The 57,671-nt window shown below is 32.7% G+C and carries 38 protein-coding genes and 1 pseudogene (1 of these 39 running past the window's edge); 8 read left to right on the top strand and 31 right to left on the bottom strand.

Translation table 11 applies throughout. The features are described from left to right. Positions 1 to 971: the beginning of an S-layer homology domain-containing protein gene (locus tag EKG35_RS09660; protein ID WP_126294241.1), read on the bottom strand. The gene continues 1,480 nt to the left of window position 1, outside the view; the window shows 971 of its 2,451 coding nt (coding positions 1–971); it begins with the start codon at positions 969 to 971; the stop codon falls past the left edge of the window. A gap of 342 nt (positions 972 to 1,313) precedes the next feature. Here EKG35_RS09660 and EKG35_RS09655 point away from each other — a divergent pair, with 342 nt between their 5' ends. Beyond that, a complete protein-coding gene (locus tag EKG35_RS09655; RefSeq protein WP_126294240.1) occupies positions 1,314 to 1,934 on the top strand; it encodes a hypothetical protein in 621 nt (206 codons plus the stop codon). A gap of 53 nt (positions 1,935 to 1,987) precedes the next feature. Here the strand turns inward: EKG35_RS09655 and EKG35_RS09650 are convergent, their stop codons facing one another. The 3 genes from EKG35_RS09650 to EKG35_RS09640 all read right to left on the bottom strand — a co-directional run bounded on the left by EKG35_RS09650 (position 1,988) and on the right by EKG35_RS09640 (position 7,578). Beyond that, complete coding sequence (locus EKG35_RS09650) at positions 1,988 to 2,668, bottom strand: S-layer homology domain-containing protein (protein WP_246020287.1); 681 nt, start codon at positions 2,666 to 2,668, stop codon at positions 1,988 to 1,990. A gap of 47 nt (positions 2,669 to 2,715) precedes the next feature. After that, the gene (locus tag EKG35_RS09645) at positions 2,716 to 5,475 is read right to left on the bottom strand and encodes an S-layer homology domain-containing protein (protein ID WP_126294239.1); all 2,760 of its coding nucleotides are present in this window, start codon (positions 5,473 to 5,475) and stop codon (positions 2,716 to 2,718) included. Between the two features lie 207 nt (positions 5,476 to 5,682). Beyond that, complete coding sequence (locus EKG35_RS09640) at positions 5,683 to 7,578, bottom strand: S-layer homology domain-containing protein (protein ID WP_126294238.1); 1,896 nt, start codon at positions 7,576 to 7,578, stop codon at positions 5,683 to 5,685. A gap of 792 nt (positions 7,579 to 8,370) precedes the next feature. Here EKG35_RS09640 and EKG35_RS09635 point away from each other — a divergent pair. Continuing rightward, positions 8,371 to 8,859, top strand: coding sequence for a hypothetical protein (locus EKG35_RS09635; protein ID WP_126294237.1), 489 nt, complete (start codon positions 8,371 to 8,373; stop codon positions 8,857 to 8,859). A 52-nt stretch (positions 8,860 to 8,911) separates the two neighbouring features. Here EKG35_RS09635 and EKG35_RS09630 read toward each other — a convergent pair whose 3' ends face one another. Beyond that, complete coding sequence (locus EKG35_RS09630; protein ID WP_126294236.1) at positions 8,912 to 9,337, bottom strand: YiaA/YiaB family inner membrane protein; 426 nt, start codon at positions 9,335 to 9,337, stop codon at positions 8,912 to 8,914. Between the two features lie 343 nt (positions 9,338 to 9,680). On the opposite strand from EKG35_RS09630, the gene EKG35_RS09625 reads away from it, so the two are divergent. Both EKG35_RS09625 and EKG35_RS09620 read left to right on the top strand, forming a co-directional pair. Next, on the top strand, positions 9,681 to 11,150 hold the full coding sequence (locus EKG35_RS09625) for a carbon starvation CstA family protein (RefSeq protein WP_126294235.1): 1,470 nt from the start codon (positions 9,681 to 9,683) through the stop codon (positions 11,148 to 11,150). Between the two features lie 490 nt (positions 11,151 to 11,640). Further along, positions 11,641 to 13,110: a carbon starvation CstA family protein gene (locus EKG35_RS09620; RefSeq protein ID WP_126294234.1), complete on the top strand. Its 1,470-nt coding sequence runs from the start codon at positions 11,641 to 11,643 to the stop codon at positions 13,108 to 13,110. Between the two features lie 865 nt (positions 13,111 to 13,975). On the opposite strand, the gene EKG35_RS09615 is transcribed toward EKG35_RS09620, so the two are convergent. Then, positions 13,976 to 14,425, bottom strand: coding sequence for a competence protein ComK (locus tag EKG35_RS09615; RefSeq protein WP_126294233.1), 450 nt, complete (start codon positions 14,423 to 14,425; stop codon positions 13,976 to 13,978). A gap of 352 nt (positions 14,426 to 14,777) precedes the next feature. Here EKG35_RS09615 and EKG35_RS09610 point away from each other — a divergent pair, with 352 nt between their 5' ends. Continuing rightward, positions 14,778 to 15,278, top strand: coding sequence for a sigma-70 family RNA polymerase sigma factor (locus tag EKG35_RS09610; RefSeq protein WP_126294232.1), 501 nt, complete (start codon positions 14,778 to 14,780; stop codon positions 15,276 to 15,278). Between the two features lie 95 nt (positions 15,279 to 15,373). Here EKG35_RS09610 and EKG35_RS20870 read toward each other — a convergent pair whose 3' ends face one another. From EKG35_RS20870 to EKG35_RS09595, 4 genes are all read right to left on the bottom strand, one after another. Further along, positions 15,374 to 15,517: a YwzD family small protein gene (locus tag EKG35_RS20870; RefSeq protein ID WP_185807697.1), complete on the bottom strand. Its 144-nt coding sequence runs from the start codon at positions 15,515 to 15,517 to the stop codon at positions 15,374 to 15,376. A gap of 296 nt (positions 15,518 to 15,813) precedes the next feature. Beyond that, complete coding sequence (locus EKG35_RS09605; protein WP_185807696.1) at positions 15,814 to 17,469, bottom strand: pre-peptidase C-terminal domain-containing protein; 1,656 nt, start codon at positions 17,467 to 17,469, stop codon at positions 15,814 to 15,816. 344 nt (positions 17,470 to 17,813) lie between these two features. Next, positions 17,814 to 22,580 (bottom strand): DUF6359 domain-containing protein, encoded by a 4,767-nt coding sequence (locus tag EKG35_RS09600; RefSeq protein WP_126294230.1) that lies wholly within the window; start codon positions 22,578 to 22,580, stop codon positions 17,814 to 17,816. A gap of 119 nt (positions 22,581 to 22,699) precedes the next feature. Beyond that, positions 22,700 to 27,706, bottom strand: a complete 5,007-nt coding sequence (locus EKG35_RS09595; RefSeq protein ID WP_126294229.1) for a choice-of-anchor I family protein — start codon at positions 27,704 to 27,706, stop codon at positions 22,700 to 22,702. Between the two features lie 467 nt (positions 27,707 to 28,173). On the opposite strand from EKG35_RS09595, the gene EKG35_RS09590 reads away from it, so the two are divergent. Together EKG35_RS09590 and EKG35_RS09585 are read left to right on the top strand one after the other, a co-directional pair. Continuing rightward, positions 28,174 to 29,727 (top strand): hypothetical protein, encoded by a 1,554-nt coding sequence (locus EKG35_RS09590; RefSeq protein WP_126294228.1) that lies wholly within the window; start codon positions 28,174 to 28,176, stop codon positions 29,725 to 29,727. Positions 29,728 to 29,964: 237 nt separating this feature from the next. Then, the gene (locus tag EKG35_RS09585) at positions 29,965 to 30,471 is read left to right on the top strand and encodes a hypothetical protein (protein ID WP_126294227.1); all 507 of its coding nucleotides are present in this window, start codon (positions 29,965 to 29,967) and stop codon (positions 30,469 to 30,471) included. A 201-nt stretch (positions 30,472 to 30,672) separates the two neighbouring features. Here the strand turns inward: EKG35_RS09585 and EKG35_RS09580 are convergent, their stop codons facing one another. Together EKG35_RS09580 and EKG35_RS09575 are read right to left on the bottom strand one after the other, a co-directional pair. Continuing rightward, positions 30,673 to 31,836 (bottom strand): ABC transporter permease, encoded by a 1,164-nt coding sequence (locus EKG35_RS09580; protein WP_126294226.1) that lies wholly within the window; start codon positions 31,834 to 31,836, stop codon positions 30,673 to 30,675. Further along, positions 31,826 to 33,109 carry an HlyD family secretion protein gene (locus EKG35_RS09575; protein ID WP_246020285.1) on the bottom strand — a complete coding sequence of 428 codons (1,284 nt, stop codon included), beginning with the start codon at positions 33,107 to 33,109 and terminating at the stop codon, positions 31,826 to 31,828. Before EKG35_RS09575 ends, EKG35_RS09580 begins: the two co-directional genes overlap by 11 nt. Positions 33,110 to 33,355: 246 nt before the next feature. On the opposite strand from EKG35_RS09575, the gene EKG35_RS09570 reads away from it, so the two are divergent. After that, a complete protein-coding gene (locus EKG35_RS09570; RefSeq protein ID WP_126294225.1) occupies positions 33,356 to 33,913 on the top strand; it encodes a TetR/AcrR family transcriptional regulator in 558 nt (185 codons plus the stop codon). A 132-nt stretch (positions 33,914 to 34,045) separates the two neighbouring features. Here the strand turns inward: EKG35_RS09570 and EKG35_RS09565 are convergent, their stop codons facing one another. The 19 genes and pseudogenes from EKG35_RS09565 to EKG35_RS09475 form a co-directional block, all read right to left on the bottom strand. After that, positions 34,046 to 35,743: a phospho-sugar mutase gene (locus tag EKG35_RS09565; protein ID WP_126294224.1), complete on the bottom strand. Its 1,698-nt coding sequence runs from the start codon at positions 35,741 to 35,743 to the stop codon at positions 34,046 to 34,048. Further along, positions 35,740 to 37,029, bottom strand: coding sequence for a glucose-6-phosphate isomerase (locus EKG35_RS09560; protein WP_126294223.1), 1,290 nt, complete (start codon positions 37,027 to 37,029; stop codon positions 35,740 to 35,742). The genes EKG35_RS09565 and EKG35_RS09560 overlap by 4 nt, the downstream gene beginning before the upstream one ends. 303 nt (positions 37,030 to 37,332) lie before the next feature. Next, the gene (gene galU / locus EKG35_RS09555) at positions 37,333 to 38,211 is read right to left on the bottom strand and encodes a UTP--glucose-1-phosphate uridylyltransferase GalU (protein ID WP_126294222.1); all 879 of its coding nucleotides are present in this window, start codon (positions 38,209 to 38,211) and stop codon (positions 37,333 to 37,335) included. A gap of 88 nt (positions 38,212 to 38,299) precedes the next feature. Further along, a complete protein-coding gene (locus EKG35_RS09550) occupies positions 38,300 to 39,220 on the bottom strand; it encodes an NAD-dependent epimerase/dehydratase family protein (protein ID WP_126294221.1) in 921 nt (306 codons plus the stop codon). Positions 39,221 to 39,289: 69 nt separating this feature from the next. Next, a complete protein-coding gene (locus tag EKG35_RS09545; RefSeq protein ID WP_126294220.1) occupies positions 39,290 to 40,657 on the bottom strand; it encodes a sugar transferase in 1,368 nt (455 codons plus the stop codon). A gap of 233 nt (positions 40,658 to 40,890) precedes the next feature. After that, entirely contained in the window at positions 40,891 to 41,643 is a 753-nt protein-coding gene (locus tag EKG35_RS09540) for a glycosyltransferase family 2 protein (RefSeq protein ID WP_126294219.1), read from the bottom strand. Then, complete coding sequence (locus tag EKG35_RS09535) at positions 41,640 to 42,794, bottom strand: glycosyltransferase (RefSeq protein ID WP_126294218.1); 1,155 nt, start codon at positions 42,792 to 42,794, stop codon at positions 41,640 to 41,642. Before EKG35_RS09535 ends, EKG35_RS09540 begins: the two co-directional genes overlap by 4 nt. 276 nt (positions 42,795 to 43,070) lie before the next feature. Further along, positions 43,071 to 44,342 (bottom strand): glycosyltransferase family 39 protein, encoded by a 1,272-nt coding sequence (locus tag EKG35_RS09530; RefSeq protein WP_126294217.1) that lies wholly within the window; start codon positions 44,340 to 44,342, stop codon positions 43,071 to 43,073. A 536-nt stretch (positions 44,343 to 44,878) separates the two neighbouring features. Next, complete coding sequence (locus EKG35_RS09525) at positions 44,879 to 45,226, bottom strand: EamA family transporter (RefSeq protein WP_126294216.1); 348 nt, start codon at positions 45,224 to 45,226, stop codon at positions 44,879 to 44,881. A gap of 647 nt (positions 45,227 to 45,873) precedes the next feature. Continuing rightward, positions 45,874 to 47,175 (bottom strand): ArnT family glycosyltransferase, encoded by a 1,302-nt coding sequence (locus EKG35_RS09520; protein WP_126294215.1) that lies wholly within the window; start codon positions 47,173 to 47,175, stop codon positions 45,874 to 45,876. Between the two features lie 370 nt (positions 47,176 to 47,545). Beyond that, positions 47,546 to 47,914, bottom strand: a complete 369-nt coding sequence (locus EKG35_RS09515) for a DUF2304 domain-containing protein (protein ID WP_126294214.1) — start codon at positions 47,912 to 47,914, stop codon at positions 47,546 to 47,548. Positions 47,915 to 47,925: 11 nt separating this feature from the next. After that, positions 47,926 to 48,633, bottom strand: a complete 708-nt coding sequence (locus EKG35_RS09510) for a glycosyltransferase family 2 protein (RefSeq protein WP_126294213.1) — start codon at positions 48,631 to 48,633, stop codon at positions 47,926 to 47,928. Positions 48,634 to 48,702: 69 nt separating this feature from the next. After that, a complete protein-coding gene (locus EKG35_RS09505) occupies positions 48,703 to 49,737 on the bottom strand; it encodes a glycosyltransferase family 4 protein (RefSeq protein WP_126294212.1) in 1,035 nt (344 codons plus the stop codon). Next, positions 49,737 to 52,070: a methyltransferase domain-containing protein gene (locus tag EKG35_RS09500; RefSeq protein WP_126294211.1), complete on the bottom strand. Its 2,334-nt coding sequence runs from the start codon at positions 52,068 to 52,070 to the stop codon at positions 49,737 to 49,739. Before EKG35_RS09500 ends, EKG35_RS09505 begins: the two co-directional genes overlap by 1 nt. Before the next feature lie 4 nt (positions 52,071 to 52,074). Beyond that, the gene (locus EKG35_RS09495) at positions 52,075 to 53,343 is read right to left on the bottom strand and encodes an ABC transporter ATP-binding protein (RefSeq protein WP_185807694.1); all 1,269 of its coding nucleotides are present in this window, start codon (positions 53,341 to 53,343) and stop codon (positions 52,075 to 52,077) included. Between the two features lie 13 nt (positions 53,344 to 53,356). Then, complete coding sequence (locus EKG35_RS09490) at positions 53,357 to 54,145, bottom strand: ABC transporter permease (protein WP_126294209.1); 789 nt, start codon at positions 54,143 to 54,145, stop codon at positions 53,357 to 53,359. A gap of 175 nt (positions 54,146 to 54,320) precedes the next feature. Continuing rightward, positions 54,321 to 55,898, bottom strand: coding sequence for an O-antigen ligase family protein (locus EKG35_RS09485; protein WP_126294208.1), 1,578 nt, complete (start codon positions 55,896 to 55,898; stop codon positions 54,321 to 54,323). A gap of 18 nt (positions 55,899 to 55,916) precedes the next feature. Continuing rightward, the gene (locus EKG35_RS09480; RefSeq protein WP_126294207.1) at positions 55,917 to 56,411 is read right to left on the bottom strand and encodes a tetratricopeptide repeat protein; all 495 of its coding nucleotides are present in this window, start codon (positions 56,409 to 56,411) and stop codon (positions 55,917 to 55,919) included. A 1,143-nt stretch (positions 56,412 to 57,554) separates the two neighbouring features. Next, positions 57,555 to 57,671: pseudogene (locus EKG35_RS09475) on the bottom strand (transposase); the annotation flags it as partial.

The following is a 57,671-nucleotide window of genomic DNA, read 5'->3' as shown; positions in this document are numbered from 1 at the left end:
TTGTTGACAATTGTTGTATTTGCACGAATGTAAAGAGGGTTCGTCCCACCTGTTACTTTTGCAAAATTTGCTTCCTTGCGATTTAGCGCAAAATTGCTTGATGCTTCACCAGCTGTTATCGTGAACTGATTTTCTGGGATTCGATTAGTTGCAACTAAAGCACGGTATAGCATTACTGTAAATGTTACACGATTTACTGTTGTTTTCGGATCGAATGTACCATCTTCTTTACCCGTTGTAATGCCATGTTGTGCTAAAATTTTTACGTTTTCTCGATGTGAAGGACTGATTCGATTCCAGTCTTTAAAGGTAATCTGTTCACCAGTATCCTGTAATTCAAAAGCACGTACAATTGTTGTTGCCATTTGCTCACGTGTTAGGCCGTCTGCAACTCCGAATCTCCCATCTGGTTTCCCTTGAAATATTCCTGATGCAAAAGTTCTCATTACTCCTTGTAAGAAGCTTGATTTTGAACTCACATCTGAAAATATTGGTTGGTAAGGAGCAGCAGGTAATTGAAGTGCGCCTGCAAAAAGATTTGCAGCTTGGCCGCGATTGATTTCTAATGCTGGTCGAAACTCTCCATCAGGATAACCATTTATAACGCCCATTTCCACAAGCTGCATAACTTCATTTTTTGCCCAAAATGAATTAGGTATATCTGCAAGCTTTTGTGAAACAGTAATATGCTGTGGTTGTTGAGGAGATATAGTTGCCGAGTCCTCAGTTGATTGGCTGCTATTAGCTTCTGTATTTCCCTCATCATTAGCCTCAACTACATCTGTTGCCGATTGTGACTCGTCTGCTGAATTTTCAATCGAATTATCTTCCGTAGAATTTTCTTGATTTCCTAAATCAACATTATGTTCAGAAATATCTTGGATATCGTCCTCTGACGCACTGACACTTATCGGCAGAATAGTCGAAAGCATTAGTGAGAGGGATATAAGAATTGTAGTAAGTTTCTTCATTAAAAAGCGATCCTCCTGGTGACTATTCTAATACAGTGTTTCGTGTCGAAATATGTACACTCAATTTTTATTATAACATTCCATAAAATAATAGAAATAGTATATAAAAATCAATTGATTAATTTTTAAATGTAAAATTATTATTCTATGAATGTTCGTATAGATTAGCATACTTTAGGAAAGGCGATGTTTTGTTGAAGTGTGGGGAATTCTATAGATTTGGTTCTGGAATTTTTTTAAGTTGATTATACTTATTAATCGGATTGCATTGCTTAGGGATTTTTTTGTGGAGTTTGGATAAGTTTTACTTCTTTTTCTGCGATTCGAAATTATTTACGCTGTGTGAAGTATTATTTACTTGCTTTTGAGGAATTTTTACGCGGGTTTTATTCTTTTTTACGTGGTTTGAATTTTTTACGCGGTTTCACTACTTTTTTACGCAGTTTGAAGCATTATTTACGTGCTTTCGAGGAATTTTTACGCGGGTTTTCCTCTTTTTTACGTGGTTTGAATTTTTTACGCGGTTTCTCTGCTTTTTTACGCGGTTTGAAGTATTATTTACGTGCTATCGGGGAATTTTTACGCGGGTTTTATTCTTTTTTACGTGGTTTGAATTTTTTACGCGGTTTCTCTTCACTTTTACGCGGTTTGAAGTATTATTTACGTGCTTTCGAGGGTTTTTTACGCGGGTTTTCCTCTTTTTTACGTCGTTTGAATTTTTTACGCAATTTCACTCCTTTTTTACGCGGTTTGAAGCATTATTTACGTGCTTTCGTACTATTTTTACCCGGGTTTCACTCTTTTTTAAGCGATTTGAATTTTTTACGTAATTTCACTGCTTTTTTACGCGGTTTGAAGCATTATTTACTTGCTTTCAAAGAATTTTTACGCGAGTTCTTCTCTTATTTATACGATTCTAAACTTCAATTCACTCAAGCTGACAAATCTCTCACCTATACCTAAAATAAGCATAAAAAACACGCTCTCAACCTGAGAACGTGTTCAAAAGTCCGATACTATTCAACCGAAATAATCTCTAATGCAGGTTCTGTTGCTTCAATTGCATTAAATAAAAATGAAGCAAGTTGTCCGCGTTTTAATTTGCCATTTGGGCTGAATGTTGTCTCTGTTGTACCTACCGTAATTTGATAGTCAACTAATGTTTGAATATAACGTTTAGTGTTTGTATCCGTTAATTTATTTACATCAACAAACTTTGAATTAGTTGTTGTTGCAATGTCTAAATCAAACCCTAATGTTAGCATTTTTGCCATTTGGGATCTTGTTAATGTGTTGTTCGGCTTAAATGTATCACCATAGCCACTGATGATGTTGTTTTCAAACAACGCTGCAATTGCTCCATAATATTTGCTTGATGAAGGCACATCTTTAAAGCCAGGGTTTTGTACATTTTGAGTATCAAGCTGTAGGGCGTTTGCTAAATATAACGCCGCATCACCACGAGTTGCTTCTTGATTTGGTTTAAACTCAGTCGCTGTAATGCCAGTTACGATGTCTTCATTATACAATGTAACAATTGCATTATAATGTGAATTGTTTGTGCTTACATCAGTAAAAGGATTAGTTAACTCCTCGGCAGTTGGAGCATTATTAAACATAGACCCTGTTATTACTGTGGCTAATACAAAAGCAGAAGCAATTTTGCCCCACTGCTTCTTTGATTTGTTACGAAACATTTGAAGCCCCCCTATGAAAATTTTAAATAAAACTCTTTTTTATTATATTACCAGAACGTAGATTGTACATATATTGTCGTTGATTCCCATTCTGTTTTATTGCCACTAAGATCTGTAATTTCTTTGTTTGGTTTAACTTTAATTGTAAGTCTCATCGCCTTATCTTCATCTTCATCATTTGAAACCGTTAAAATAATTTTCTTTCTATCAGAAGGATGAAGTTTCGAAGTTACTTCAAATGAATTTCCTTCATTATCTTTAATAACAAAATAATTGTCCTCAATATCGGCTAGTTCTTCATTAAACTTCAATGTAATTTCAAGTTCATTTGTTACGGTAGCATTTAGGAAAATCGGTTTACGGTTCTCATACATATCGACTAGTTTATTAAATTCTTTCATCTTTTCAAAAGAACCTTCAGCTCTTATATTTTTTATTTTTAAATTTGGTGATTTTCCTGAAGTCGAGCTGCCACGGACAATAAGTTCTACCTGGTAAGGTTTTGAAGCATAATAATTTGCACTTTCAATTCGATATCCAGCAAGCTGATAGTTATTTTTATTTTCCGCATCAGCCTGGTTTACAGGATAATTAAAATTGATTAATAATCGATTATTTTCTTCAATATCATCTGATGAACGAGAGGTTTCAATTGTTACTACCTCTAAACGACTATTATTAATGTTATAATCCACAGAACGCGTAAATTTCACATCCTCCGCATTATAAACAGCCATATTACGTTCATTTGTAACACCATCAAACGTTAAGTTTACAAAATACTGGGCATCTTCAAGATCAATATCTTTCAATAGCTCTCTCAATAATACTCGAACAACTTTCTTATTTGTTTTGTCTGTTCGCACTATTGCTTTGTTTGTCGACGGAATTTGATTTGTTACACCATTATGGACGTAGACTCCATCGATAGACACCGTCGCATCTTTTTCTGCCATAATATTTCGGTCAAACGTTATATATAAATACTCATTGTTTTCTTCTCTAACAACTTGTGTATCAATCACTGAAGACCTCGTAGAATCAGTAGTAAAAGTATGTGTTGTTTTAAAAGTAGCTGTCTCGCCTGATATATCTGAAATCGTATGGCCATTAGCTGTTGAAATTGTCACATTGCCTTGTAGGTAATCCCCAACTGTTACAATAAATGATGCTAAATCATCCTTATCCTGCTCAACAGACTCCACTGCAACAGTAGAACCTCCCTGAATGATTTGTAAATCTGATTTCCAAATTGGAGATAAGTCTTCAGAAAAAGTTAATTTAAACTGCTTAGCACCAAGCTGTGTAACCGATTCTAAAACGGGCTTTACCCCATCCTCATCCGCTTTACGCAGTTCAATTTCTAACTGCTCTGGCGAAGAAGTATTCCCTGCAATATCCGTTATCACACCAAATTTCACATATATCTTCGTATTTCCCTCAAGCTCTTCACCATTAGACGTAGCATTAGACAAATCAAACACTACCTCAGTAGCATTCCTTTCAATCTTTCCTGTTATATTACTTACCGTTTGTCCACCTGCTAGTTTAAATTGAGGTGTATCACTTACACTTTTAATTGGTTCAGAGAAAATAACTTTCACTTTATCGCCGCTAAGCTTTTGGATTCCATTTATTTTCGGTTCTACATTATCCTCATTGAAAAAGAACGTTCCTTCATAATTCGATAACGTATAGCCTTTCATTGATTTGACGCCATTAATTTTTAGACGATATCGTTCATTTAACGCCTCTTCATCATCAATTGTAATTTTATAAGATCGTTTATCTTCACTTATTTCACCTTTATTTAATGAAACAGAGCCAGCATTATCTATTCCAGTAAGTTTAAACATTGATTCTAGCTTCTCTGAGTCAGTTGTCGAATCAAGATTTATTTCCTGATTAAAATAAATCGTAAATTGACCACCATTATTACTTTTTACATCGTCAACCTTCAACTGGCTAATGCTATAAGTGACTTTAGCAGAGTATGAAACATTATCGATTTCAAATGAAACTGTTGTAGGGACATTTTCTTCAAGTGAATCTTTTAGTTCTACATGATGAGTTGTGTCATCTGAAAGTGTTACCTCAAGCTCATTTGCTGATAAAACTTCTACCTCTTTAACAGTTAATGCCGGAATACGTACATTGCTCATGTTATAAAACATTGATGCAAACTGGCCACGCTCTGTAACAGACTTAGGGTTAAAGGAAGAAGCCTTCGTTATATCAAAATAATCAAGTACTTTAATTGCTCTTTGTGCTTCATTCGTCGCTTCACCCAAATCTCTTATCTCAATGTTGAAGTTTTGATTTGCAACATAGTCAATATAATCAAAATTATGTATTGTTGAAAATGCGCGCACTAAAACAACCGCCATATGTTCCCGGCGCATTTCTTCATTCGGTAATAGTTGACCATTATTCCCGTTAAATACTCCGACATCCTTTACCAATGCTGCATATTGAAGCAGCTCATCAGAAGTATTTTTGGATAGATCCGAGTAACGCATGTTGGACTTATAATCATTAGGAATTTTATATCCTATGGAAACTAAATATTTCCCTAATATTTTTACGACATCTGAACGAGTCAAACCTTTCCCTGGTTTAAACGTTCCGTCAGCATATCCATTAATAATCCCTTGTTTGACTAGAGCTTCTATTGCAAATTGGTGTGAGTTTCCATTAATATCGGAAAATAATGCTGCACTTGTAGAAATTGGAGCTACTGTTGAAACAACAACCGCTGCAGCTGACAGACCTGTCAAATATTGAAAACGTTTCGATTTTTTCTTCATATGTCTCCCCTCCAAAAAATAATGGGTATATTACCATTCTATAGCATTTCTGGATGATTGCCATTAGAAAAACACAATTTGTATCAAAATAATGCCAGTTGCTGTCTTTTTAATGTTGATTTTCACTCATTTCTTCTATCTACTAATAAAAAATGCCGATTATGAAATGGATCATAATCGACATAAAAAATTTCTATATTAGATGAATTATTTTTTAGCTGTTAATGCAATAGCAGTTTCAAATTTAATTGAATTACCATTTACATCTGTAATATCTGTACCTTCAAGACCAACAATTGTTAATTGCTTTTGCATATCATCAGTTGTCAAATCAGAAATTACAACAGAGATAGTATTTGCAGATGTTGCTTCGGCATCTTGAAGATTCGCATCAAATTTGATTGGGGCTTCAAATGCTTTTCCATCTACATAAACTTCGAAGTCGTTAACAGCAGCTTCGTTTAGTTTAATAGCTTCTGAGAAGGTAATTTCGATTGTTTTTGTTGCAGTATCTAATGTAGCAGATTCAACAGTCGGAGCAGCATCCTCTTCTTCTTTAGTGAATTCTACTAATTTAGTAGCCGTTTCTCCTGCTTCACCTGAAAGATCAGTTAATGAAGATACTTCTACATAGTAAGCAGCACTGTTGAATTTAGAGCTTGCAGTAACGTGAAATAAAGTTGGATCTTTTTCATCAACTTCAACGGTAGTAATTTCTAATGAATCAGCTGTAGTTCCTAATTTTACAGTTGGGTTTGCAAGTAATTCCTCGGAAACTTTAACTGTAAATGTGTTTTCACCTGTTTGAGTGATTGTTTCTACTGTTGGAGCTACACCATCTTTTTCACCTTTAACCATTGTGAAAGTTGCTGGGTTTGGATCCAATAAGTTGCCAGCGATATCCTTTGCATCAGTAATTGTTGCAGTAAATTCCTTTTTAGCTTCAACATCTTGATCAATCGTTAATGTTAATACTGTTTGCTCTTCATTTAATGATTTTCCAACAGCTACTTCTTGGCCTTGTGCATCTTTGAAAGTAATTTTACCTACTGCGTCAGCTTGCACTGGCTCTGAGAAATTCACTTTGTAAACTAAAGATGAAACCTGTTCTGTTGTAAATGTTGGTGCTTGCGTATCATTAAAGTGAACAGTTGTATTATATGAAGGAACAAACTCACCGGCTGCACCTTTAACCGTTTCGGAATCGATTACGACATTGTAATCACCATCGAAGAATGCATTATTTTTAATGTCTGTTGAAATTGTAAGTGCTTTTCCATCTTCACTTAATCTATATGATAAAGTGCTAGTATCTGATGTTGTCACACCAACTTTTTCAACTTTAACTGCTTGTAAGTTGGCTTGCGTACCATCAATCGGTTGTGTGAATTCTACTACAATTTTTGAAGAATCTATAGTTGTTACAGATGCAACTTCTAATTCTTCTTCATATGTAATTGTCTCGATTGTACGATTTAGGAAAGATGCGAATTGTGCACGTGTTACAGAGTTTTTTGGTTCAAACTTCTCAACAATTGAAATACCTAAGTTGCGTAATGCTTGAATTTCTTCACGTGATTCAGCTTTAGCAGATGTAAGATCAGCTACTACTAAGTCTTTTGCATTTTCTGCAATTTCAACTAATGAAGTACCTGTAACTGCTTTGTAAGCACGGTCTAATGTCAACGCCATGTTTTCACGAGAAATATGGCCTCCAGGGTTTAATTTGCCGTTAGATCCGATAAAAACACCTGCCTCTTTTACTAATGCAGCGTATTTTACTAACTCTTGGTCTTTAGCACCAACTTCCACATCATCGAATCGTTGAACTGTATTCCAATCAGCAGGGATTTCAAAACCTTGTTTTTCCACCCACTTACCAAGCATTTTAACAACATGTCCACGTGTTAATTGAGCGTTGGGGCGGAATGAACCATCTTCATATCCTTTAATAATTCCAGCTTCAACTAATGCATTGATTGCTTCAGCGTGTGAATTGTTTTCTTTCACATCATCGAATGCCGCAGATGCTACTGGAACGAATGCAGATGCTACTAACGTTGCCGTAGTTGCTGTTGCCATGAATTTTGAATATTTCTTCATAAAAAAATCCCCCTGGATATCAAAATATTATCATCTTTACTGTTACCTATTAAATACGATAACTTTTTACAGTATACTTTTAATCTTTTTGTAAAATCAAAGGTAAATAGTGTCATTGAATGATTTACCAATATTGTCGGGGATTTAATATTGTAGTTATGATTTTCTAAAAAATTAATATATCGTTTATATTTTTGATATTTTTTTGATATCGAATACAAAAAACAAGAGCACAAGTACGAATACTTGTGCTCTTGTTTTTGGGCTACCAACCATTTTTCTTAATGACTGTTAATATATGCATGATGAGGAAAAATTCTTTTACAAATTAAGTCTACCATTTCTTTCAAAAAAGAACAATCTTAATTTACTATCCTTTTTCGTAGAATGATGATTTATTATGTATTTTTTTGACAAAAATAGTAGATAGATTCATTTTAAAACTCAAATTTTTATAAAAGGGAAGATTTCGACCACTCCAGAATTATATAGCTTCCGACATAGTTTACTATAAATAAATGAAAATTATGTTAAAAACATAATTAAACGTTTGAACGGTATTAACTTGGCTTTAAAGTGTTCTAAATCGTAAATTCATACATATTAGAGAATCGTTAGGCGTTAAGCAATACCCGAGTTTTTTTAAAAAAAATTATTTTTAGGAGAAATCTCTTATCCTAGCAGGATAAATTAATTAAATTAAGTTTACGATTTCTAAATTTATTGCAACAACATATATTATCTTTGATTCCTTTCATGGGGGGAAAAAAATAAGTGAAAGGAGGTGTTTTTATGTCTTCATACAACAGTTATTCAAGTGAATATGATGCTTTATTTGGGGGCTTACTTTTAACGTTTATAATTGTTGGTATAGTATTAGGTATTCTAGGTTATATTATTACGGCAATTATTTTCTATAATGCTGCCAAAACAAATGGATTAGCCGAAATCGCTTTCTGGTCATGGATTCCTATTGCCAATGCGTATGTTTTATTTGCACTAGGCTCAATTAAAACATCAACTGATGAAATTAAAAAAGATGCGCTAAAATTCCTGTTAATTTACATTGCACTTGCCATCATTTCCATCATTCCATTTATCGGTATTCTAGCATCTATTGCACTTATGGTAATATCCATTTATTATATTTACCGTTTGTTCTACCGCTGGATAGGAGATACTGGGAAATCCATTCTATTCGTTTTCCTAACATTTATAACATGTAGTATTTTCTATTACGTTTATGGCTTATTACGCATGAAAAAACCATTTGTAGCTTAATAAAAAATACCTGGCATACAAACATCACAGAATGTTTGTGTGCCAGGTACAATTATTCTTCTTTTTCAATTATTGCGTCTTGTACTTCTTTGTGTTCCTCTAAATATACTTGACGGTCACGAATAACTTTTGCAAGAGCTACAGATGTATATGTTGTAAATAAAATCCCCATCCAGTAATAGCCCTTTTCAACAAAAATCCATTCTGTGTTCCATACTGCAATCATACCAATACTAAATGATACAATCATAGAAAGCCACGCCAAAAATAAATATTCAGGGGCTGTTTTAATACCTTCATTTCTATCACGTAAAACTTTTACTAATGAAAATGCAGAAAAAGTTATCCAACCTAAACAAATAGTATAAAATCCTCGTTCAACCAACATCCAGTCTGTGTTCCAAATAGCAATTAGGACAAAACTAAACGATACAAGAAATGCTGCCCATGTTAAGAAGAAAAATTCTTTACTTTGCATATAGGTTTCCTCCACATATTCTATTATGCTAATGTTCAAACCCCTACATATTTAATTTCACAAAACATTCTATGTGACCGAATACGAAACTATGTAGGATCCCTCAATCCCTGATACTTAAATCAATTCTTTAGAGTATAAGAAATTCGCTCATCCAACATTGGAAATCGCACATAGAGTCCCGAAATTCGCTCATAAACCTTGAAAATCCGCTCATAAAGTCCCCAGATTCGCTCATAAACCTTGGAAATCCGCTCATAAAGTCTGAAATAAATTAAATTATTGTCCTATTATAGTGTGTTATTATTTCAATAGTGAATATTAAAAGGATGGTGGACTTAAGTTGATAACGCTTCAAGTCTGTATTGCGTTGTTAATTCTTGCTTATTTTACATATGGAAAATACGTGGAAAAAGTTTTTGGGGCTAACGGTGAGCGTCAAACGCCAGCTTATGTAAATGCAGATGGAGTTGACTTTGTTCCAATGTCGACTTCAAAAAATTCTTTAATCCAGCTGCTTAATATAGCTGGGACTGGGCCTGTATTCGGACCGATTGTAGGGGCACTTTATGGACCTGTTGCATTTATTTGGATTGTTGTTGGCTGTATCTTTGCAGGAGCAGTTCATGATTACCTAACGGGGATGATTTCGATTCGAAACAAAGGAGCTCATTTACCTGAATTAGTGTCAATATTTTTAGGGAAATATATGAAATATGTCGTAAATGTTTTTGCACTACTATTATTACTTTTAATTGGTACAGTGTTTGTAACTTCACCTGCAATGCTGATTAATAATCTATTGGAAGGTCAAATATCAATAGAAGTTATTGTTGCTGTAATTTTCTTTTATTATATTTTAGCTTCTATTTTGCCTGTAGATAAAATTATCGGTCGTCTCTATCCACTATTTGGAGCATTGTTAGTTATTTCTGCTTTGGGTGTTGGATTCGGATTAATTGTAACAGGTGCACCAATTCCGGAATTATCTTTTACTAATATGCATCCAAATGAATTACCGATATTTCCATTAATATTCTTTACGATTACTTGCGGTGCGTTATCAGGATTCCACGCAACACAAACACCTATCATTTCTCGTACTACACAAAATGAAAACCAAGGGCGTAAAATTTTCTACGGAATGATGGTTGCAGAAGGGATTATTTCTTTAATTTGGGCTGCAGCTGCAATGAGTTTATTTGGAGGTTCCGAGGGGCTATATGAGGTTCTTACTACAGGTGGACCAGCAGCTGTAGTAAGTCAAGTTGCATTATTAATATTAGGGTCGATTGGTGGTACTTTAGCAATTTTAGGTGTAATCGTATTACCTATCACCTCTGGAGATACAGCATTCCGTGCAGCACGAATGATTATAGCTGACTATTTTAAAATGGGACAAGCAAAATTATTTAGCCGTTTATGCGTTACAATTCCATTATTTATCATTTCCTATAGTTTAACCAAAATTAATTTCAGTAATTTATGGGTTTACTTCTCTTGGGCAAACCAAGTAACAGCAGCAATTGCACTTTGGGTAGGTGCAATGTATTTATTTCATGCAAAGAAAAATCACTGGATAGCAACTATTCCAGCGACCTTTATGACATATATGGTAATTGTTTATATTCTTTATGAGCCATCTATGAGCTTTGGCATCTCATTAAACGCTTCATTCATTGGCGGTATAGTGGCAACAATTGCAATTTTATCAGTATTCTTCAACTTCGCCCACAAAAATCGTGGAACAGCTTTTATTCTTGATGAAGATGTATCCCGATATCAAATCGCAAGCAAAGTAGAACAAGATTAGAAGTACTTGAAGGCGAGGATGAGTTTCTCGTCTTTTAAATTGCATGGTTTTAAGTAGACATCTCTATGATCTTTGTAATATTTAATCGGTTTCATATATATATACGAAGTTTAATGTAATATTTACGCTATTTGTCTTTATATTTACGTGTTTTTTAGATATTTATTCGTTTTATCTCAGTATAGGTATTTGCACATATTCCTCGAAAAATCGCTCATAAATTCTGAGTATCCATCGTTAATTGCACCCTTTTTCAATCATCCATAAAAATAATGCGTATTTCTTTTGGTAGAAAAATAAATTTAGTGAGAGATCTATCAAGTTTTTATTTTAAATGTTCAATTTCCCCGCTTTTACATAGGAAAAATCCTTCCCAAATAAAGAATAGCTCTGTTATATAAAAATAGTATTGTTGTTATATAACATCATATGTTATTATCGTTTTAGTAGTGAATATTGCGAATATTTCAAAAGGGATGGGGGACTTATAATGATTACATTTCTAGTATGTATCGTATTATTAATCGTTGGTTATTTTACGTATGGAAAATACGTAGAAAAAGTCTTTGGGGAGAGACCAGACCGACCAACACCAGCTTATGTAAATTCAGATGGAGTTGACTATGTTCCAATGTCTACTCCGAAAAATTCATTAATCCAGTTGCTTAACATTGCTGGTACTGGACCAGTATTCGGTCCAATTGCAGGGGCTCTTTACGGACCTGTTGCATTTATTTGGATTGTGGTTGGCTGTATTTTTGCAGGTGCAGTTCATGATTATTTAACTGGTATGATTTCGATTCGAAACAAAGGGGCTCATTTACCAGAACTAGTTTCAAAGTTCCTTGGGAAATTTATGAAACATGTTGTAAATGTTTTTGCGTTATTATTATTACTTTTAGTTGGAACCGTTTTCGTTACTTCTCCAGCTATGCTTATAAATAATTTACTAGATGGTCGAGTAGCACTTGGTATTATCGTAGGAGTAATCTTCTTGTATTATATTTTAGCTACGCTTTTACCAGTTGATAAAATCATCGGTCGATTATACCCATACTTTGGAGCGCTATTAGTAATTTCAGCGGTAGGTGTAGGAATTGGACTAATTGTAACAGGAGCACCAATTCCAGAATTATCGTTTACAAATATGCATCCAGGTAATTTACCAATTTTCCCATTAATATTCTTTACAATTACTTGTGGTGCATTATCAGGATTCCATGCAACGCAAACACCTATCATTTCTCGTACAACTCAAAATGAGAAACAAGGCCGTAAAATTTTCTACGGAATGATGATAGCTGAAGGTATTATTGCGATGATTTGGGCAGCTGCTTCTATGAGTTTATTTGGCGGATACGATGGGCTAAACGAAGTAATTGCTGCTGGTGGTCCTGCAGCTGTTGTAAGTGAAGTGTCACTATTAATGTTAGGCTCTATTGGCGGTACATTGGCTGTTCTTGGTGTTATCGTGTTACCTGTTACTTCTGGGGACACAGCATTCCGTGCAGCTCGTATGATTATCGCAGAATATTTTAAATTTGGGCAAGCAAAATTATTAAGTCGTTTATGGATTGCAATTCCATTATTCGTTATTTCTTATGGGTTAACAAAAATAGATTTTAATATTTTATGGCGCTATTTCTCATGGGCAAACCAAGTAACCGCAGTAATTGCACTTTGGGTGGGAGCAATGTATTTATTCCTTGCAAGGAAAAATTACTGGATTGCAACAATTCCAGCAACCTTTATGACGTATATGGTAATCGTTTATATTCTTTACGAACCAACAATGGGCTTCGGCATCCCATTAAACGCTTCATTCATTGGTGGTGTAGTGGCAACAATTGCAATTCTAGCAGTCTTCTTCAACGCCGCACACAAAAAGCGCGGTACTTCCTTCTTACTGGATGAAGACGTATCCGGATACCAAATAGCAAGTACAGTAGAACAAGATTAGAATAACTTGAAGGCGAGGATGAACTCCTCGTCTTTTCAATTGCACTGTTTTAGTATTAAGGATACACATATAGGATGTTTATTGTGCTATATATTTACGCGGTTATTAATTGTCTACTTTCAGTTGATATTTACGCGGTTTTGGGTGATATTTACGCGGTTTGATTTAATTTTTACGTGGTTTCGAGTTGGATTTACGCGGTTTCACTAGTTTTTTACGCGGTTTGATTTTTTTACGCGATTTCACTTGATATTTACGTGGTTTGATTTAATTTTTACGTGGTTTCGAGTTGGATTTACGCAGGTTCACTAGTTTTTTACGCGGTTTGATTTTTTCACGTAATTTCAATTCATATTTACGAAATTTAAATACAAAAAGAGACTAATCCTGATTAACTGTATTAGGATTAGTCTCTTTCCTCTGTACCAGAACTGATTGTAAGCGTTTTCTTTTCATAGTACATAAGTTTACAAGAAATTAATTTCTATCACAACACCGACTCTACAGCTCTAACCACTAGTTATATAGAAAAAGGCAAGAATGATTAGTACAATCAATAAAACAAATGTAATCAAGAAGTCTGATTTTTTTCTTTCTTCGACAATTCTCATAAATAAACGAATAATGACTAGGGTTAAAGCAATACAAATAATGCCTAAAAGAAATTTAAAAATATAGACCCCCCCTTACTTTATTGTATGCCTATATTGTGTATCATGTACACTATAAATTCAGAAAATTACAAATTTTAATTCTCTAAAACAAAAAGCAAATTCACTTTTCCTTCATTCCTGAAAGCATTCCCTTAATAAATAAAAGATAATTTATGTAGTTATTAAAAAGTCATAAGTAAACGCTTTCAAAATCACAACATAAATTTAACTAATAGTTCAAATCCCTTTAGTTTTCTTTGTCTTATCGCTTCTAAGGAGAGATCGATTGGCAGTTTGATTTGGGGATTAAAGATAATCTCACTAAAGTAAGTTGCATTCTTTATTTTAAAGTTCAAATCAATTATCCAAATCGTTTCTTTTGTGTAGTAACAGGGAGCTTGGATTGCGACTCGAGGTAAGCTTTCAGAAATTAGAATAGGCGGATTTTTGATATAACCGAGCATTTCACGTGAAGCATGTAAACGTCCAAGTAAAGTAGAACCATATTCTAAACAAAGATTTTCTATAATTTTTTGAACAGGTTCCTTTGAAAAAACATGGCCTTGATCAGTGTAAATTATCGATGAATGCATCCCATTATAATAAGGAGCAATTGCGTGACAAGCATGTTCTTTCAAAATTTTCATTTCTTCAAAACACATAAATACTCCTCCCCTAATTGAATTACTTTCACTTTGATAACTTCCATACACCTAATAAACAAAAAATGGTAATTATGGATAATATTTTAAAAATTATTCCTAAAATTATCAATATTTAGAATTTGAAAGTCGAAAAACTATCACATTTAAAATTTGCTAGCAGAATCCATCCCTAAAAATAGTTGTTATTTCAATAACTTACTAGGAAAACATTGTAAATTACTATTAAAAATTCCCGTAATTCTCCTAGAAAATCTCTTAAATAGTGAGTTCGCTTCCATAAATAATCTTATGTACGATAGAGCCACCATGGAATAACGGACTTGCGCGCTCGTCATTAAGGAAGAAGTAAATGCAAACTTTTGACGAAGTATTTGAGAAATATTCACCTATGATATCGCATGTATTGAAAAGAACAAATATATACAAAAATCATGATTACTATCGACAAAGTGCAGCAATTGCACTTTGGAAAGCATGGCAAAACTACGACGAAACCCTAGGTGATTTCGCTCCATATGCATATCGAACGATGTTAACAACAATCTATACAGAGATGAGGAAGGATAACCAATATAATGGTAGAAACATTGCGTACGATAAAGAAGAACTTGTAAATATAGCACAGTATTACGAAATGAAAAATCGTTCAAATTTCGATTTTGGGCAACTGGAGGATATACTATCTCAATTAAAGCTTGAAGAGTACAACTTACTAATGAATCTATACGTTTATCAATATTCATATAAAGAACTTGCAAAAATTGAAAATATACCTCTTTCAACTTTAAAAAAACGCCGGGACCGATTAATAAAAAAAATTCGAGAAATGATTGTCCACCAAACATCATAATCATCAAAAAAGGAATCAAGCACAAAATATGCGCTTTAATCCCTTTTATAATTTAAATCGTCTGTGTGCTGGGTACAAAAGGTGTACCCAGCACATTATTCGCTTTTTTCTAAAAGGACTTTTAGTTTTTCAGATAGTTCTTGGATTAGTTCTTGAACTGTAATAGAAGATTCATTGCCTCTATGTATGCCATATTCTAAAATGCGTTTTAATTCTTCTTGTATATCATCTGTCATCATTTCTACGATGCCTCCAATGCCCCCAAGTAATACAAATGCATTTAATGTTACTTAAACTATTATATGTGTTTAAAAGAAATCTGTCCCTTAAGTCCATTGTTACAATTGTATATTAAAAGATGCTAAAATTTCAAAAATCTACAACTATTTTTCTTACTAGATTATTATTTTTTTATCCTTCCATTACTATCTTTCTAATTTGTATGCATGACAATTTTTTCGTATAAAAAAGAGCGTAAACAAAGTCGATTCTGACTATGTTTACACTCTAAAGACTATGATAGAGATAAGATTCTCTACTTCAACTGTGGATTGATTCCTTTTTGTGAAAGACGGTACATGAAGGTAATCGCTTGAGCTCTTGTAATCTTTCCATCCGGATTGAAGTTATTATAATTTTTTGGTTTTGATGGATTGATTCCTGTTGTAATATCGTGTGTATATAACCATTGTACTGATTCTTGTTCAGTCATATTTTTGCCAGTATAAACTTTTGCTAAAATTTTGGCCACATCTCCACGGCGCAAAGGACTATTTGGCTTATTTGTTACCTCAATTTTTTTGTTGCTAGCCATTTCATAATAGTTGTTATACCACTGTCCACTAGTTGAATCCTTGGCTTCATTTGGGAATGCATATCTTAATACCATCGCTAACATTTGTGCTTCCGTAATATTTTTATTTGGATTTAAACGATTTGACTGTTTATCTCCTGTTAAAATATTATTATTAATTCCCCAAGTAAAGGATTCTACCCAATACTCACCAGGTCGAAAATCCTTATAGAATGTAATATCGGTACTAAATGTGTCTGCTATTCGCAGATTATATTGAACGTTTCTGCTTACACCTTGGCTAGGCTGAATTTTTATAAAATAGATACCTTGCGGCAACGTAATATTGCTAATTTTCGATAAGCTGCCATTACCATACTCCGTATAAATTTCTTCATCTACATTAAAAAGTTTATCAGAAATTTCAACCTTGAACGTCGCATTTTTAGGCTCTGTTATATATAAATCAAAGTTCGTATTTTTTTCAACTTGTAAACGGTAGTAATCAACATCAGCACTTGAACTTATAACACCTTGTTTTATTTGTCCAGGTGAAATTTCATTAGCAAAAGATGTTGAACCGTTATTTTCTATTTCAAACAAATTATTAGCTTTAAAATTAACAATAAATTCATAAGGGATATTCGCTAAATCCCCTTCTTTTGATTTAATTCTTAAATAATAATTTCCAGGTGGTAATCCAGTATGGATAATAGTATTTGTATTCGATGAAAAGCTGCTATCATAAGTTTCAAGCTCTATCCCCGCTCCACTCAACAAAGAGACCTCAAAAATTGTAGTTGACGACTGAGATAAATCAATTTTCACTTCACCATTTGAAGGGATTGTAAAAGCATAATAGTCATTGCTTGTGTCTGCAAATCCATAATATTTTTTATTTATTGAAATTGAATTTGCAGTATTGCGATCGTTATTTAATTCTTTTTCATAATAATTACTTTGAGTATACTTTAAACCTAATGTATATGATACTTGATCAGTAACACCTTTGTATGGTTCAACCTTTACGTAATAAGTACCAGCATCTAAACCTTGTGAAAATAGTAATTTCATTTCATTGTCATTGCTAAGTGCAGATTCATATCTTTCCAACTCTCGTTGAGCTGAGTTATACAGTGTTACACGATATTGTGTATTAACATTACGGTTGATACTTATATCTACCTTACCTGCATTAGACAATGTAAATTTATAAATGTCTGTATTTGATAAACGAGTTAATTCTCCATTGACCCTTGCAGTTCCATTCTCAAACTTTATTGATGTAGCTGCAGAAAATGAATCATTTGCAGTATTAGCTGCTGCTTTAGCTTGATACTCATTACTTAATAATGAGAGGCAAACAATTATTAACAATGAAAATACCCACTTTTTCAATTCCCATCCCCCCAATTTTACGGTTTGTCACATGTATAATTTTAACAAGCCAAGGAATATCTAGGAGTCCTATTTTAAAATATAGTTATTAAGTCTTTAAAAACCTCGAAAATTAAGGAAGAAGGCCATCTAAAGTTTTAGTAATCCTGGAATAGTTCTCTATATAAAAATTTCTTTGAAATATTTGAGCAGCTAGTCAATATAAAATCAGGAAAATATTCCTAATAACAAATTAGGTCGAATTTTAAAACATCATCCTCGGTTAGTTGGTTGATACTCACTGCACATCTAAACAAAAGGACCGCCTCGAAAAACTTCCGGGCGGTCCTTTCTCTTGAAATTTATTACTCTTTATTTAAAGAGTTTAAATCAATTACAAAACTATTATCCTGTGATGGATCATTTAATAAAGATAAAATTGCATTTCCCAACATTTTCACCATAGGATCATCACTAGATGGCATTCCTTGAAGAATTTGTTGATTTTGTGGACTAAGTGTTTCATCACCTACGTAATGTTGAATTAATGCATCCGTAATTAGGCTGCCTACAGTAATTGATGGATCTAGCTGTGGAGCTAATTGTGTATCTACTAAAGCCTGTGCTTGAAGTAATGCTTGTTCCTCAGTTAGATTTGGTTGTTGTTGACGAATCATTTGTGCAAGAGTTGATGGAACAAGGGTTTCCATTCCTTTTTCTAAAAACTCCCTAGCGTATTTAGGGAATTCTTTTCCGTTTGTATTGAAATTAATTTCATCAACAGTGACTGTATCGACATGGATTTTTCCATTAGCAATTTCAATATTTCGGTAAGGAGATGGATAAGTAACAAGTGAACCCGTTTCAATATCATATATTGTGTTACCTGCTGCAGTCGTTTTTGAAACGGCGTCCTGTGCATGGAAATGTCCCGTAAATACGATATTTAATCCCGCATCAGCTAATGTTTCCGATACTTTTTGCCAATCTTCAATTACATACTGAGGGAAGATTTCCTCCTGAACTTCAAAGTGCTCAACAATTCCATGATGTGTCATTCCTATAATGAGTTGATTGTTTTCTTTAGCATCTTCAATTTGTTCTAGAATCCATGTAAGTCTTTGTTGATCAATGGCACCAGACGTTTTCGGTTTTCCATCTGCCATATTCGTATTGTATAAAACTGAGTCCATTACAATAATGCGAATACCATCCTTAGGCTGTACAACATAACTTAAGGAATTCGGATCTTGAGCGATTGCTTCACCATACCCAAAATCTTTATACAATTCCTTGTATTCTTCTACAGTTACAGTTGGAACCTGCTCTGTAGCATCTCCTACAAATTTTACTGCATGTGGGTTTTGGATATCGTGATTTCCATGTGTTACATAAACTTTTTTCCCAGCAGCTTCTAATTCTTTTAATACTTTAACTACATTTTGATGACCTACAAGTTCACCATCTTTTGTAAGATCCCCTGATATTAACACGACTTCAGAGTCATTTTCTTTTATTTCTTCTACTGCTGAGTGAAGAACAGCCGCGCTTTCAATTAACAGTTTTCTATCATTTTCTAGATAGGCATTTAATGCTTCACCTGAAGTGCCAAGTGAAGTGTCATAGTAGTGAATATCCGATAGAACAGATAATTTAATAGAAGCCGAGTCTGGAGTTGTATTAGGATCCTCGCCTGGATTTGTTCCAGGGCCGGCACCATTTATATACTCGAAAATTTGCCCTTCATGAGCGTTTCTGATTTCAGCTACATTTGGTCCATCAATAATGATTCGACCTACTTTTGTATCCTTTAAGTCAATGATTGCACCTGGTTGTTTAGGTTTGACTGTTAACGTAACATTTGCCAAGCCTTCACCTGCAAATTCTGCATATTTCCCAGTGAATACTATTCCATTTTTAATTTCTGAATTATGGTCCAGAGTTACAGAAACACTTGGTTTATTGATGATTAATTTACCTGTTTTATAGTTTGTTAAATTGTATATTTTTTCTGCAACGATTGGTTCTTCACTATCTTCAGCATGCAAATCAATTTGCACCATTACTGGGTCGTGGTCACTTGCACGACCAGCCATGTCAGTAAAGTCTGCATTAATATGAAGAATATCAATTTTAGTATTGTCTACTAAATTATTAGATACTAAAATATGATCTAAAACTTGTGAGTTACCTTGGAATAGGTACGTATAACGGTCACTTTCTTCCACATGATTGATCATGTTTGTCATTAATTCACCCTCGTGGATTTTCAGTGACTCAGAGAACTGGAAGTCGTTAAAATCACCAAGTGATACAATATTTGCATCAGGATTATCATTTTTGATTTTTTCTACAAAGTCATAAACAACATTAGCAATCTTATGACGTTGTTCCTCACTTCCGTAAACAGGTGGTTGAGTTGAACCAAATAACGGTGTATCCCCTGATTTTGAATTCCAATGATTTGCAATAACAATAACCTCTTTACCCTGGAACACAAATTGTGCTGCTAATGGCTTTCGGCTATCTTCAAATGCTTCATTTGTTGGATCAATTCGACCTGGATTATGTGTTAGTTTTCCATCAACATAACCAACTGAAGTTGTTGCATCACCAGGAGTCATTCCTTCAGGTATAGAAACTCGATCTGGATTATATAAGAATCCAACACGAATATTCGCGTTCGGTGCACCACCATCTTCGTTATTAATTGGATCGATATTTAAATATTCATATCGAACTCCACTTTCTTTTTCAATTGCATCAATTAAACGTTCATAACTTTCATTTGCAGCTGCATCTCCAGCACCTTGTCCATTATTATCTTGCACTTCTGTTACTCCAACAATATCAGGACTGCCCATATCTGTTCCAATTGCTCTTGCTAATTTAGCAGCTTTGTCCTCTGTTGTTTCGTTTGTATTATTTGAGAAGTTTTCTAGATTGTAAGATGCAATTGTTAATTTATCCTCTGTTTTTACAATCGTTGTTTTTTCTGGCTCCGCACTGCCTTCTACATGTTTTGCTTTCATATATTCATAGTCAGCATAAATTTTATAATTTTGGAACCCATAGTTCACAACACCTTGAATTGGACCAGTGAATTTATCACCTGTTGCGACTTCAAAATCTCTCGCCTCATAGTTATCAAAAAGCTTAAATTGAATACGATCTGGATTTGCGTTATTTTCTTCTAATAACACTCCTCCGTTAATTGTGTTTGTTGCTCTTCCTTCAAGAACTGTTATTAAATCACCGTGTTCTTGAGGAGCAACTGCTTTCACTGTCCCAACTTCTACTAACATTCCCTCTAAACTTTCCCAGAAATCAATTGCATCTTCTTCTGGGTCAAAGTCTGCAAAGCCATCGTTATCAATTACTGCGTTTGGTAGAATATCACTTGTAATTTTAATAGGCTCTGGGAGTTCAACCCCTTTTTCAAGAACTTGCACGATACCATTACGATCGTTTCTAGCATTGATTTGAGTTACAGATAAATCTGTATCTTGCTTCGTGTCATTGTAGCCATCGATATGATATTCGTCGACAGTCCCTGTTACACTTACTAGATCACCGAATTCAACTAAAGCTTGGTTTCCTGTATAAACAACAATTCCTTCTGATGTTTTAGGATTATTATCTATTAAATGATCGGGTGTTTGAATATGGAAATAGTTCCCATTTCCAATCTTATAAGTGTACGTTACTATACCTTCAATATTTTCTACTATTTTGCCATCAAAAGGAGAGTTATGGGATTCACTTTGGATATGATGAATTTGCAACCCATCTTCCTGATTGTAAACAGTATAACTAAATTCTGAAACTTGGCTAGCTGTTAGACCTTCCTTTTTAGCAATTGCTTTTATCGTCATCGCTTCGTTGACAACTATCGGTTCGCTATATAATTGACCATTTGTTAATGGGTCAGAACCGTCCGTTGTATAATAAATTTCCGCACCTTCAGTAGATGTGGATAGCGTCACTTCAGTACTAGCAGGAATTACTCCTGATTGATGACTAGCTGTAACAATTTGAACTTTCGATGAATCTTCTACAATATCTGCTTTACTTCTCGGGATGATTTGGAAATTCCCATTATAGTCTTGAATGATGCCTGTTATGGATTCATAGGAAGTTCCTACAGAAAGCCCTAAAGTTGCAGTTTCATCACGAACGGTAAATTGTGTTCCATCTGTTGCAATATAGTTAGCCCAACCAGTCCCTTCATTAACTGATTGCAAAGTAACATTTTTAACCGTTGCGAGTTTCGATTCGTTTTCTTCTACTAATTCAGAACCATTTAGAACAACTGGTTCAGGCACTCCTACTTGTCCCTTATTTTCAACAAGTTTAGGACTTTGAAGTTGCAATAAACCATTGTATTCGCTTAATGTACCAGTTGATACAATTTCATCACCAACTTGAACATTTAGAGATGTTGGGTAAATTGCAATGGCGCCTGTTTCATCTTGGAGATGGATTGTATTTTTTAGTATTGCTGTAACAGTACCTTTTACTGAAACTTTCCCTTCTCCTTGGGTACGAGCTTCAGCGATTGAGATAATCTCTACTGGTTCTTCTGGAGCTGGGTCTTGTCCAACAATCGAATAGTCTGATGGAGATTTTAATCCAGGAACAGAGAAGTATGCTTCAAGTCTTCCTGTGATTATTACTTCCTTTTTAAAATTCTCTGGATTATCAGCTAAATTAAGGTCATTGCGAATTGCTCCTGTTGGTAACTGTACAGGTAAAATCTTTGATGGATCTGTTTCATTTGGGTCATCTGCTAAACCTATGTTCGTATTAACAGTAAACGGTGGTTCTTGATCATATTTTGAACCACTATTAGCGATACCTACAATATACCCTCGCACAGTAGCTATACCACTATTATTTGCTATTGCTTCTTCTACTGTAATAAATTCCTCGACGATTGTAGTTGTATCAGGAGTTGTTGTTTCAGTAGCTGCAATTACTCTATTTGAGTAATTTTTAAAAGTATATTTATTTAGATCCTTTGAAGCTGATTCTGCATTTATAATTGCTGGGGTTGCTGGTACTACAACAGTTGCTACTAAACTGGCAACTAAAAACGCATTCATACTTTTTTTAAATTTTCGCTTATTCATTTTTATCTCCCTTTTCGTACATATTTTATTCCTTGTATTTTGTCGGACAAACTCGTACTTAAATACTTAATAGAGAGTAGCCCTCCATCACAAAGATGTGCTGGAAGGCTTTATAATGATTAAAAAGTTGTATTTCCAGTTACTTCTAACCCATCGAAATTAAAGCTATCTCCTTCTAAACCTGATAGATCTGCGTTTCCTTCAACTTTGACATTGATAATCTCAAATGTTTCGCTTGGTGTACCTACTAGAATCAAGTCACCTTTAATGGTTGCATTTTCAAGCTTAGCAGCATTTTTAATCGTTATTTTTACATTACCTTCGTAAACTTTTGGTTCACTTGCAGTACCAGAAAATGCATCTTCAGAAATTTCTTGTACAGGAACATCTTGTCCAAATTCATAAACAGCAACTGTCCCTGAAACCTCGTGAGTTGCCACTAATAATGCTTTACCTGTTGGGCTCTCTTCGGCTGAAACAAATACTAAACCTTCAGGAGATACATCCCCTTTAATATTCTCAGAGAAATCACGGCTTGATATTAATGTTACAAATTCAGGTTTATTTACATCCGTTAAGTCGTAAACCATAATACCGCTGAATCGCTCTAATCCAATAAAAGCATAAAGTTTGCCATCAATTTCACCAACGACTGCAGTTTCTGGTTCAGGACCTTTATTATCACTGCGATTATCTACTTCTACCTCTTCATTATCAACATTGAAGTGTTGTGGTACTTTTTCTGCGATTATTTTTTCAAAGTCACTGCCACTATCGAACACTAAATCCATTGTTTCAGCATCGAAAATTGAGAAGCTTCGGCCTCCAAATGCATAAAGTGCTTCGTATTCGCCGTTTTCATTTAATCCATTTTCTTTTGTCAGTTTAATTTTTTCTAATTTTTTAAGTCCGCCATCAGTAATAAATGCGTCTAATTCTTCTTGAGTATATCCTTGATAATTTTCGGCATTTAATTTAATTTTATCTGCTATTTCCTTAAGCTCTGTTTCTTCACTATATGCATCCCAATCTCTTGCATCTCCTTCATTCGGTGTGATGATATAGGTTTTACCACCGACTGTAAATGTGTCAATTGCGTCCGGCATATAGAACGAAAGGAGCGGCAATTTTTGAATATTAATGCCGTCTTTATTGTGTGCATCAATTTCATTACCTTCTACAGAATGATCTTTTACACCAAGACCTTTTACTGAAAGGATTTCACCATTTTCTAAATCTACTGTTGCAATGGCATTATTTTCTTGTAATGAAACATAAGCTGTTTTGCTGTCATTAGAAACTGTTATATATTCAGGTTCAAGCTGCACTAATGCAGAATCGCCTGAAGCTACGAAGGAATTCATGCGAACTTCATCGTCTAACAATGATTCTGTAAATGTTAATGTTATTACATCATCTGTTGTTACCTTAATTAATGGTTCGTTTGATGTTGCTTCATTATTGAAATTTAAATTTATAATAGATATCGAACCTTGAGGATCTACTGAATAATCCTCAGCTGGCTCACCTTCGTTTGCTACAATTGCCTTCGTACCATCTGGTGTGAATGTTACCATATCAGGTAGTGCGCCTACTTGAACATGTGAAATATATTCGCCGTTTTTTGATGCGAAAACAACATATCCTGCATTTGTTTTCGGATCACTTACTGCAGTTATGGCGATTAAATCTTCAGTTGGATGTGAAGCAATGCTTGTAATATCATTGACATTTTCAATTCCAAACTCTGATAAAAGTACTCTTTTTGTTGACGGTACATCAGTAAATTCTCCTGTTTTTAAACTAGAGAATGATATAATATCGAATCCACTAACAGCACCATTTGTCACAAATGCTAATTGACGTTCGGCATCATATGCTAAAATTTCTGTACCTGTTGAACCTACACCGCTGTCATATCTAGCAATTTGAGAAACTATTAAATTTTCTGGATTTGAATTATAGAAGCCTGTAATTGGTTCTGGTTCAACATCCGTACCAGCCACATTCACAATACGGCCTTCTGTTTCAGTCGGAATTGTTTCTAGGCTTTGCAGATGTTCTCTAAAGTTTTCCCAATCGGATAAACCTAAGTCTGTTACTCTTCCTTCATCGTAGGCTTTCTTAAATACTGTGAAACCATCTCCACCTTGGGCTGTGAATGCGTTTGTAGCGACTGTATACATCACATCATCTTGCACTTCAACAAAATTTCCATCAGCATCTTTGTATTCTACTGAAATAACCCGTTCACCAGCAGGTTTAGATGCATCAAATTGAACTCGACCACCAGCTACATGTAAGAATCCACCGTTTTCACCTGGATATTTGCCCACACTAATTTCAAATGCTTCTTTTAATTCAGCTCCGGTTACATCCATTACGGCTAATGTGTTGCCAAATGGTAAAACCTTAATGACTTCACCTACTGTAATTGGACCAGAGTCGATTGCAGCACGGATGCCGCCACCATTTTGCAATGCCATGATTACATTTTTATTCGTAGCTTTTTTCGCCTTTGCAAGCATACCGTCTGTGATTAAATTCCCTAATACAGTTTCGTTTTTACGGACACTTTCACCCGTTGTATTTCCTACATCACCTGTACGTGGGTTTTCTAACGCTACCTCTGCCGTTACACCAATTTCTTCTTGCGCTAATTTATCAACTTGTTCTTTGTATGGTGCAAGTAATGCTTTTGCTTCTGCATCCTCTACTTGATCACCAATTGCAATTAGTTCACCAGCTTGTTTAGTAACAACGCCATTTTCATCGAATTCTACATCTAATACACCTAAATTGCTGTTGTTGGCTCCTGTTTGAACAATAACAGTCGGTGTTGCGTCTTCAGCAATGACTACCGGCTGTGAAAGTGTTGTATGTGAATGTCCACCAACAATGACATCGATGCCTTCAACTTCTTTAGCTAAAGTTAAATCATTGTCTATAGCTGCATTATCGTCATAACCGATATGCGTAATGGCAATAATTTTATCTACTCCTTGGCCTTCAAATGCTTTAACTGCTTTTTCTGCTTCTGCTTTATAGTCCTCAAATGTGATGGCACCTGGGCTTGAAAGATCTTTTGTTTCTGCAGTTGTTAAACCAAAGATACCTACTTTTTCACCATTGATTTCTTTAATAATACCGTTATAGATTTTTCCGTTTTCAGGTTCACTAGAAATTAAGTCAGTGAACAAGCCTTGGAACTTTTCATCTTTAGAGAAGTCGACATTTGAACTTACAAATGGGAACTGTGCGCCTTTAATAAAATCTATTAATCCTTGATGACCTTCGTCGCTAGAACCTAAATCAAACTCATGGTTGCCGAATGTCATTGCATCATACTTCATTAGATTCATAAATGCTAGATCAGCTTGTCCTTGGAATTCATTGAAGTATAGTGTTCCTGAGAATACATCACCGGCATTTAGTAATAATGAACTTGGCTTTTCTGCCCTTACTTCTTTTACTGCAGTTACAGTTTTTGCAATATTATCTAAGCTAGCATGTGTATCGTTCGTATGCATAATTGATAATGTGAAGTTTTTGTTTTGGCCTCCACCAGACCATCCACCTGAGCCTCCGCCAACCCAGGAATTCCCTGGATTCACTTCTGAGCCTTTATCATCTTTTACTTTTTTAATTTTTTCTTTTACACTGTTGTAGTTTTTAATAATAGAAGAAACTTCAACACTTGTTGGGATTACTAAAGTTTCAATCGTAACATTAGCCCCTAATTCTATACTCTTATCTTTATTTTTGGTAACTAGCTCTTTAATTTGTCCAACTAGATTCAGAAGAAGATCAATTGTCTGTTCAATTGTGACTTGGTCAATTGCACCTTTCCCTTTTATCTCTAAATTTACAGTAGTGTTAATTGTTATTTTTTCTGCATCTGCATTGATTTCTAGCATTGATACTTTAGCAGATACTTTTACTTCAGATAATTTTGTATCTGAAGATAAGGATATATTGTTACGTTTTGCATGAACCGATTTAACTTTTGATTTCTTTAAGTCAATTTTTGGCCCTTTTGTTGATTCTGCAGCTATAAAGCCATTAACTGATGCTACTTGGTCTGCAGCACCTTCCTCAATAATTAATTCTCCATTTGCAGTAAGACCTTCAGCTGAAAAGTCAGTTACAACTTTATCTGTAAGAGTAACATTACCAGCCACTGTTACATTATTTAAAGCAACGAAATCAGCATTTACTGTAACAGCTCCTTGGATCGTTGTATTGCCGCCATCAAATACAACAGCTTTTCCTTCAGTGCCAGAAGCGTTAAATGTTAGTGATGAAACTTCTGTAATTACACCATTCGAAACAACTGCTGTTACTTTTGCACCTTTCAAAGCAGTTGCATTTTTAGAATGAAAGATTGGCGTTAAAGAAGAAGCGACATTTAATTCACCTTCAGAAGTTTGAATCGTATTATTTGAAACACTTTCAATCGTTAAAGTAAGCTGTTGATCTTGTTGTTCCGGTTGGTCAGAAGGTTTTACGTTTTCTGCACGGATAACAAATGCAGCTAACTGACCTCGTGTTACATTTGAAGAGCCATCAAATGTAGTTGCTGTTTTACCTGTCGTTACACCGTTTTCATAAAGAGCCGAGATATAATTTTTATAATCACTTCTGACATCTGTAAATGGAAGTGAGTTAGTAGAAGGTTTAAGTTCAAAAGCTCCAGCAAGTATTTTTGCCATATGGTTGCGTTGAACTGGTTCACCTGGACGATACGTATTATCTTCATAACCACTAATAATTCCTGCATTGGCAAGTGCTGCAATAGCGCCATAGTATTGATGACTTGTTGGGATATCTTTAAAGCCCGGATTTTTTACATTTTTAGTATCTAAACCTAGGGCACCAGCAATAATTTTTGCTGCTTGTCCACGAGTAACATGATCGCCTGGACGAAATGTACCATCTTCAAAACCCTTAATTATTCCACGTTCAGCTAGATTCGTCACTTCCTTATAAAAATTATAATTAGAAGGAACGTCTGAAAAGCTTGTATTTGCACTTGTTGTATTTGGTGCTAACGTCGACACCCCTGATGCAGCCACTGTAGCGGCTATCGTAGCAGTAAAATACTTTTGATATTTCTTCTTCTTCAAAGTAATTCATCCCCTTTATTTGGATTAAAATTGTAAATCAACCAATATTTATAGTAGAGAAAGTTTGTAAATTTAAGATAGTAGTTTTGTGAAACAATTGTAAATATTAGATGGTAATTAATAGATTTCTGTTATATTTTGTCGATTTACAAAGTATAAAAGTTCTATAAAATAGTTATTTTGAAGAACTTTAGAGATTGTACATTCACTATTATTAGGTTAAATGTCATAAGGAATTGAGCCTTTATATTGATGTAGGTTTTTAACTTAGCAAATCTTAATCATTATATGGTTGGAAATATATTAATATGATTTTTTTCAAGTATGTAAGTGAAGTCAAATAGGGTAATATAGATAATCAAAATGTTGAACTTGCAACCCTATTCCTATTTTTTATTAAAATAATTACAAATTATGATTATATTTGGGATAATGAAGTAGATTTCAAATTTAATCGAGGTGTTAAAATGAAAAACTTATTACTTCTTCTCGTCTTACTATTCGTATTATTTGGTTGCAATGATAATCGTAAGCAAGAAGAGACGTTACAATTCAATCAACAATTTGATGAGGCGATTGAACTAATGAATCAAAATGAATTTCAATCAGCAAAAGGAATTTTAACAAAGCTGGAGGAAACTTTAAGTTCTAGTAAGGAATCTAGTAAGAAACATAATGATTTACTTAAAAATGTACAAAATGAATTACATAATGTTGAAGATCTAATAGCTCAAAATAAACAATTAGCAACTATACTGCTTGATATTTATGAAAACTACGGGGTTGTGTCACCTAATCATAGCTATCATGAATTAGAATACTCTACTGGAGTTGTCTACACTGAATTAATTGATTTTAATAACGATGCGAAAAAAGAGTTGTATATTTTATTTAAAAGTAATGACTATCAGACCGATGAAATGGAACATCGGAATCAAAATGGATACATAGAAGAGGTATGGGGAGCTTCCGAATCGGACCCATCACTTCTATGGGATGCTTTTTATACGATTGATTCAAGCACAGCATCTGATTTAGCTGTAACATTAGTAAAATTAAAAAATAATACAACAGCTATCAAGCATTCTAGTGATATGACTAGACAAGGGATTGAATATTCGCACAATCTGTTCTTTACGCTTCAGGATAAAACAATTTCTTTAACTGATGAGTTTTATTACGCATTAAACAATAACTTTGAAGAGGATAATTTTTTCTACGGGGTCAATGGTGATACAGTTGATCAGCAAACATATGAAAAGGCATTCGATACTTATGCAGGAGAGGAACAACCAATAATAAAAAGTTCTATTGGAACGAAGGAATTTGCAATGGATCTTTCTCCTATATCCTCTCTAGAAAATGTTATTAACACGTTAACCACTGACATGGGCGATTTTGCCAATGGTAAGGAAGCAACTATGACTCCAGAATTAGAACAAGCAATTACAGATTATAGTTATTTCGGTAATATTGACAAACGCGACACCCTTACCTATGAATCGATGATTGCATATGTCATTTTGCATAACATCGTTGAATCAGATGCTCCAGGGGAATATGGAGCTGGCTATACCGAGCAAACAGTTAAAAATGCTGTAAAAGAATACTTTAACGTCGACTTAGACCCAAGTAGTCTAGATTTGCCTTCTGAGTTTGATTTAGAAAATTGGAATTGGATGTACTATAAGGATGGTATTTTCCAAGTTGCTGCTTCGGATTTTTATGATGACGTAGTAATTCGTAATATTGAAAAAATTGTACAAGTAACAGACGATTTACTTTTTGCAAAAGTAAATGATTTAAACTTTGACTACATGAACCATAGTTTAAATACAAATCTTGACTTTGATTATAATCCTTATATAAATAAACCAATCGAACAATGGCCAGATCATGCTCAGCCATATTTGAAGAGAGAACTCCCAACATACCTTTTATTACATCAAAATAACAATCGATACCAATTGTATTATCATGGAAATAAGGTGATAACGAGTGAGGAGATAGAGGAGTTTTGATTGTAAAAGAATACTTAGTGTGCAAATTTAAGTTGTTCAAATAATAATTACTTTGTCGTTTAAATAGAGCCTGTCAAATCTTCTTAGCAGGCTCTATTTATACTTAATGAATACCTACTAATATTAGCGGAATCGTGGTTTCAAGTTTGGGGTGTTTGATTCAGTTACATTTCAAATAGTAGATTATTCTCTAGTAACTTCTATGTTATAATATAAAAAAACGTGGAGGTAATGAGGATGAATAACGAAATTGCAGAATTGTTACGCTCAGTTTTAAAGGAAGAGTTAGAACCAGTCAATAACCGATTAGACTCAATGGATCAACGACTGAACGGAATGGATCAGCGTTCTGATTCAATTGAGCAGCGTCTACACGGGATGGATCAGCGCTTTGATTCAATTGAACAACGTCTACACGGGATGGATCAGCATTTTGTTTCATTTGAACAACGTCTACATGGAATGGATCAGCATTTTGTTTCATTTGAACAACGTCTACACGGAATGGATCAGCATTTTGTTTCATTTGAACAACGTCTACATGGAATGGATCAGCATCTTGACTCTATCGAACAAGAAGTGAAAGCATTACGAATAGATCATGCTGAACTTCGAAATGAAATTATTGGAACTTTAGGTGACTTCACCGAAAAAATAGCATCCGATGTAGATTATAAAACATCTGCATTAAACAAACGGGTGTTTAATATCGAAACGGAACTTCAGCGATTGATTGGGGATTAATTGTAAATCTAGCATATTTTTTTAAAGGAGATTCTGATTTTTAAAGTTATGGGTCCCTTCCATTAAAATGCATAACAATCACTTGACAAAACTAAAGAAGATTACCAATTTTTGCGAATATGGTAATCTCCTTTTAATATTATGTTTAATTTACTTTTATATTAGGTACATCAATTATTTCAATTTCACTAATCTCTCCGATTAAAGAGCACCTTTCTTCCTAAATACAATCGTACTCGTAGCAAGGAGAGCGACAAAGAAAGTTACAAGACCAATTAGTAAGAGACTAATAATATCGCCCCATATAAATGATAGGCCATTCCCTTTAATTAATACATGGCGAATTCCATCTAAATAATAAGTCAAAGGTAAGACTTGTGATAGTCCAACTAGGAAATTAGGCATTTCTTCTAATGGCCAAGTAAATCCGGATAACACAAAAGATGGGACAGCAACAAGCATAGTCACCTGTGTAGCGCTTAGTTGATCTTTAGCAAATAAACTTGCTAAATATCCTATACCTAATACACCAAAAGTAAAACTACAAGACAACAAAACTAGAGGTATGACGTTACCCTGCATTGGTAGTTTGAACCAATATAAGCAAACTAGTAAGGTCGTAAGTGTATTAATTAAATTTACTAAGAAATAGGGAAAGACTTTAGCAAAAGCTAATCTCCAAGGTGTTAACTTCCATTTGGCAAATTGCTCCCATAACCCATTTTCTTTTTCACGTGTAATCGTTAAAGCTACTCCTAAAAATAACACCTGCTGCAATATCGTTCCAACTAAGCCATAGACCATGAAGTCACTGTAGTTGGAAGTTGGATTATATAAAATACGTGTACGATAAGGAATGTGAAAAAAAGTTGAGTTAATTTCCTCATCCCGGAATCCCTGCTGTTGAAGCTTCGTCTGTGAAAAACCATAGCTGAAAGTACTAATGATTGAATTCGCTGCTCTACTTGTTGAATTAGTTACAATCATATTACTGCCATCAATCAAAGTGACGATAGGAAGGTTCTCACCTTGTAAAAGTCGTTTATAGAAGTTTTCTGGTATTACAATGCCGACCTTTATCTCTCCTATTGCTAACGCATCCTTCAATTCCTTCTCACTTTCCATATAACTTGTCACATGAAAGGTTTGACTTTCATCAAACGCTTGTATGATTTGTCGGCTTAATTGGCTATTATCATGATCTATCACAACGGTGTTTACTTCTTTTAGTTGAGCACCAGAATAAGAATATCCAAACAGGAATGTATATATTAGTGGAACTAAAAATAATAGCCCAATTGTATGTGGATTCTTAACAATATGCATCCATTCACGATAAAGGATATCCCAAACTTTAATTTCCATTATGTTCACCTAAAAGTTTCAACCATTTAACTGTCATGCCTGTTTTCACATCATTAGGAATATTTTTATATTCTACTTTAACACTAAAAGAACGAATATCTGTATCATCCATGTTTTGTGTAGCCTTTTGAACTGCAAAATCGGCAGCAGGCGATATGGAAACTACTTTTGCTTTTAGTTTTTTTCCGGTTGCAATTACTTCAATTTGAACCCAATCTCCAACTTGTATGTTAGAAATCTCGGTTTCAGGGAAGTAAAATTTCGAATATCTTTCCTCTGCTTGCTCCAATGTAAAGACTGGGAATCCTGCACTTACTAGTTCACCCACTTCTGCTGCTTTCGTTTTAATTACTCCGTCAGTTGGGGCGATTAGCTGTGTATATGATAAGTACACATTGGCTTCAGCCAAGGCGGCTTCTGCTTGGGATTTACCTGATTGTGCCGTAGATACAGCCCCAGCAGCTTGCTTAATACCCGCTTCTGCTGCTTTTACTTCACCTTGTCGCACCAAAACTTCATCTTGTGAAGCTACAGCCAATTCATAAGCAGCCTTTGCCTGATCTACTTGTGCTTTGGCAGCTTTTACCTCTTCTTCACGTGGACCTTGGACCGCTATTTCATATTGCTGTTTTGCCACCTCATACTTCCCTTTGGCTTCTTGATAGGTTGTATTAGCCTTGTCAACATCCGCCTGGGAAGCTAAACCATGTTCCAGTAAGGTTTGTAGACGTTCTAAATTATCCTTCGCTACTTTTTGAATTTCTTCCGCTGCTTTCATTTGACTTTCTGCTTGCTTGATTTCTTCTGGACGAGCACCATTTTGTAATGCTTCCAAATTTGCTTCTGCTGCTCTTAATGCAGCTTCAGCCTGAGCAACTTTCTTTGCAGCAGTTTCTGCTGTTACATTCACTGCTGCATTGCCCTGTTCTATTTTAGCTACTGCAGTCGATTGAGCTGCTTTTGCTTCATTTATCTGTCCATCTGCTACACTTACCGCAGCTTCTGCCTGCGATACTTTAGCTTCTAATTCATCATTTTGTAGAACTCCGATAACCTGGCCTTTTTTAACTACATCTCCTTCATCTACGAGAAGTTCCTCAATTCGTCCATCTAGCTTAAAGCTGACCTTACTTTCATCTCCTTCAATATATGCTGTTGGCTGTCCTTCCAAAAGATTTTTTCCTGCTACTTCTTTTTTATCTAACAGGAAAAAACCACCAACAATTAAGCCAGCAATAAGGGACAAAACTAAAATAAGTCTCGCCTTTATCACTTTAAAACCCCCTTCTTAACAGTTACGATACCGAATGACTAAAAATGAATTTCAGTTCTGAACGTAGTAAAATATACCATATATTACTTAACTAATCTAGAAAAATTTTCTTTTAGTTCATATTTTTAAGTTCTAAATGGAATTCTAGTTCATTTTAATATAAACTTAAAAAGAAATTAATTAATGGAAAAAAGACAGGATTTTGTCATTGAGTACATTCCAAGAAAATAAAGGGGAATGCGAAAAATGATTGAGGAAAAAAAAGAGAGAATTATTGAAGCAGCTACTACCTCGTTCAGCCAATTTGGTTTCAAAGGTACAACAATGGATAGTGTTGCAAAGATTGCAAAGGTCGGAAAAGGAACAGTATATACTTATTTTGACAATAAGGAAGATTTATTCGACGAAATCGTTGATAGTACCATCAAACAAATGATGAATGTTGCTAATAAAGCAATTAAACCAGGATTACCATTTCATGAAAATATCCGTCACGTGCTTGAAGCAATTTTAGCATTTAGACAAAGTCACTCCCTTATCATGAAAATAGTTCAAGAAGCTCGGGATATCCAAACCGTTCATGTCATCAAAACAATTGAAAAAATCGATCAGAAAATAATCGATTATTTAAAAAATCTAATTCAGCAGCAAATAAAAACGGGAGAAAACATTCAACAAGACCCTGAATTTTTGGCCTTTTTATTATTTAAAACCTATATTCTTCTAATTTCAGATTGGGAGAGAAATCATCCTTCTTTGGATTCTAGTAAAATTACTGAAGTTTTGCAACGACAGGTGTATTAAAAAAGAGTTTTCAAGGAGATTTGAAAAGCTCCCAACCTCAAAATAATTACAAAAGGAGATTACCGATTTAATAAATACGGTAATCTCCTTTTGTAATTGTATGAATTTATAAAATAATTTGTATCAGGCACATCAAAAAATCTCGTTTAACAACTGCTCAAGTCTTTCTTCCGCAATTCTATTTGAATCTGCTACAACACCAAAGTAATATTTACACTTAGGTTCTGTACCTGAAGGACGGATAGCAATCCACGAGTCATCCTCTAAAACAAATTTTAAGACATTTTCTTTTGGTAAAGTAATAGCTTCAGTTGTTCCATCAACGAAAGTAGTGATACTAGACAAGTAATCTTCAACTCGAACTACTGTTAACCCCGCAATTTCAGAAGGAATTTCTTTACGTAAATTATCTAATATTGCTTTCATTTTTTCTTGGCCGTCTTTTCCTTCAAACACTTTTGAAACAAGCGCTTCCCTATAGTAGCCAAATTGAGCATATAAATCATTTAACGCATCAAGTAATGTTTTACCTTGTTTTGTATAATGAGCTGCCATCTCAGCAACTTTTAAGGCAACCTGCACCGCATCCTTATCGCGAGCAAAAGTTTTGATTAAATATCCATAGCTTTCTTCATAGCCGAATAAAAATGTATGTTCATTTGTTTTTTCGTACTGCGCAATTTTTTCTGCAATGTATTTAAATCCAGTTAAAGTATTCACTGTTGAAACATTAAAATGTTCTGCAATTTTTGCACCAAGTTCAGAGGTAACAATTGTCTTAATCATTGCACCATCTTCAGGCAGCATACCTGAACGTTGCTTTGTGGATAAAATATAGTGTAATAATAATGCTCCCAATTGGTTTCCTGTTAATAATTCATATCTATTATCATTTCGAACAGCAACACCTAAACGATCGGCATCTGGGTCTGTCGCTAACAGTAAATCTGCCCCAACCTTTTCACCTAGTTCTATTGCTAGCTGGAAAGCTGCAGCCTCTTCTGGATTAGGATAACTGACAGTCGGAAATGCACCATCTTGAACAGCTTGCAGCTCAACAATATGTATATTACTAAAACCAAATTGCTTTAACCCTTCTCGAACTGGTACAAGTCCTGAGCCGTGTAAAGGTGTATAAACAATGTTCATATTCAAATCAATATCATCATTATCTTTTAATGTAAGAAGACTTTTCATATATTTTTCATCTAAATCTTCTAAAATCCATTTGAATAATCCTTGGTCTTCTAAAATAGTAATATCAGCTATTGAAATATCAAAGATGTTGTCAATTTCCTCCATATGCTCTACAATTGCATTTGCTCCCGATGGGACTAATTGTGCACCATCTTCACCATAGACTTTAAAGCCGTTGTATTGCTTTGGGTTGTGACTGGCTGTGATAACAACCCCTGCAAAAGCATTCAGCTCACGGACTGAATATGAAAGTTGTGGTGTTGGACGTGATTCTTTATAAACATAAGAAGCAATACCATGTGCCCCTAATACACGAGCAGTTTCAACGGCAAACTCATATGAAAAATTACGTGTATCATAAGCAATTACAACTCCGCGCTTTTTCGCTTCCTCGTCATTTGACTCAATAAAACGTGCAAGCCCCTCCGCAACACGACGAATCATAAAGATATTAATACGATTTGTACCCGCTCCAAGTAGTCCGCGCATACCGCCTGTGCCGAAGGAAAGATATTGGTAGAAACGGTCTTCGATTGCAGCCTTATCTCCAGTGATACTCTGCAATTCTTCAGCTAAGTATTCAGGTAAGTCTGCATTTGTCCACGATTTATAATTATCCATTACACTACTCATTTTGACACCTTCTCTTCTTTCAACAACTCAAGCATTTTCTTCTTATAAGCCTCGACACCAGGCTGATCAAATGGATTTACTTCAAGAAGAGAAGCACTCATCGCACATGCTTTCATAAAGAAATAGATTAAATACCCTAAATGATATGCATCAAGCTTTGGCAATTCAAGTTGAATCACTGGAACGCCACCTTCTGCATGGGCAAGCGCTGTTCCTTGCTTTGAAATAGCATTAATTTCATTAAAAGTTCGTCCAGATAAATAATTAAGACCATCTTCATTTCTAGAATCAAATGGCACCTCGTAATCTACCTCAATTTCGTGGAAATGAAGCAATGTTTCAAATAATATTGGACTACCATCTTGAATAAATTGTCCAATTGCATGTAAATCTGTTGAGAAATTAACTGTAGATGGATATAGACCTTTTTTTTCTTTCCCTTCACTTTCTCCAAATAATTGCTTCCACCATTCATGAAATTTATTTAAAGAAGGTTCAAATGACGCTAAAAGTTCAACTTTATAGCCCATGTTATATAAAATGTGACGCATTACAGCATATTGGTATGCATTGTTATGAGCCAAATCAGGTTCTTGAAGTTCAATTGCTGCAGTCTTTGCACCATCCATTAATGCCTTAATATCAATACCAGCTACTGCAATTGGTAATAGACCAACCGGTGTTAAAACTGAATAACGCCCACCAATATCAGACGGAATAACAAATTGACGATATCCGGCTTTATCTGCCAAATTTTTTAACAAGCCTTTTTCAGGGTCTGTTGTAACAATAATTCGATTAATCGATTCTGCTTTATATCGTTTTTCCATATAGGAACGTAATACACGGAAAGCAAGTGCAGGCTCCATTGTTCCACCTGATTTTGAAATAACGTTCACATAAACTTCTTTGTCTGCAATATATGTAAGTAATTGGTTGATGTATGCACCACTCATGTTTTGACCTACATAAATTACTTCAACTCCTATTGGATGCATACCGAAATAAGGCGTTAGGGCGTCTTGTACTGCTCGTGCTCCTAAAAAGGAGCCCCCAACCCCTATAACCACTAACACATCAGCTACTCTTCTTATTTCTTCAGTAACATTGAAGACTCGTTCAAAAAGGACAGATTGATTTTCTAATGGTAGATCAATCCACCCTATTAAATCATTTGATTTTTCTAATTTATTATGGATTTTTAAGACCCGTTCTCTATATCTATCTATATCACTATAATCAAATGAATAATTTAATAATGTTGTGTGTACTGAATGGGTTACCATATTAATAACCTCATTTCTATAATTTAAATTAACGTATTCTATTATTACATAGTAGTTAGGAAATGCCAACTTGATACTGTTAGTGTTAAATCCAATTAATATGAAGTTTTTACGGGTAATCCCATATACTATTCAAAGCACAACTAATGCTTTACAACTTACACTTTAATATATTTGAATTAGATACTTCTTCACAAAAAGTTAACTCAAATTTTTCCATAAAAACATGTTTATTTTATGTTTATATAATTTTATAATCTCTAATTACAATAATGGTCATTCAATTCATAGCTATTGAAGTAGTTATTCCCCAATTATTTCCTTTGCTTTTCGTAAAATCATTTTTTTAACAGATTCACTCAAATCCTCTCGTTCCAACGCAAAATCAATTGTTGTTTCAATAAATCCTAGTTGTTCTCCTACATCATAACGCTTTCCTTCAAATCGATAGGCAAATACTCGCTGAATACTATTTAACGATTCTATTGCATCGGTGAGTTGGATTTCCCCGCCCTTACCAGTTTTCTTTTCATCAAGGAAACGGAATATCTCTGGAGTCAATATATATCTACCTATAATAGCAAAATTAGAGGGTGCATCTTCTAAAGCAGGTTTTTCAACAAATTGTATAACTCGCATTAATTTTGAATCGGTTGTTTCAGGATTAATCACACCATAACGATGAACGTCTTGATCAGGTACTTCCATTACGCCAATAACACTTGAATAGTTTTTATCATATTGATTCATTAATTGTTTTAGGCATGGTGTTTCACTTTTCACTAAATCATCACCAAGTAATACAGCAAACGGCTCATCACCAATAAATTTACGTGCACACCAAATAGCATGCCCCAAACCTAATGGCTCTTTTTGGCGAATATAGTGAATATCAATATTTGACGAGAAACGAACTTTTTCTAAAACTTCAAATTTTTTCTTTCCGATAAGATTTGCTTCTAATTCAAATGCATAATCAAAGTGATCTTCAATAGCCCGTTTGCCTTTACCTGTCACTATTAGAATATCTTCTATCCCCGAAGCTATAGCCTCTTCTACAATAAATTGAATTGTTGGTTTATCGACTATAGGTAACATCTCTTTTGGCATAGCCTTTGTTGCTGGTAGAAAACGAGTCCCTAGTCCTGCTGCTGGGATGATTGCTTTACGAATTTTTTTCATTTACATTCCACTCCGTTTTTTATATCTAAATAAACCCTTACTTATAATTTCAGTAAGGGTATGTAAAAATTATATGAAATAGTAATTTTTATTGCGAAGCTAAAAAGTAAGAAACAGTTTCATTTAACCCCTCTTCTATAGATATAGCTGGTAACCATTGTAATATTCTTTTAGCATTTTCATTACTTAATGAACTTTCATAAATATCCCCTACTCTCGAAGGTCCAAAATTTGCTGGTTTATTATATTCAATTAATTTAGCTAAAAAATCATATAGGCAATTAATACTAATTGATGTTCCAGAAGATATATTTAATATATGGGGATCACTTGGTACTATTGCTCTCACTAATGCATTAGCAACGTCCTTTACAAAGATAAAATCTCTGCTCTGATTACCATCACCTTCAATTGTTGGAGTAATACCTTTAATCATTTGATTAATAAATTTTGTAACTACCCCAGCCTCCCCATTTTCACACTGACGTGGACCATATACATTAGACAAACGCAAAATCGAATAGTTTAATTTGTGAAGTTTATTATATAGTTTTATGTACTTTTCACCGGTTAATTTAGATAAACCATACGGTGAAAAAGGAGATAAAGGATAACTTTCAAGTATTGGTAAATTGCTATTTTCCCCATATACTGCTGCACTCGAAGTGAATATTATTTTTTTCACCTGATATTCCTTACTTAACTCTAGAATATTAAGAGTTCCTATTATATTTGTTTGAGCGTCTTTTTTTGGAAATCCTATAGAAGTAGATACAGAGGTTTGGGCAGCTAAATGAATTACATATTCAGGTAAAAAGTATTCAAAGATACTCTTTACTATTTTCGAATTTATATCGATATCAAAAATATTGACGTTTGTTTTTATATTGTTTCTTTTTCCAGTTTCAAAATTATCAATGACTACCACTTCATGGCCTTCAACTATTAATTGATCTACAACATGTGAACCAATGAAACCTGCTCCACCTGTAACTAGCACTTTTGACATACTAATCGTCCTTTTGTTATTTTATTTTCATTACACTAACATTGTAGTTCTTGTAAAATAAACCGTCCTTTAATAATTTAAAGAACGGTCTTTTTTAGGTTCTAATTTCTCGCTTTCTACTTTTCCTTCAGATTTTGTTTTATCAAATAAAACTATGATTGTTCTAAACTGAATAATCATATCAAGTACAAAAGAGTAATTACGTATATAAAATAAATCAAATCGTAATTTATCGTCTACACTCGTAGTATATTTACCCATTATTTGCGCATAACCAGTAATACCAGGTTTCACTGTATTTCTATAAACATATGAACTTATATCTTTTTCAAACTGCTTTGTGAAGAATTCTCTCTCAGGACGTGGTCCAACGATGGACATATCGCCTTTTAATACATTAAGTAACTGAGGTAATTCATCAATTCTTGTTCTTCTAATAAAATTCCCAATTTTCGTTATTCGAGGGTCATTTTCTCCTGCGAGTACTGGGCCTGTCAACTTTTCTGCTCCCTCAACCATTGAACGAAATTTATATATAGTAAATTCTTTATTGTACTTACCTAATCTTGTTTGTTTATAAAATACGCTACCCTTTGGATCTTCTATCTTAATAATTAATCCTATTAGCAAAAATAATGGAGATAAGATAATTAATCCTATAAAAGAAATGATAGTATCATACAACCGTTTAACAACTTGTTGACTCCATGACAATCCAAATGGTTTAACAGCCATAACCATCGTATCGTCTATTGAAGTGATAGCAGCTTGGGATAAAAGTAATTCATAAAGGTCTGGGATAACATATACAATTTTTCCGTTTTTTATAGAATCATAGATAATTTTTGACTTTAAATCACTAGATATTTTTGAACCCATCATGACATAGTCTACAAACTGTATTTCATATAGAATACTTTCTACTATTTCATTACTAGATATATACTTAACAATTGTTCTTTTCCCAAACTGTGTATCAATTTGATGGGCAATTTTTTGACGTTCTTGACTATCACTGATAACAAGAATTGTACCTAATTTTCCTGACAGAATTATAATAAATAGTAGCTTCCAAGAAATTAATAATATATTAATAATAACATAGGAAATTAAAATAACAGATCGAGGTAAAGCAAACTCACGAAATAAAAAAGATGCTGCCATAGTTAAAAACATCATTAAAGTAGATGAAACAATTACTTTCCGTATGACATCCCATTTACTTTTTTGATCAAGAGAATATAACTCATACATGGTAATAAAAAATAGGCCAATTAATAATATCCATGGTGATAAAGAAATAAATGCATCCCAATTTCGTGGTTGAATATTATCATAACGTAATTGGAAAGCTAAAATATAGGCTATAATGATTAAGCATAAATCTATAAAAATCAAGGTAAATTTACGGCTTCGTTGATTAATAACATTTGACAAAAAAAAACCCCCTAGCAATCAAGCTACTAGGGGTATTGTAACATAAAAGTATAATTATTATCTCCATTATTCCCATGTTTTCATTGTTCACAAAGAAAAAATTTTCCAGGTGAGTTGTTTGTTATAAAGTAGAGACTCAGTTGGTAAGTTTATTATCTAATAATGGCTTAGTATAATTTTTAGCCTCTTCTAGATAAATTTATTATAAAAATTTCAATTAGCTTTAGGTTAATTTACAAATAATGCTTTCTGACCGCATTCCAAGCATAATTAAAAAAATAACAAAAAGAACTAAAGATATTTAACTTTTCAGAAGTTCTATATACTTTCCACATCCTCTTTGCAACTTTCCATTTATTACTAGATACAGAATTCGAAACAAGTCTATAGCTAGCTAATGTTTCTTGTAAACAATATGCCGAATGCCCTTTTTTTAAAATTCTTAACCAAAGTGCTGTATCTTCTGGTTGTAAATTAGGCATTGTTATTTTACCTATTTTATCTTTATCAAGCATGACTGTTAAACATCCAATGGTAGTATTTTTTAATAGATCTCTATAGTTTATAACTTTTGGACATTTCACTTCTCTATACAAATCTTGTCCACTTTCATCAATCATTTTATAGTTGGTAAAGGAAAATGCTATATTATGATTTTGCATAAATTGAACTTGCAATTCTAGTTTACGCGGTTCCCACAAATCATCACTATCGAGAAATGCTATGTATTTCCCTTTAGATAATTGGATAGCTTTATTTCGAGCCAACGCTGCACCTGAATTTTTATCCATTCGAAGTAATTTAATTCGAGAATTTTCTTTTTCAAGTCCTTCCAAAATATCCCAAGTGTTATCTCTAGAACAATCGTCTACAATAATATGTTCGAAATTTTGATAAGTTTGATTCCATACTGATTGAACAGTTTCATTAATAAATTTCGAAGCGTTATACGTTGGTGTAATAATGGAAACTAAAGGTTTTTTCATATAGTATCACCGTTATTAGTAATTGAATAATAAATATTAAGTAACGTCTTTCTAGTTTTGTCCCAACTATAATGGGGGTAAAGGAGTTTTGCATTTTCTCCCTTTAATTCTAATTCATCAATTGTAATACTTTTTATCGTATCTACTAAATGTGCTACATCAAAAGTTACTACATATCCAATATTATTTTTTTCAACAAATTGATCTATGGATGTACCCTCAGTAACAATACACGGCTTACCTAAATATAGAGCTTCAAATAATTTATTCGGAGAAGCAATCTGGTTATGTTGATAACTTGGATCATACACCATATAGATTAAATGTACTTGTTGGACTACTGACAGAATCTGATCAAATTCAAGATATCCAAGGAAGTGAATGTTTTCACTTTTTTCAGCATGTTGAACAATTTCTTCTTGGAGCTCGCCTTTACCCGCAATCCAAATAGCAACATTTTCTAAGCGTGCTAATTGTAACAAAAGTTTAATTCCGCGATCTTTACTCAATGCACCGTAATATAAAATATTAATTTTCTTCTCAGACTTATCAATAGGATATTCTCTCACTTTTTTTGGAGGATCAATCGTATTGCTAATCACTTGTATTTTCGAATAGAAAGTTGAAGGTATATTAATTAAACGATTTTCATCAGGTATAATGATTAAATCAGCGTGTTCCATTATATTTGCACTTAATTTTGAAATTTGCCTTCTAATTGGCTTTGGAATGGGACTATGAAATGTTTCTACAAAATCTGCTATATCATAAATAAATTTAAAAGTAAGCTTACGCTTTATCTTTTTAGCTAAATAGGTAGGGTAAGCTAAATCAAAGTCAATGGCATGTACTACTTGATAATTGTGACCGTTCTTTAATAAAAACTTCACGACTTTATATATAAATTTTCCTTTTTGAAAAGCCGTTAAAATTCCCTTGCCATAGGGAGTTTCACCACAGTAAATCGAGTGTACTTTAATTCCTTCTTGGGCAAATTGACTACTTGCAGTTTGGATCACTTCTGAATTAATGCCCCGATCCCAATTTAATATTTCCACATCATACCCTGCTTGTTTTAATGCTCTTGCGGCGCGTGGTAAACGATTTGCAATAAAGGCACTATTTTGGGCTAATAAAACCTTGGGCTTCAATACAATCCCTCCAATTAAATAAGCTCCACCTTTCGGGTAATTACATTTTTTATCGTTAGTATGATATCGGCGTTGAATTAATCCAAATTTTTAATAATCAAAAATAATCAAAATGTTCAATAATTTGTAAATAAATCCTAAATGAAAAGACCATCTTTAATTAGGTATTTACAATTTTGGCTCAAATATAGAAGATATAATAAAATCCGACTTTGTTTATGTAACGTCAGTGATAAAATGTAAAACTCCCACAATCGGCAGTTAAATGTAAAAAAGTTAAACTAATTGATTTTTAGATACTAAAAAACTATAAACCTTATTTATTATTAATGATAATGAAAATGAGCATAGTAAAGTTATGAGAGGCATTACAAAAAAGCCATATCTTTCATCAACAATAAAAATATTTGAAGCACAAATATAAATTAATATTGTAAAAGCAAGACATTTAATCGTTTTTTGTTTCCATAATAGAAAAACTGCTAAAATTGAAAATAATAGGATTAAAAAATGATAAGAATAAAATAAAGTCGTAAATTCAGAATACAGGTTCCAATAATCAGTCCATCCAGATGGCCTTCTAAAAAGATACATTGTTTTGCCGATTGTATACCAACTTATCCAAAGTATTGGGTTAGTTTCAAGACCATTAATTAATCTTAATTTCCCAAACTCATTTGGACTTAACCCAGACTCAATTAATTGCTGGTAAACTTTATTGTAATCTTCTATAAAATATGGGAAAGTACCTGCAAAAAAAGGATTCTCTTGTGTAGATAAAAGAATAAAAGAATTAAGTACAACAGCATTTCTTATAACCCATGAACCAATTACAAGTACCGGTCCAATAAGCCATTGTATACCGATAATAAAACTCTTTTTTACTCCGAATTTTGTTATCACCACAAATATAGGCACAAAGATCATTGGCGCTACAACTGGTCTAAACATAATTGTTATAGAGAATATTATTCCAAACACTATATGATAGATTCCCTTATCCCTCTTTATTGCTAAAACAAGGAATAAAAAAGATAGGCAGAACAAAAAAATTGAAGGTGTTTCTGACAATAAAGATCTGAAAAAATGCAAAGGTGGAAAATAGAGCGCATAAATTAAACCGGTTATTAATCCTGTAAAATGATTAAACAAAATTGAGCCAATGAAATAGAGTAACACAACTGTCCCTACACTAAAAATGAGATTAAAAACCTTTGTAAAAAAAATATAGTCAACTCCAAAAACATTGCTTATTAAAATATTTACAGCTAAATATAAAGGTTGACCAGGTGTAACATACGCATTAGGTTCTTCTGAATCAAAACCTAAAAAGCCCTCTGAAACTAATTGTTCAGCAGCTTTTCCGTAATTTACACCATCATACCCACCATACTTTATAATTGAATCCCCATATGCTTCCCTCATTTCAAAAGGATAAACTGTTGGGTCATTATAACTTATCCCTGGGTTTTTAATAAGAAAAATCATATGTAAAATAATCGAAACAAAAATAATAAAAATTAAAGGTCCATACTTCTTTAAATACAATTTCAAAACCTCTATTCATGTGAAAATCTACAAAATTCTATAAATCAGATTATTTAATATTATCTTTATAAAATTATCTTTATTGAAATAATAGTTTGTGTTAAGTTGTAAAATGAATATTACTTTTATTTATAAATAGAATCTCTATTATATACTAAAACTGCACTTAATATTTTAAAAACTAAAAACTAATTAATACTATGAATTTTAAAAAAAACTAACTTTCGTTTAAAAGCCAATCCATACATTACTGCAATTTAGATATACAAAGCACCTTGATTAACATTAAAGGAATGTAATCAAATATAAAGTGAATAAAATATTTATACGCAATATGGTAAAAGGCAATAAGAATTGTTATTGAATTAAAAATAGGAGTATATCTTATGTATCCATACTTCTTATACTCCTTCGTAACTAAATTCCTATACTATTTCATGATAGTTATAACCGTTTGGCTATCAGTCATCTAATATCTATTGCATTTACACAATAATAGAACATCCATTGTGATAACCTAGTATGCTGTACGAGAATTAAACTTTCCATGTTAATATTATTACACCAATAATTATTAATACCCCCCCAACTAATTGATGATAAGTAAAGGTTTCTTTAAAAATTACAACTCCTGCAATTATTCCTAAAATGTAACTAATGCTCTGCATGGGATATGCAATACTTAAAGGTATTCTTGACAATAATACTAACCAAAGACCTGTTGCAGTAACATAAAGAAAGCCTCCTGTTATAAATGGGATAGAAAAAATAACATTAATAATAGTTGTAAGATTCCATTCTATTACTCCCTTAACAGCAGTTTTCCATGCTATCTGACCCACTACCATACACAAGATATTCAATACTAAAATTAACCAGTTCATAAATTCATTTCCTTTTTTTCTTTTAAATCTAGTATTTCAAAATGTTCGTTATATTTGTTTAATCCTAAATACCCTTTTTGCTAAAAAGGTAAGGGGTTACTTTACACCTAGTACTATGTAACTAAATGAAATAATAATTAAAATTAATTCATTTAGTTTTTATCTATTTCTATAATAAATCTAGTTTAATACTACCTTTTTGTTAGAAAACTTTTTAAAAATATTAAAAAGACAAAAAAGAAATACTATCCTCTATGAGACCATCTTTATCTTTATGGAAATCCTCTTCTGTACAGCTAACGTATTACTGAACCACATCCAAAGTAAAAAATTTCAGAGTTGTTTACTAGAAAAGTTTTCTTTCAAATAAATTACTTCCTTACTTACTACTCACTATATTCGTTTCATTTCATGCCAATTATAATCTGACTCCTTTTTGAATAGGTTGTTTTATAATTTGCCATTACAACATTAAACCTTTTTCATATAAATATTGAACTAAAACATACATAAAATAAACATACATCTATTTTTTCGATTTTTTGGTGATACCTATCCTTCAAAAAAGTGCTTATTACTAAAGTATCGTTGATTAATATTAAAATTAATTAATTAATTAATTATTTATATCTAAAAAATACTAAAATTTATTCTATACTTTTATTTGAGGTGATTTTATTAATCTTATTGAATAATAAATAGAAATTAGATATGGAAACTGTAATTAAAAGAGCGGTACCTATATATACTAATGGCAATAAAGTTATGGCATATCTTGAATAAGCGTAATAATAGCTGTTTAAAACAGTAAAATATAACAATGTAAGGATTATTAAAGTTATTTCATGACGTTTATATTTTAATAATAATAGTCCTAAGAAAACCCCAATAATGCCTAAATATAGGTACAACCGATGCATATAGGTGACTGAAGTAACTGAAATATTAAAAACTTCTATCCAATAAAAGGGGAAATTCCAAAACAAAATTGGTTTTAATATCAAGTAACTTTTAATCATGGATTTTGGATTTTCATCCCACCAATGTTGCATTCTCTCTTCTGCAAATATTTTTTCATACTTAAATACGTGATAAAAGTCTTGAATAGGTGAGATTTCATTTGCTCTTGCAAATACTTCCTCATAAGTCTCATGATTTGGGTAACCTTCCCCTTGAAACGTACCTAATAGTAGGGGGTCGCCCGAACCACCAGAAAGAGGAATAAACTCATTAAATTGAACATAGTTTCTAATCCACCAAGGGCTTAAAACCACTATTATAATGCCTAAGGCTAAAATTGATTGTTTTATCATTAATTTTCTAGGATATTTTTTCAAAATAAAATATACTAAAAGCACAAGAGGAATCAGACCAATTGTAGGTCTAAAAAACAATCCAATAATATAAAATAATAACAATAAATAAAAGTATATTCTTTTATCTTGATTATTTGCTAATAAAATTGAAAAGTAGATAAAATATATTAAACAAACAGTAAAAGGAGATTCTGTTAGAATAAGATTGTCAATTACAATATGTGGTAATGACAGCGCTAATATTAGTGCAGCAATGAGACCAGTCCAAACATTATGTAAGTATTTACCGATAAGGTATACACCATAAATGGAAAAACATCCCAATAGCATCATTACACTTTTTGCTATGTATAACCCTAAATCTCCCGACCCAAAAAAATAAAAAATCAATGCTAAAAAAAATGTCATTCCTGGCATAATATGAACTGTAGGTAATCCAGTTATATGATAACTTAATACACCTGTATGCAGAAAATCAATGGCACTTCGAATATATCCCTGATCATCACTATTTATACTTAAGCCTATACCATACTTAGCCATTGTATAATTTCTTATTATGAGAGAAAAAAGTAAAATCGGAATAATATAGTAGTTTTTCTTATTCAGTAAAATCCGAAATTTCAATCCCATGGTGACCACACCTTTTTTATTATAATTTTTGAATTTTCGCCATAATATCAATCCTTAATAGGAGTTAAAAGTTACTTAAGGAAAACTAGTTATTCCACTAATATCAATTATTGGTAGTAATCAACAACAAGGAAATTGTTCCTTGGAACTTTAAATGTGTTTTATATTTACTTACTGTAATTATTTCTAAGTCACAGTACTATTCTTTGAAGATAATAAAGCAAAATTATTCATAAATACACCAGTAGTAATACGCGTAATATATCAATTTTAAAAATTATATTTATAAATCTCCTCAATAGGATACTTAATACATCGTAAATGCCTTGAAATTTGACTTTATTATATATAATTTATCATTGGTTCATTATTACATATTATCTTTATCAAATTTTTTTAGCTTTGATAATTCAAGTTTCAATACACCTAATTCTTGTGATAATTTTTTGATATTATTTGAAGCATTAGAAATTGCGATAGTTAAACTAAATACGATAGCTATTAGAAATAGAATACCTAATAAAAATAGAGCGTTTGTAGGTGTTTCAATACTTAGAAATTTAGCAATATAATACACTGTAGTAGGGAAAATTGTAAATATAATAAAGCCTCCACCTAAAAGCAACCATAATAAAGAATATTTCAAATCTAATTTATATCTCGCAATCATTCTAATCAATATGAACAGTGAAATGATAGTTAATGCCAATAATACCAATTGTAATCTAATTGTTATCATATTCTCATCCTCTAAAATGATTCTTTTCTAATTTTATCAAAAAATATTGCCAATGATACTTTTATCATATAATAAATAGAACGATTCAAATTTATTGATGACGTTCCGCCTACTCTTTCATTCATTACAACTGCTTCTTCTTTTATAGTAAACCCCTTTCTTCGAAGGTACATAATAGATTCTGGTTCTGGATAATCTTTAGGATAGTTAATAGCAAATTGATCAATTATCCTTTTATTACAAACTCTAAACCCTGATGTGGGATCAGTAATTTTCAAATCAGTTAACGTATTAATTAAAAGACATAAATAACGAATCCCAAAACGCCTCAATCTAGTAGACTGAAATCCACTCTTATCGATATATCTAGAACCAATTACCATGTCTGCTTTTCCTTCTAAAATTGGCTCTACAATCTTATCTATATATACTGGGTCATGTTGTCCGTCACCATCAACTTGAATTGCTAAATCAAAATTATTTTCTTTTGCATATTTATAACCAGTTTGTACAGCACCACCAATACCTAAATTACAGGGTAAATCAATAACTTTTATCCCCAATTCTTTACATATCGACGAAGTTCTATCAGTAGAACAATCATTAATTACTATAATTTCAATTTTAATTTTAAAACTTATAGATCTTATTGAATCAATTAAACTTCGTATATTTTCTTCCTCATTATAGGCAGGAATAATAATTAGTAATGATGTCATAAAATTACCCCTAATCTTAATAAATATTTAGTTTTTAAAATAATATCTTTTTATTATTCTGTAATATCTTTATATATATTCTCGTTCAAATAAGTTACTCCAGTCATTTAGAAAGACAATATTAGAAAAGTTTTCACTTATAGATAATAATTCATCCTCTACTGTTTTACTATTTTCTAAAATGCACTCAATTTTTCTTACGGCTTCTTCTAAATTCCCAAGTTGATATAAAAATAATTGATTACCATTTACTAAGTGACTATGTAAATGCGAAGCAACCACAGGTATTCCTGACATAATTGCCTCTGCGACGGATAGACCAAAGCTTTCCCCTTTTGAAGAAGAAATAAATAACCCGTTATTAACTTTAATGAAATTTAATAAATTAATAATTTTTTCAAAAGGAAGAGGTGGTAGGTAAATGAAACGATTTGATAAATTTTTATTTTCAATTATTTTAAATAGATTAACTTCTGATGTAATAGGTCCCGCTACCAACAAGATAAAACGATCACCTAAACGCTTTTGTAAAAGTGAAAATATCTCAATTACTTCTTCTGTATTTTTTAATTTATCTATTCTCCCTATATAAGCAATAGGGATTTTGTTAAACCTTTTTGACACATCTGTTGTCATTGTGAATAATTCTTTTGGAACCGAGTTTCTTAACGTAAAGGTATTCTCTTGTAATAGAATGGGTATTTCATCCATAATATCTTGTCTAAACTTCTCTGATGGAACGATAATTCCTTTTATATCTAATGGGAGTTTTGCAATATAGGTTCGATTTTCTGTATAAGCTGTATGACATTCAAAAAATATCTTCTCATTATTTTTCATCATATCAAAAATCTCAGGGGTATCAATGGAATGGATTACATCATATTGATCAGGTACAAACTTTTCAACTACTTGTAGGTAATGTCCAAGTTTATAATCATTGATATATTTATTTAATAGTCTTTTTCCTCCAGAATCATGGAGGAAAAAGACATCCTGAGCTACTTGTAAATTGGAAGACTTAAAAGCTTGGGCACGATTTAGTAAAACTCTTTCGACGCCTCCCATCGTTGCCCACTTGTAAACGTATAAAACTTTATGCATTAATCTGACTCTCCTTCATATAAATCCTGAAGAAAACTTTTCTCTTTTATACTTTTCATCATAAATTGGAATCTGTTTTCCCAAGTTGAATTTTCTAAGAAATTCTCTATATCTTGAAGTTCTAACGATTCATTTAATACTTCACTATACCTTTTATCAATCGCATTTAAAACTTCTGAAGTATTTTCGCAATGGTCTACAAGTGGGTATTTCCCAATATGAGGAATCCCCGTTGAAATGGTCGGTAAGCCGAAGAATAAGTATTCATAAATCTTAATCGGATCTACTGCTAAAGATAATTTCGATTTTTTAAATGGAATAATCCCTAAGTGCCAGTTCTTAACGTATTCATAGAGTTCTCCTGGATGGACTTTTCCATAGAATTTAATATTCGGATAACTTTTTAATCGATTTAACGTGGCATCGTCTACACCGTAACCAATAATGTGAATAAATATATCTTTTCTTTCTAATATGTCAAAAATTAATTCCCAATCAAACCATGATGAAGTTAAGTGTCCAAAATACCCAATATGAATTTTTTGATCCTCTGCTAAACTTCTCAAAGAAATATTTTTCATTTTTGAAATATTTTCATTGTAGCCATTTCCGAGAACAATGATGTCATTTCTAATTGATGAGAATTTTTCTTTTAAAGGTTCTGATACACTAACTACTAAATCTGAATTTAATACAATCGCTTCTTCAATATTTTGTTTGTACCACGGCGCTTCCCCAACTTTATAAAATTCTTCCCATTCATCCATGATATCGTATGTGATATAGAACCCTTTTTCTCGGAAAGGAACAATTAGTTTATAAAAATGTTCAGTCGGGAAAGTCATAATGAAATGTTTTTCTTTTATTTCAACCAATGGTTCCATTTGTGTTTCTAAAAAATCATAAAGTGGTACTTGATATATTTTATCAAGGAAGCATTTATAGCTATTGCTATGATCTTCCCCTTTTTGCCATTGCCACGCTATATAAAGTACTCCGTAGCCCTCATTTGCTAAATATTTTGCTAAGTTTATCGTTCTTTGGTTGTACAGTTCGTCAAATTCAAAAGCAGAAGGAATAATTGCAATTCCTTTTATTTCATTATCTTGATATTTAGTTACTAATTCATCATATATATTTCTTACTTGTTGATTGTCTGAATAATAGGTTGGCTTGGTATTACGATTTTTGAAGAAACTAAAGGATCTAGAAACAGCTTCTTTTACACCTTTTGTTTTCGCAACATACATGAATTTCTTTGAATGACCTTTTAATTCTCTAGTTGATTTTACACCGTTATAATACTTATTCACTAAACGCCATGCTTTTGTATTTAACATATTCGATATTTCTTGATTAACTAATGCAACATTGTACTTATGTGATTCTATTTCTTCCTGTTGTTTAAGGATTTTATCCTTTTCGAATTCTAACTCTTTATTTAATTGTTCAATGATGTTATTTTTTGACTCTATTTCTTTGATAAAGTATTCATTCAATTTTTCAATTTCGCCTAAAGCTTTCTCCAAAGATAAGCTCAAACTTTGTACTATTCGATCTTTTTCTTCCAACTTCTGATAGTACCAATTAATACTTTCTTCTTTAATTTTTAGTTCTGATTGTAAATCATGAACTTCATTTTCCTTCAAAAAATATTTTTTTTCATGAAAATTATAATCTGAGAAAAATGTATTAAGAGTAAGCTCCATAGTATTAACTATTTCTTTATTAGAATAGATTAAAATTGCCTGTTTCCCACTCCAGTATGTACCTTCTATAAACCTACAATCAATTTCCTTAAAGTAAGTTAAATTATAATTTTGAATCTCTAAAGGTATGGAATCATAATTAAAAGTATACATATGTTCTTTAATTCGATTCTCTTCTTGGAAAGGAATCATGATAATAACATGATTTTTAGCACTTTCAATTAAATTGGGAATGATATCAAAAGGTTGTTCAAAATGCTCTAAAACGTTCGAGCATAGAATTACATCATATTGTTCTTGAATTTGATTTATATCCCCAACTATAAATTCTACTTCCGGATAATATTCTTTCGCCTTTTTTATGGCTTCACTTGAAAAATCAATACCTTTAACATCTGATTTGGGGAAATTTTTTGACAAAAGATATGTTCCTTCACCTTCGGCACAACCAGCATCACAAATAGTTAATTTATTATCTTCGATTTCATTCAATAGCCATGTTGGTAAATTCTTTAAAAGCAAATCTATAAAAAAAGTAGTTTGTTCTCTACCTAAAAAATCTTCCCAATTGGTTTGAAATCTATCATTCCAATACTCAAGACTATTTACCTTAAGCTCACTCATTTTGCTACTCCTTCATAAAGTTAATTGTTTGACTAACCGGTGGATGGAAGTAACCAAAAATTTTCTTTTCACTTATTACTTTAAAATACTTAGCACCTTCAATATAGTCAAAGTACTCTGGCTGTAAATTTTTTCGTTCTTCAATCGCAACAACCAATATATATTCATCGTCTCGCAAATAATTTTCAAATTCAAAGGTTACTTCTATTGCATTCGTATTAGCCTTGGTAAATCGATGATTGTGATCATAGGTAGTACTTACCATTAAGTCAGTTCCAACTTTATTTTTAATTGAAAAAGCAATACTAACGAATTTTAAATCCACTTCTTTCGGAACTTCTGTAATAATCTTAATAGAAACTGTTTCACCAAAATTAATAACTGTGGATTTTTCACCTTTTGAGTTGAACATTTCAACATATTTAATAATTCCTTGTTGTGAGCCCCAGCGATTAATAGGATCAAAGTCTGTAGCAATTTTGTTCAAAGACATTTCTATTGCAGCTGAAGCTTCCAATGTACTTACATCATCATTCATATATTTCATATATTCAGCTGTAACATCTAATGTATTACCGTATTCTATTACTTCCCCTTCATGAAGCCATAGAGCTAAATCACAAAAAGTTCTAATACTCGAAACATCATGGCCAACAAATAGAATTGTTACACCATTCTCTTTTAATTCAGTTAATCGATTGAAGCATTTAGCTTGAAATTTCATATCTCCTACTGCAAGCGCTTCGTCGATAATTAATACTTCGGGATCAACATTAATAGCTACAGCAAATGCCAATCTTGCAAACATACCAGAAGAATATGTTTTAACTGGCTGATAAATATATTCTCCAATATCTGCAAAATTTAATATACCATCTAATCTTTGATCCATCTGTTCTCTAGAATAGCCCATGATTGTTCCCTGTAAATAAATATTCTCAATACCGGTATATTCAACGTTAAAACCCGCACCTAATTCTAATAAAGCGGCAACTTTTCCATTTACCATTACTGAACCTGATGTCGGTGTCAGAACCCCTGTTAGTATTTTTAATAAGGTTGATTTACCAGAACCATTTTTCCCAATAATTCCAAGTGTTTGACCTTTTTTTATACTAAATGATACCCCATTGAGAGCATAAAATTCTGAATGATACTTTTTTCTTATAAAACTTAATGACTCTTTTAATCGGTCTTTTGGATTATCATATAATTTATATACTTTTGTTAAATCTTTAACTAAGACAGCATTGTCTTCATTTAAATTTGTCATCATAAATCCCTTCTTATAATACATCTGAAAAATGTGGTTTTAATTTTTTAAACATGATGCTACCTACTATTAATATGAATAACGTAACAATCCAAAAATAGGTTGTTAGTAGCGGGTCTTCCCAAAACCATCTTTGATAGATAAACGTATTACGATACCCTTCTACAATATAGTAAACTGGATTAAGTTTAAACCAAAATTGTATTTGTGGTGGAACAATTGAAAATGACCAAAAAATTGGTGTTAACCAAAAACCAAATTGCAATAGCATACCAACGATTTGGCCAATATCTCTTGAAAAAACAGCTAAAGATGAGGTAATCAATGAAATACCATAAACCAAAATGACTGAAGCAATTAAGAAATATAATATCTGTAGATAGTAAATATTTAAACTATAACCATAAAGAAAAAATAGTAAAATTGATGCAATTAAAAATATAACATGTATAAAGAAAGTCGATAATGTTTTTATTATTGGTAGAAGACTTACTTTAAATACGATTTTTTTCACTAAATAGCTATTATCCAAAATTGAGTTTGTGCCATTTGAAATAGCTTCTGTAATAAAAAACCAAGGGATAATACCTGCCACTAACCAAAGTACAAATGGAACATCTTCAATGGGCGTTACTCTAAAGCCAATTTGAAAGACAAACCAATAAATTAGAATTGAGATAATAGGATTAAAAAAAGCCCAAAAAACACCTAAATAGGATCCTAAGTATTTTACTTTAAAGTCATTTTTTGCAAGTTGAAATATTATATTACGATCTTTAATTAAGTTACTTAAGTAATTCATGTATGAACTAACCTTCCTGTAGTTATAGTTTTCTCTTCCTTAACCGTTTTTTTGTAAAGTTACCCTAACTAATTTCATTATGAAAATACTTAATGGTATTCAACAAAATGTTTACTCTATTAAAACCAAAAAGTTCCAGCGTTTTTTAATATTTTTGTTTGCATTCATAATGCTGCTACTCATGTATATTTCTACCGTAGTGCTTTTTTCTGGAATGAATCCCAAACACCATGCCAATTAATATCCATGCGATAGCTGAAGTACCCGGAAGTGAATCGTTAAACATAGATTGAACAAAATACGCTAATACAGCTGCAACAAGTACGATGTTCTGAATATAAATTTTCTTAAATAAATTGGTAACACTATAAACTACAACAGATACAAAAAGAAGTAAGAATCCTATAAATCCTACTAACCCTGTACCATATAAAATACCGAGAAAAATATTATGTGGTTTATCGGTAATTATATTTTCATCCCAGTTTCCAGATCTAGCATCGATATTAAAATGGGGAAAGTTATACATTAAAGAATCTAATCCATATCCGAAAATCGGTCTGTCTTTGAAGACGTCTATAGTTTTTTCCCAAATATAAAGACGGCCAGTACCAGCTGAAACACCTCTCTCTGGTAAAACTGGTAATACAAATGAGTTATCTGCTGCTGATACTTCATTCATATACCCTAATTCAAAACTCGAGGTAATTTTTGAAAATGCCTGTTCTTCTAAATAAGGGTTATTTTTAATTAAGAAGCCAAGTGATTCATCCCACACTCTCGAATTTTCGCTTGCTAATACATGTAAAACAGAAGCTGAAATTAAAAGAAATAAAGCCAATATAACAGTACCCTTAATCTTATTTACCGCTTTAATTACTGATACGATTATAATTGGAACCATTACTAACAAAGTTACAAATCCACTTGTCGAAATAGACATGAACATAACTGTGATTGAAAGCGTCGCCACAATAACACTAATTATGCTTTTTATCCATGTCCCTTCAACTATGGCCCACACTAAAAACATTACTGTCAAAATTGCGAACATACCACTCATATAGTTCCACTGGTTAAGAGTACCTACTATTTGTGAGCCTGCTGAAAAACTCGAACCATCAGGTAAAGCAATCGAAACCAATGTTTGCACCCATTTATTTTGCATTAAGTCGTTACCTGTAAAGTTCATTGTGATTATGTACAAGTTAATAAATACAAATGGATACAGTGAAAACATAATATAGTTAACCGCTTTTTTCGGATAATTAATGTTCATTGCAATAAACATTAATGCTATGTAACATAACCAACTAATAGCCCCATCATTTCGGTTATATTGACCACTCAATGCAATTGAAATGTTTGGAGAGAAAATAGTAGACATGACAATTGCAAAAGTAAATATTCCTAAGAAGTAATTCAATATTGTTTTTTTAATTTTCCCATTCATAAAGAAAATCTTTATTAGCAAAAGTAGCCCTGCAATAATTGTAACTAATAGTACTAAAAATGCCTTGTAGTAAGTGAATAAATCGCCTTTAGTACCTGATGTTAGAAGACTAACATCAGAAACAAGTGGACTAATAACATCTTTTGTATGACCTAAAACTATTAGTGGCATGAAACCTATTAAAATTAAGAATAGCCTAAAAATCCACTTATCTACATTCGCACGTGAAACTTGATTCTCTTCTTCATCACTTATAATATCTTTTTGTCGATCTCGATATTCTCCATAAAACGAAGTCATCTATGTATACCTTCCTTACTACATATTTTCTATTGAACTTAATAAATCAGCAACTTTAGCTTGATAGTTTGGATAATCTTCTGGTACCCATCCAGCCTCTTGACAACGCATTAATACAGTTTTTGCATCCTCGTATCGTTCTACTTTATAAAGAGTTTCACCAAACTGTAACATAAACATAGGATCTTCAACCCTATAAGGATTAATATCTAAAACCTTTTGAAAAAGTATAGAGGCTTGTTTCATTTCCCCAACATTTGCAGAAATTAAACCACCTAAATAATTGACATCCTCTGATTCTGATTCTTTTTTTATAAGTTCATTTATATAGACAGACGCCTCTTCGAAATTACCTTCATTTGCTAACTGAGTTGCTTGTTGAAATAAGAGATCTTCGTTTGCAAACTGCTCGTCCTGACCTTTTGCTAATACATTAGCTACAAACAATCCTATTACTATAAATGCCACCATTCCTATTAATATATATCTTCTTGTGGATTCTCTTAACTGCATAATCCTCATCCTTTATTCGACTTTTTTCATACCCTAATATTATACACTAATTATATAACGATTTCCTTAATAATTGGATAATCTATTTACTTACTGGTACACTACAAAAAAACAAGAGTATAAATACTAATTTAAAATGTACATTTCTTGTTGAATAAAGATGTAGAAATTTGATTTTAAAACTCAGACTAATTTTGGTTGATTATATGTGCATAATAACAGATTTTGTAATTAATAGTCTGTTAGACTTAACAAGATTCAAACAAGTAATGGAGTAAAGATGATAATTGATAAAAGTAAATTACTAAGAGACATGAGGGTAGATCGACTAACAATTGATAATTCATAAATGGGTTTGTTCTAAAAACATAGTTTAGTAAACTATCTAAAATCGGTGAGTATACCCGAATTATAGCAAGTGTTTTATTACCAACGTAACCTTTAGCAGTATTTAAAAGATAATCATAGTCTAAATTTGCGCAGTCAACATTCCGTAAATATATTTCTAATACACAAGAATTTAAAGGCTATATTGATATAGGTGAGCATGTTTTTTTGTATAAACAATAACGACATTCGATTTCAAACGTGGGAAAATTAGCACAGAAGGATTGGAATTTATGAAACAAGTGATGGTGAACAAGTTGAGATTAATGTAGAAGTATTAGTATTTGGATATTCTCTCATGTAATCCTTTTAAATGAGTATTTCGAAAGTTAGGGGCGGGCACAACTCCACCATTATCCTTTTACTTGCTTGGGATTTTGTTAACCATTTTCTTTTGTCTTAGTAAATCACCGACAGAAGGATTTGATAAGCGATCTCCAATTTTTTTGATATGGAGAAATATCGTTCTGAATACCATTTTTCCTTTTTTGTTAACTTTTACGACTTTTTTAGGAAGACAAAACGCTTCATTTTACCATCTCAGTCTTAGTCATTCTAGTCCTTTTGAATTCGGATACGAGTTCGTTCCTTTGCCCAATAAATAAACACAACTCATCTATACCTAACTTATTTCTCAACAATTCAAGTTTAGTAAAATAGGTTCTATGTCAAATGTTGGAGTGAAGTGATATTACACGGCACCCCGATTATCCTAAATGAACCCCAATTTTCTTATATAAATTATTTAATAAAATATCCAAAACTTAAACTATTTAAAATTTCAACTTGCCAATTTTTTAGCGTTTGAATAGCCTTTAAAAATGCCGGAATATTTGCTTCTTCTACCTTTCGGTAAAAGGCTTCTAATCTTTT

It is taken from the genome of Lysinibacillus telephonicus (genome assembly GCF_003966145.1).
Classification (GTDB): domain Bacteria; phylum Bacillota; class Bacilli; order Bacillales_A; family Planococcaceae; genus Ureibacillus; species Ureibacillus telephonicus.
This window is presented reverse-complemented; position numbering and strand designations above follow the sequence as displayed.

Excerpts from the sequence above, each read along its gene's own strand:
- EKG35_RS09580 (WP_126294226.1), bottom strand. The coding sequence starts at position 31,836 with ATGGAAATTAAAGTTTGGGATATCCTTTATCGTGAATGGATGCATATT.
- EKG35_RS09515 (WP_126294214.1), bottom strand. The coding sequence starts at position 47,914 with ATGATAACAATTAGATTACAATTGGTATTATTGGCATTAACTATCATT.
- EKG35_RS09650 (WP_246020287.1), bottom strand. The coding sequence starts at position 2,668 with ATGTTTCGTAACAAATCAAAGAAGCAGTGGGGCAAAATTGCTTCTGCT.
- EKG35_RS09490 (WP_126294209.1), bottom strand. The coding sequence starts at position 54,145 with ATGAATTACTTAAGTAACTTAATTAAAGATCGTAATATAATATTTCAA.
- EKG35_RS09645 (WP_126294239.1), bottom strand. The coding sequence starts at position 5,475 with ATGAAGAAAAAATCGAAACGTTTTCAATATTTGACAGGTCTGTCAGCT.
- EKG35_RS09485 (WP_126294208.1), bottom strand. The coding sequence starts at position 55,898 with ATGACTTCGTTTTATGGAGAATATCGAGATCGACAAAAAGATATTATA.
- EKG35_RS09570 (WP_126294225.1), top strand. The coding sequence starts at position 33,356 with ATGATTGAGGAAAAAAAAGAGAGAATTATTGAAGCAGCTACTACCTCG.
- EKG35_RS09620 (WP_126294234.1), top strand. The coding sequence starts at position 11,641 with ATGATTACATTTCTAGTATGTATCGTATTATTAATCGTTGGTTATTTT.
- EKG35_RS09500 (WP_126294211.1), bottom strand. The coding sequence starts at position 52,070 with ATGAGTGAGCTTAAGGTAAATAGTCTTGAGTATTGGAATGATAGATTT.
- EKG35_RS09525 (WP_126294216.1), bottom strand. The coding sequence starts at position 45,226 with ATGAACTGGTTAATTTTAGTATTGAATATCTTGTGTATGGTAGTGGGT.
- EKG35_RS09480 (WP_126294207.1), bottom strand. The coding sequence starts at position 56,411 with ATGCAGTTAAGAGAATCCACAAGAAGATATATATTAATAGGAATGGTG.
- EKG35_RS09550 (WP_126294221.1), bottom strand. The coding sequence starts at position 39,220 with ATGTCAAAAGTGCTAGTTACAGGTGGAGCAGGTTTCATTGGTTCACAT.
- EKG35_RS09610 (WP_126294232.1), top strand. The coding sequence starts at position 14,778 with ATGCAAACTTTTGACGAAGTATTTGAGAAATATTCACCTATGATATCG.
- EKG35_RS09560 (WP_126294223.1), bottom strand. The coding sequence starts at position 37,029 with ATGGTAACCCATTCAGTACACACAACATTATTAAATTATTCATTTGAT.
- EKG35_RS09600 (WP_126294230.1), bottom strand. The coding sequence starts at position 22,580 with ATGAATAAGCGAAAATTTAAAAAAAGTATGAATGCGTTTTTAGTTGCC.
- EKG35_RS09510 (WP_126294213.1), bottom strand. The coding sequence starts at position 48,633 with ATGACATCATTACTAATTATTATTCCTGCCTATAATGAGGAAGAAAAT.
- EKG35_RS09615 (WP_126294233.1), bottom strand. The coding sequence starts at position 14,425 with ATGTGTTTTGAAGAAATGAAAATTTTGAAAGAACATGCTTGTCACGCA.
- EKG35_RS09565 (WP_126294224.1), bottom strand. The coding sequence starts at position 35,743 with ATGAGTAGTGTAATGGATAATTATAAATCGTGGACAAATGCAGACTTA.
- EKG35_RS09635 (WP_126294237.1), top strand. The coding sequence starts at position 8,371 with ATGTCTTCATACAACAGTTATTCAAGTGAATATGATGCTTTATTTGGG.
- EKG35_RS09505 (WP_126294212.1), bottom strand. The coding sequence starts at position 49,737 with ATGCATAAAGTTTTATACGTTTACAAGTGGGCAACGATGGGAGGCGTC.
- EKG35_RS09640 (WP_126294238.1), bottom strand. The coding sequence starts at position 7,578 with ATGAAGAAATATTCAAAATTCATGGCAACAGCAACTACGGCAACGTTA.
- EKG35_RS20870 (WP_185807697.1), bottom strand. The coding sequence starts at position 15,517 with ATGATGACAGATGATATACAAGAAGAATTAAAACGCATTTTAGAATAT.
- EKG35_RS09585 (WP_126294227.1), top strand. The coding sequence starts at position 29,965 with ATGAATAACGAAATTGCAGAATTGTTACGCTCAGTTTTAAAGGAAGAG.
- EKG35_RS09495 (WP_185807694.1), bottom strand. The coding sequence starts at position 53,343 with ATGACAAATTTAAATGAAGACAATGCTGTCTTAGTTAAAGATTTAACA.
- EKG35_RS09590 (WP_126294228.1), top strand. The coding sequence starts at position 28,174 with ATGAAAAACTTATTACTTCTTCTCGTCTTACTATTCGTATTATTTGGT.
- EKG35_RS09520 (WP_126294215.1), bottom strand. The coding sequence starts at position 47,175 with ATGGGATTGAAATTTCGGATTTTACTGAATAAGAAAAACTACTATATT.
- EKG35_RS09540 (WP_126294219.1), bottom strand. The coding sequence starts at position 41,643 with ATGAAAAAACCTTTAGTTTCCATTATTACACCAACGTATAACGCTTCG.
- galU (WP_126294222.1), bottom strand. The coding sequence starts at position 38,211 with ATGAAAAAAATTCGTAAAGCAATCATCCCAGCAGCAGGACTAGGGACT.
- EKG35_RS09630 (WP_126294236.1), bottom strand. The coding sequence starts at position 9,337 with ATGCAAAGTAAAGAATTTTTCTTCTTAACATGGGCAGCATTTCTTGTA.